This is a genomic window from Acinetobacter sp. P1(2023), assembly GCF_028367635.1.
Taxonomy (GTDB): Bacteria; Pseudomonadota; Gammaproteobacteria; order Pseudomonadales; family Moraxellaceae; genus Acinetobacter; species Acinetobacter pittii_E.
Window position 1 is genome coordinate 57,672 of record NZ_JAQNDD010000008.1, and the last position, 57,671, is coordinate 115,342.

Genomic DNA, 57,671 nt, shown 5'->3' on the forward strand with positions numbered 1-57,671 from the left:
GAACAATGGAATTGCTAGCTTAAAACGAATTGGGCTACCTCGAAGCAATATCATGATTGTTGATTTATCTGGTAGAGATATTGGATTTGATGTTACTGAAACATTAATCGAAAAAAAAATAGATTCTTTGTTTTGGGAACAGTTCATTTATGCTCAAATCAATACAACCCAAACAAAGACTAAATTAAGTCCAAATTTCTCTTAGAAACCTGTAAATTCTTACAGTTACCACCTTTTCAGCTGTCGAGTAAAGTCGCCTGAAAAATAAGTGGAAGCACTTGTAATGAATGTTATTGCTGGATTCCAAAACAATTTTTCAGAAGTCCTATATACCAAATTTAAAAGTTACCGCTACAAGGTATTTGTTGAACATTTGGGTTGGGAATTGAACTGTCCAAATAATGAAGAACTAGATCAATTTGATAAAATCGATACAGCTTACGTCGTCGCTCAAGATAGAGAATCCAATATTATTGGCTGTGCCAGACTACTACCCACGACTCAGCCCTATTTACTGGGTGAAATATTTCCTCAATTAATGAATGGAATGCCTATTCCTTGCTCACCAGAAATTTGGGAATTATCAAGGTTTTCAGCCGTAGATTTCTCGAATCCACCGACCTCTGCTAATCAAGCAGTGTCATCCCCTGTCTCTATTGCTATTCTGCAAGAAGCGATCAACTTCGCGAGAGAACAAGGTGCAAAACAACTCATTACGACCTCACCTCTTGGGGTAGAGCGGTTATTACGTGCCGCGGGTTTTCGCGCCCATCGTGCAGGACCGCCAATGGTTATCGATGGTTATACTATGTTTGCATGCTTGATTGAAGTGTAGTTGGTTAAAGAATATTGGTGACATTGCAAAGATGAAGGTCTTAACCCGAATCTCGTTTCATTCGCTAAATTTCAAAAGCCCTAGTCAAAAGATTAGGGCTTTTCTTTATTTGAAGATTCAAACTGAATATTAAGACTGCTCAGTAATTTTGGTTTTCAAATTTAATTCTGATTTCTTATGGTAAGCCTCATCAGTTTTAGTCTGCCAATCACGTGGCATAAATGAAGTCGATATAATTGCAACGATAGCCATACTTCCAATATAAAGCATAATTAAATATGGATTGCCTTGCCCAACACTCAATAATTTAGTCGCAATCATTGGTGCTAAACCGCCACCTAATACGCCAGCCAACTGTACCGAAATTGAAATTCCACTATAACGAATTTCCGCAGGAAATTGACGGGCAAAAAGCTGAGCTTGTGGTGCGTACATAATGGGAAAGACCACGCCAATTGCTAAAACAATTGCTGTCCAGACTAACACAGGGTCTTTTGTGTTGAGCATGGTGAAAAATGGATAGCAGTAAAGTGCCAATATGCACAGCCCAAACATAAACATATTGCGTTGGCCAACTTTATCTGACAAATGTCCACATAACGGTGTCATAAATAGAATGACTACTGCACCGCAAATGGTAGCAAACAAAATATCTTGGCGTGGGATTCCAAGCTGTGCAGTGGTATAAGCCAAGGTAAATGTTGAGGCAATATAGAACCATGCATTCTCGGCAGCGCGAGCCAAAATAATGGTGATGAGTTGCTTTGGATGGTTTTTAAAAACTTGTAAGGCAGGAACTTTGACTTCTTCGGACTGCTGTTTTACTTTTTCAAAATCTGGTGACTCAGGCACTTTCACTCGAATGTACCAACCTACTGCTAGTAAAATAATGCTGGCAAGAAATGGTAGACGCCAACCCCAACTAAATAAAGCTTGTTCAGGTAATAACGATACCAGTCCTAATGCGATTGAGGCCAGCATTAAACCGCCGCCGGTACTGGCTTGAGGCAAACTACCCCAGAATCCTTTACCACCTTCGGGTGCATGTTCAACAGCCATAAGCACAGCACCGCCCCATTCACCGCCCATTGCCATCCCTTGAATAAATCGCAAGACAACTAAACAAATTGCAGCCCAGTAACCAATTGACTCGTAAGTTGGTAATAAGCCAATCAGTACCGTTGGGATCCCCATGAGCATTAGGGTCAGCAGCAACATCGATTTACGGCCAATCTTGTCACCAAAATGACCAAAGACTAGCCCTCCTAAAGGTCGCCCAATAAACCCCACTGCATAGGTTGCAAATGCAGCAAGCACACCCGTAAGGGCATCCAGATTTGGGAAAAATAATTTGTTAAAAATCAGTGCCGCTGCCGCACCGTAAATAAAAAAGTCATACCACTCAATGGTTGTGCCGACCATGCTAGAGATGCCTGCTAATCGATGTGATGACTTTTTAGTAAGTGAACCGTTTCCATGTACTGTTTGCATCGTAATTTCCTTTTTTAGATTTTCTTGTTTTGTCTTTTTTATGCTTATGACCAGTCCTGACCATAAGCATTTTCAGGTCACGCTTTATCTCCTTAAGCTTTTTATGTTTTTGTAATACGGTTTAGCTCAATTTTTCTAAAATTTGCTCTAGCTCCGGATTACGTTCTTGCCACTGTGGTTGTTTATCTTTATCGACAATGAGTGCACGAACACCTTCAATAAAGTCTCCATGCTCAAACCAGATGTCTTGTAAATCACGTTCAAGCTGCATACATTGTGGTAAAGAGAGTCCACGGCCTAAATGTTGTAGTTTTAAACTGGTTTGTCTGGCAATAAATGAGCGTTGCTGCAAAATACTGAGCATCTTGTTTGCCCAAGTTTTTAAGCTTTCATCTTGTTCATTTTCAAGACTTTGCTCGATTTCATCTAAATGATGATATCCGAAATGTTTACGAATGCCTTCTGCCAACTGTTTGAGCTCACTTTCAGCTGGGCGAGTAATAAATCGGGTAATGATGTGTTCAATTCCCTCTTTGCTTAAACTTGGCGCTTCAACGAGAGCATTTTGCAAAGCTTGTAACTGCTCGCTTGGTACATGGTAGTCAATTAGGTCGAGGTAGAGTGCATCACTACTGCTGATCTGCTCTCCCGTAATTGCCATATAAACGCCAATATCATCAAGGCGAGACAGGAAATGCGTTGCGCCCACGTCTGGAAAAAAACCAATCGCTGTTTCAGGCATGGCAAATCTGGACTTTTCGCTGCTCACCACAATGTGACAAGCCTGAGCCAAGCCAAAACCACCACCTAATACATAGCCATCAAGTACAACGATGATCGGTTTTGTATATTCACGCATTGTATTGAGCATTTTATATTCAGCACTAAAGTAACCTTTGTAATCGGCCGTGCCATTTTTATAACTGTCATAGAGATAGCGAATATCTCCACCTGCACAAAAGGCTTTCGGGCTATTCGATTTGATTAAGATAGCCTGAACAGCAGCATCATTTCGCCAAAGTTCCAATTGGGCACCAATGCCTTCAATCATATCTAGCGACAATGCATTGAGATGAGTCACACGGTCTAAGGTAATTACGCCGAGCTTACCTCGTTGCTCAATCATTAAGTGATTTTCTGTATTCATTTTATTGATCTCTTATTGATTTTTAAAATTCGCCTTTCGTTTTTCAACGAAAGCCTGCATTCCTTCTTTTTGGTCAGATGTTGCAAAAATTGAATGGAACATACGTCTTTCAAAACGTAGGCCTTCAGTGAGATTCACCTCAAAAGCTCGGTTAATCGTTTCTTTGAGCATCATGTTTGCAGTTAAAGATCGTGCTGCAATTTTCTCTGCAGCTTGCAAGGTTTGTTCAAGTAATTCTTCTTTGCTAAACACATGTGCAACCAAACCACTTTGCTCTGCTTCTACAGCGCCCATTTGACGAGCGGTAAAACACATTTCCATTGCTTTAGCTTTACCAATCGCATGGGTTAAGCGCTGTGTGCCACCAATACCTGGAATTACGCCTAAAGTCACTTCAGGCAAACCAAACTTGGCGTTGTCAGCACAATAGATAAAGTCACACATGAGTGCCAATTCACAGCCGCCACCTAACGCATAGCCACTGACAGCTGCAATTAAAGGTTTACGGCGCTGTGCAATACGGTCTGCAAGATGGAAAAAGTCATCAAAATAAATATCAGGGAATACCAAATCAGCCATTTCTTTAATGTCGGCCCCTGCGGCAAAGGCCTTTTCAGAACCTGCCAATACCATACAACCAATTTCGCGGTCTTTTTCGAGCTGATCTAATGCCTGATTAATTTCACTAATTAATTCACTATTTAAAGCATTAAGCGCTTGAGGGCGATTTAGTGTAATCAGTCCAACCCCATTACGCTTTTCTAATAAAATACTTTGCCACTGCATTATTTATTCCTTGTTCTAGTTTTATAGACTACGTGCAATCACTAAACGTTGAATATCACTGGTGCCTTCGTAAATTTGACAAATACGTGCATCACGATAGATACGCTCAATTGGGAAGTCTCTCAGGTAGCCATAGCCACCAAACACTTGTAGCGCGCTCGAGCACACCCGCTCAGTCATTTCTGAAGCAAATAGCTTGGCCATTGAAGCTTCATTCAAACACGGTTGTCCTGCTTCTTTTAAACGCGCAGCGTAGTGAACCAGTTGTCTTGCTGCTTCAATTTCAGTTGCCATACTGGCAAGGCGAAATGCGATGGTTTGATGCTCAAAAATTGGCTTTCCAAAAGTAATACGCTCTTTGGCATAACGGGTTGCTTCTTCGAGCGCCGCACGTGCTAAACCGACTGCTTGTGCAGCAATACCAATACGTCCACCTTCTAAATTGGCAAGAGCAATTTTCAAGCCCTCACCTTCTTTGCCAAGCATGAGGCTTTTATGAATGCGCACATCGGTCAGAGCAATCTGACACGTATCTGAAGCATGCAGACCGAGTTTTTCTTCAACACGAATTACTTCATAACCCGGCGTTTCACGTGGGACTAAAAATGCGCTAATGCCCTTTTTGCCTGCACTTGGGTCGGTTACCGCAAATACAATAATGACACCTGCATTATTACCTGAGGTAATAAATTGCTTGGCACCATTTAAAATGTAATCGTCACCATCTTTCACCGCGCGAGTTTTAAGTGCTGCCGCATCTGAACCCGTATGCGGTTCGGTTAAAGCAAAAGCGCCGATCATTTCACCTTGTGCTAAAGGTTTTAAAAAACGCTCTTTTTGCTCATCGGTACCAAACTTCAAAATAGGCACACAACCAACCGAGTTATGTACACTCATGATGGTCGAGGTTGCGCCATCGGCTGCGGCAACTTCTTCAAGCGCCAGTACATACGCCAAGTTACCTGTATCTGAACCACCCCATTGCTCTGAAACAAGCATTCCCATAAAACCGAGTTGACCCATTTGAGCCAATGTGTCTTTCGGGAATGTTCCGTCTCGGTCCCAATCACTGGCATTGGGTTTGATTTGTTCTTGAGCGAAACTTTTCGCCATATCACGAATGAGTAATTGTTCTTCGGTAAATTGCATTGTTATTTCCTTTACCCTGCTTTAGCTTGTTGTTTAGCAATTTCTTGATTGCGCAGTAAAAAGCGCTGAATTTTGCCACTTGGAGTTTTAGGTAATTCACTCACAAATTCAACTAAACGTGGGTAAGCATGTGCAGAAAGTCGTTTTTTTACAAATTGGCTAAGTTGTTCAGCAAGTGCCTCTGAAGGTTGCGCATCTGCGGCTAAAATCACGAATGCCTTAACGATTTCGGTACGGTCTGGGTCAGGTACACCAATCACTGCTGCTTCAACCACCGCTTCATGTTCGAGTAAAGCACTCTCTACATCGAACGGACCAATGCGGTAACCCGATGTGGTGATTACATCATCACTGCGCCCTACAAAGCTCATGCTGCCATCAGCATGAAGCTCGGCAGTGTCACCAGTTAAATAGTAATGACCAACAAAAGGTGATTTACGGCTTTCTTTATAGCCGCCAAACCACATCATTGGAGACTGGCTAATATCGACTGCTAAAATTCCTGGTGTGTCGGCTGGAAGCTCTTCACCTTGTTCATTGACAATCGCAACACGGTAGCCCGGGCTTGGGAAACCTGCTGAACCGGCATGAATTTCATGTTTTAAACCATGATGATTACACACCACCATGCCCACTTCAGTTTGCCCATAGTGGTCATAAATCGGAGCATCAAGCACTTGTTTAAACCAGCGAATTACTTCTGGGTTGAGTGGTTCGCCTGCACTACTCACCACACGGAACTGACCTTTTAACGGCGCCATTTGTGCTGGGTCAGCTGCCATCATCATGCGATAAGCCGTAGGCGCACCTGCCAAGTTGTTAATTTTATAATCTTTCACAATTTGGCATAAACTATCTGTGCTGAAACCACCTTCATAGAACAAGGTAGCGTGACCCAAGAATAACGGTCCAGTAATCGCATAGTACAGACCATATGCCCAACCCGGATCGGCAATATTCCAGAAAGAGTCATCTTCGGTTAACCCAATGGCATCTTGCATATATCGCCCAAAGGCAATCAGTGCTTTTAAAGGCACTTCCAATGGTTTAGCAGGACCTGTAGTACCAGACGTAAACATGAGTAAAAATGGATCTTGGATGCTACGCATGACCAGATCACATTGATCGGACTGCTGCTTCACTTCATTCCAGAAATTAAAATCACCTGCTTTGAGCGGAGTACCTTGTACATCGGCAACTGTCACAATTGCAGGGCAATTTTCAATTTCATCAAGCTTGCTACGGTTGCCCATGTCGGTCACCACCAGCTTACTTTGTGCAAGCTGAATCCGGTGCTCAATCGCCTTTGGACCAAACGCAGTAAAGAGTGGTTGATAAACTGCACCAATTCGCCAAGCCGCAAAAATAGTCACGATCAGTTCAGGTGTTCTTGGTAATAGCCCTGAAATACGGTCGCCTGCTTTCACACCTTGTGATTTTAAGAAGTTTGCAAACTGACTCGACCACTCTTTTAGTTCACGGAAGGTATATTGCTCTTTTCGGCCGTCTTTTCCTTGCCAATACAGCGCAATTTTGTCGCTATCTGCGTGTCGATCACAGCATTCATAGCAAGCATTTAAGGCATTAAGTGAACCTGATAACATCTGTTTTGCAGTACTTTCCAAATCGAAAGCCTGTGCAGCATTTTGATAATCCATCATATCTTTTCCCTCAGTCCGGATTTGTTGTTATTCACGACAGAGTTTAATGTGTTTAAAGCCATCCTTTGGCTTTGTCGTTATGCCTCTTGTGGCAGGTATTGCTGAATAATGCTCGAAAAATCAAGATTGGCATTACCGCGCATGCACATTTGCTGATACAGCTGTTGTACCATACCGCCCAACACCACAGGTTGTTTCACTTGCCCTGCCGCTTCTACCGCAAGACCCAAATCTTTCAGCATCAGCTGAGTGGCAAAGCCATCTTGATAACCTCGAGATGCTGGCGCATTTTCATTAATATGCGGCCATGGGTTACACACATCAGAGCTCCAGCAACGACCGCTTGAGGTGTTAATGACGCCTGCTAATGCTTGTGGGTCGATACCTAACTTCACGCCCAGCGCCATACCTTCGGCAACAGCAGCCATTGAAATACCTAAAATCAGGTTATTGCAGATTTTGGCAATTTGACCTGCACCGACATCACCACAATGAACAATATTTTTGCCCATGTGGCTAAGCACAGGTTTTACTTCGTTAAAGGTTTGATCATCGGCACCTACCATGAAGGTTAGAGTTCCTGCTTGGGCACCAATGGTTCCACCTGAAACTGGTGCATCACAGATTTTAATATTTTTGCTTTGCGCAACAGCAGCAATGTCTTTAATAGTCTGCGGGTCAATGGTACTGCTATCAATGCATAAGCTACCTGCTTTTAGCACTTCCAATACACCATTTTCACCCAAGTAAACTTCTTTAACATGCTTGGCTGCAGGCAACATAGTAATGACCACATCAGCTTGTTTTGCTGCTGCCTGCGGGCTGTCACATACTACACCACCTGCCTCGGCAAAGTGCTGAATCGCGACTTCACTGAGGTCATAACCATAAACTTTGATTCCGGCTTTGAGTAGGTTTTGGGCCATTCTGCCGCCCATATTTCCTAGACCGATAAAGGCGATATTCATCCGTGATCCCCTTAACGTAAACTAATAGTTGTGTTTACACTGCCAACTTCATTGCTATCTTCAAACCAGCGACTGGTAATCGTTTTGGTCTGAGTATAGAACTGCACAGCTTGTTTGCCGTATGGTCCCAAATCACCCAGTTTAGAGCCTCTTGAACCGGTAAAACTAAAGAAAGGTACTGGCACAGGAATTGGAATGTTGATACCGACTTGACCAATATCAATCAGGTTTTGGAAAGTACGCGCAATGGCACCGCTTTGGGTAAATAGACCTACACCGTTACCAAATGGGTTGGCATTGATAAGAGCGATAGCTTCATCGAGTGTGTCTACACAAATAATAGAAAGAACAGGACCGAAGATTTCTTCTTTATAAATACGCATGTCGGTATTTACACCACTAAAAATCGTCGCGCCGATAAAGTTACCAGACTCATAGCCTTGTACTTGAACATCACGACCATCGAGCAGCAGTTCTGCACCTTGCTCTACACCACTATTAATCAAGTCAAGCACACGCGCTTTAGCACGTTTTGAAATCACTGGCCCAATGTCAGTATTTGGCTCATGGCCTGCGTTTACTTTTAAAGTTTTCGCTTTTTCAACTAACTCTTGAATCCACTGTTTGCTGTCGCCAACCATAACTGCAACAGACAACGCCATACAACGTTGCCCAGCCGCACCAAACGCTGCACCCACCAAAGCATTTAAGGTTTGTTCTTTATTGGCATCAGGCATGACCACAACATGGTTTTTTGCACCCATCATCGACTGCACGCGTTTACCATGTTGTCCTGCAAGGTTATAAACATGTGTGCCAACCGCAGTTGAACCTACAAATGAAATTGCTTTAATATCTTTATGAGTACACAAGCGATCAACCACTTCTTTACCGCCGTGCACAACGTTGAGCACACCTGCTGGAATACCTGCTTGAATCGCAAGTTCAACCAGCATCATGGTTGATAACGGATCTTGTTCTGATGGTTTTAAAACGAAGGTATTGCCGCATACGATTGCCATTGGGAACATCCAAAGCGGAATCATGGCCGGGAAATTAAACGGAGTAATACCCGCACATACACCCAAAGGTTGTTGCAAGGTATACGTGTCTACACCACGCGCGACACCCTCAACATATTCTCCCATTTGTAAGGTGCCGATCGAACAAGCATGTTCAACGACTTCTAAACCACGTTGAATATCACCCTCAGCATCTGCCAAGGTTTTGCCCTGTTCAGCAGTCAGTACTTGCGCAATTTCTTTCATGTTGGCACGAATCAAGTCTTGTAGCTTGAGCATGATGCGCATGCGTGCCTGAATTGGGGTCTGACGCCAAGAAGCAAAAGCATCTTGTGCAGATTGAATAGCAGCATCAACTTCTTTAACCGTTGCAAATGGTACACGACCAATCACTTCCTGAGTTGCAGGGTTAATAATGTCTTGCCATTCCTGTGTTTCAGACTCGATAAAATTTCCGTTAATGAGTAATTTAGCGGTTTCCAATTCGATTTTTTGGATTGTGTTCATAACCTCTCCGTAGGCCATATTTTTATTGTGTTCAATTATTAGAAAATACTTTTTGATCGTATTTTCTTTATTCCAGTTTCAATTGAGACTAGCAAAGAAAACTTTGACCACCAACGGAAATTCATGCACGATTGTTGTGCAAATATGCACAAGGATGACAACAAAAATGAAAGTGGATTGGGATCATCTACATTTTTTTCTGGTTTTAGCGCGGACTAAAACCCTAACCAATGCTGCGCGGATTATTGGTGTCGAGCACAGTACAGTGGCTAGACGGATTCAGGCACTAGAACTTGCTTTGGGTACAACATTGTTTAAACGTGAAGCGACGGGTTATGAGTTGACACTCGAAGGGATGGCACTTGTTCCTCGAGTTGAGCAAATGGAACAAGCTTTCTTACAAATTGAAAAACCACATCAACCTTTGCAAGGCCGTGTGCGAATTGGCACACCTGAAGGTTTTGGTACTGCGTTTTTGGCCCGCTTACTGGCTGAGTTCTCTATTCAATATCCACTGCTCACCATCGACCTGATTCCTGTGCCGAAAATGATTAAGCTCTCACACCGTGAAGCAGACATTGTGGTGTCGATTGATCGTCCTACGTCTGGCCCTTACATCATTACACGGTTATCAGACTACTGCTTAAAAATTTATGGCAGCCAAAACTATCTGGCGCAAAACCCACCCATTCGTGGTTTAGAAGATTTAACCCAACACCGTTTTGTGAATTATATTGATGATCTGGTATATAGCCCTGAACTGTACTGTCTAGAACGGCTACCTTTAAAACTGAATGCCAACTTCCGTAGCAGCAGTATTTTGGCTCAACAAATTGCCGTGAGCGCTGGTGCGGGGCTTGCGATTTTGCCCAAGTTTCTAGCAGATGATAAGCCTGAACTCGAAGAAGTATTAGAACAGCAAGTTCGCTTTACCCATACTTTCTGGATGCTGACCTTTGTTGATTTACAACATGAACCGCGCATTAAGTTAGTTTGGGATTATTTACGCAAACAAGCCGATAAATATCAACATTTGTTAGTTGATTAAATATCAAATAAAAAAGCCAATCACTGATGATTGGCTTTTTTGAAACTATGAAACATTAATCAAAAGTTTCTTGACCTAATTTTCTTATACGTGGCTTATAGAACACAAAATAAGTTACACTTAAAACTACTAACCATAGTGGACTCACATATACTGCTTTTAATGTATCTGGCTCGAGTGCCAAAATCACCAAAGTAAACAAGAAGAATGCAATAACGACATAAGCCATCAGCACACCACCCGGCATTTTAAAGGTGGATGCGGCATGAAGTTCAGGACGAGTTTTACGATAACGTAAATAACACGCCATGATTAAAATCCACACACTAATGAATAGAATCACACAAAGTGAACTTGCCAGAGTAAATGCTTCCATCGTATTTGGAACAAAATACTGAAGCACTGCCCCACCCATAATGAAAATACATGAGAAGATTAAACCGTTCGATGGCACTGCACGCTTTGATAAACGTCCCAATGCGCTCGGCGCTTGACCATCTTTTGACAAACCAAATAGCATACGACTGGTTGAAAACACACCGCTATTCATTGAAGACATAACTGAAGATAGCACCACCAAGTTCATGATGATGGCTGAAATCGGAATACCTGCATTTAAGAACAATTCAACAAACGGACTTTTATCTGCACGGATGTGATTCCAAGGTGTTACTGACATTACGACAAAAAGTGCCAACACATAGAACAGGATAATACGTAGTGGAATCGCGTTAATTGCTTTCGGTAAGTTGGTTTGTGGATCTTTCGTTTCAGCCGCTGTTGTACCAATCAGTTCAACGCCAATAAAGGCAAACACGGCGATCTGAAAACCAGCCAAAAATCCGCTTACACCTTTTGGAAATATGCCGCCATGTGACCATACATTACTGATACTCACAACGTCACCATGAGGGGCTTGGAAATGAGTGAGAATCATGTAGCCACCCACGCCAATTAAGCCAATAATCGCCAAAATCTTAATCAGTGCAAACCAGAATTCAACTTCACCAAATAGCTTTACTGTAAGCAGGTTCAGCCCTAAAACGAATAGTACACAGCCTGCACTAATCATGGCCTGTTGCACGGGTGAGAAACTGGCACCTTCGGGCAGCCAGAAACTTAAATAGTTAATAACCGCTGAAAGGTCCGCAATACCGACTAGCACCCAGCCTAACCAATAGGTCCAGCCGATATAATAACCAGCCCATGGGCCAATCAAGTCATACGCCATATCAACAAATGACTTGTAATGTAAGTTAGCAAGTAATAATTCACCTAATGCACGCATTAGAAAAAAGAACATCCCGCCAATTAACATGTAAATAACGAGAATTGAAGGACCTGCGAGGGAGATGGTTTTGCCCGAGCCCATAAATAGGCCCGTTCCAATTGCACCGCCAATTGCAATCAATTGTAAGTGGCGATTACTTAATTTCCGTTGTAAATGATCAGGGGAGCTTGCCTCATCAGAATGATGAACCATTGTCATATTAGAAGTCCTTTTTATATTTTGCTTAATTTAAATCAGCAACCTATAGGGAGAAAAACGAACCATATATCGTGGGTTGCTGAGTCTATACCTCAGGACAAGATGTTCAAGTATATTTTTCCCTTAATTGATAAATCGTTTGCCCTGATTTTTTTAAGTCACATTATTTATGTACTGCCTTCACGGCAATTTTAATTAACCAATCTGGGTTTCCAGATTAGCCGAAGTGTAGCATGCGATTATGCTAGATGTACTTTTCCAACACCCTCCAAATTGCTCTATTGATCCAAAAATAAACAATATTATTCCGATAAAAAATATAATAAAAACAAAAAAAGCCAATCATAATTGATTGGCTTTTTAATAAAACTTAATGATCGTTGACGAGTTCACGTCCCAGTTTTTTCATCCGTGGTTTATACAACACATGATAGGTAACACCTAAAATGACTAACCATACTGGACTGACATATAACGCCTTTAAAGTATCGGGTTCTAGCGCCAAGATGACTAAAGTGAAAAGCATAAATGCTAAAACAACATAACTCATCCAAACGCCGCCCGGCATTTTAAAAGTAGACTTTTTATGTAATTCAGGACGTAATTTACGATAGCGTAAATAGCACACCATGATGAGACTCCAGACACTAATGAATAGAATCACACAAAGTGAACTTGCCAAGGTAAATGCTTCCATGGTGTTGGGAACAAAGTACTGAAGCACTGCTCCACCCATAATAAAAATACATGAGAAGATTAAACCATTTGAAGGTACTGCACGTTTTGATAAGCGTCCAAATGCTCCCGGTGCCTGACCATCTTTTGATAAACCGAACAGCATACGACTGGTTGAAAACACGCCACTGTTCATTGAAGACATGACTGAAGATAGCACCACCAAGTTCATGATGATGGCAGAAACAGGAATACCCGCATTTAAGAACAACTCAACAAACGGACTTTTGTCTGCACGAATATGGTCCCAAGGCGTTACTGACATCACAATAAAAAGTGCTAGCACATAGAACAAAATAATACGTACCGGAATCGCGTTAATTGCTTTCGGTAGATTCTTTTGGGGATCTTTGGTTTCAGCAGCAGTAGTACCCACCAGTTCAACCCCGACAAAGGCAAACACGGCAATCTGGAATCCGGCCAAGAAACCTTCCGTACCTTTCGGGAATAAACCGCCATGCGACCAAACGTTACTAAAACTTGCTACAGCACCTTGTGGAGCTTGAAAATGGCTGAAAATCATATAGCCACCCACACCAATTAGGCCAATAATGGCCAAAATCTTAATGAGTGCAAACCAGAATTCGATTTCACCAAATAGGCGTACTGTCAGTAGGTTAAGACCCATCACAAACAATACACAGCCTGCACTAATCATGGCCTGCTGTATTGGAGAGAAGCTTGTCCCATCTGGCAACCAGAAGGACAAATAGTTAATGACTGCTGAAAGGTCCGCAATACCGACCAGCACCCAGCCTAACCAATAGGTCCAGCCCAAATAATAACCAGCCCAAGGACCAATCAGGTCATGAGCCATATCAACAAAAGATTTGTAATGCAGATTTGCAAGGAGCAACTCGCCCATTGCACGCATTAAGAAAAAGAACATTCCTCCAATAATCATATAGATTAAAAGAATTGAAGGACCTGCGAGGGAGATAGTTTTGCCCGAACCCATAAATAGGCCGGTTCCAATTGCACCGCCAATAGCAATCAGTTGTAAATGACGGTTAGACAGTTTTCGTTGCAGATGATCAGGAGAATTTTCTGTATCTGAATGACGAGCCGTTGTCATATTAAAATTCCTTTTTGAATTCCTTTGTTAAGATCAGCAACCTATGGCGAAAATTGAACCGTATGCCATAGGTCACTGAATCTGTTCACCAAAAATGACTGGTTAAACCGTATCTATCTTCCTTCTGTTAGATACATCATCATTTTTGGAGTAAAAACGAATTACTTTTGTGCTGCCGTCACGGCAATTTCAATGAGCCAGTCCGGATTGACCAGATCGGCCTGAATTGTGGCACGAGATGGAGCAACACACCCTTTTAACCAGTCAACCCAAATTGCATTTACAGTTGAAAAGTCAGAAAGATTTTTTAAATAGAGCTGCGCAGAGAGCAAGCGAGACTTATCTGTATTGGCTAATGCCAACAGTTCATCAATCGTTGCAAGAATTTCACGAGTTTGGCCTGCCACATCTTGCTCGGTATTTTTAGGGACCTGACCTGACAGATAAACCACTTTGTTAAAAACAGTCACGGCACTCATGACTTCGTTAGTATTGATCTTTTGTATATCTGAATTCGACATTCGGATTTCCTTATACCTGATTAATAAATTGAACACGGGCGGTGACGGCACACATCAGTTCATAGCCCACCGTACCGGAAGAAACTGCGACATCATCAATAGGTAACACGACGCCTGTACTTGATTGGCCCCAAAGCACGACTTCACTGCCAACTTTGGCACTCTCAATACCCGTTAAATCGACTGCCAACATATCCATGCTGACACGGCCAATTGTGCGAGTGCGAACAGAGTCCACTAAAACAGGTGTTCCTGTTGGAGAAATACGCTGATAACCATCGGCATAACCACAAGCCACAATGCCAATCGTCATGGGCTGCTCTGCGACAAAGTTTGAGCCATAACCTACGCTTTCATTCGGTTCTAAATGTTGAACAGAAATAATTTCACTGCGTAAGCTCATGGTCGGTTGTAAGCCCCAATCCGCAATACTATGCGTCGGGTAGTCTGGCGAGCTGCCATAGAGCATGATGCCGCTACGTGCATAGTCTGATTTGAGCTGATCTTGATAACGCAGAATTGCCGCACTATTACTTACCGACCTTTCACCCGGTAAATCTTTAATAATTTCTTCAAATGCAGTGATTTGATAATCGATGCCCTTCTGGCCAAAACGATCGCCATCTGCATCTGAAAAATGCATCATGTGGGTAATCTTGGACACGTTCGCCAAGTTATTTAAACGGTCCCAAGCCTGAACATAGTGCTGTGGTTTAAAACCGAGACGGTTCATACCACTGTTCATTTTTAGGCAAACATCAAATTGAGCAGGATAAGGATGCTTTTCAACCCACTCAATTTGCGCTTCACTATGAATGGTGAAACTGAGTTGATATTGCACACAATCAAATAAATCTTGAGGAGAGAAAATCCCTTCGAGCAATAAGATCGGACCTGTCCAACCTAGAGCGCGAATTCGTTTTGCTTCATCAAGATCAAGTAAGGCAAAGCCATCTGCTGCTTTAAATGCCTCATAAACACGTTCAATTCCGTGTCCGTAAGCATTGGCTTTTACAACGGCAAAGACCTTACTGTCTGGCATAGCCTTGCGTACCACCGCCAAGTTATTTTGTAAGGCCTGACGGTGGATCACTGCAGTAATAGGACGAGGCATGATTACTTTCCTAACGTCCGTTATGCAGCATGCGCTTGTGAATAACGCTGAATTGAAAGGCCATCGGTACTGATTTCAGTCTTATGATTCAACACGATGTCACTGATTAATTTTCCTGAACCACATGCCATGGTCCAACCTAAAGTACCGTGGCCTGTATTCAAGAACAGATTTTTAAAGCGAGTCGCACCAATAATTGGGGTACTGTCTGGAGTCATTGGACGTAGGCCAGTCCAGAAAGATGCCTGTGCCATATCGCCGCCCGGGAACAAGTCCTGAGTGACCATTTGCAAGGTTGCACGGCGGTCTTCATTTAAACCTAAATTGAAACCGCTTAACTCTGCCATACCGCCTACGCGGATACGTTGGTCGAAACGAGTAATCGCAATTTTGTAGGTTTCATCAAGCACTGTAGATTGCGGAGCAAAAGCAGGGTCAACAATTGGAATCGTCAACGAATAACCTTTCACAGGATATACAGGCAACTGTAGATCAAGTGGTTTCAAGAAATCACGTGAATAGCTACCAAACGCTAAAACATAACGATCTGCGGTTAAGACCTTACCATTGACCTGAACGCCTTTAATTTGATCGCCTTCAACAATCAATTTTTCTACGTTTTGGTTGAACTGGAAGTTAACACCCAACTCTTTAGCAATTTGAGCTAAAGCATTGGTAAATAAATAACAGTCACCTGTCTCGTCATTTGGTAAATGCAAACCACCAACGAGTTTATCTTGCGCATTTGCTAACGCTGGTTCTACACGACCAAGTTCGTTGCCATTTAATAATTCGTAGCTTACGCCGCACTCTTCAAGCACGCTAATGTCGCGTTGAACCGCTTCCATTTGTGCTTCTTTGCGGAATAACTGTAACGTGCCTTTAGCACGGTTTTCGTAGTTAATACCTGTATCTTTTCTGAGTTCACGTAAACAATCACGGCTATATTCAGCCACGCGCATCATACGTTCTTTGTTCACAGCATAGCTTTGTGGATTACAGTTTTTCAGCATTTGCGCCATCCACTGTAACTGCCACATGCTGCCATCTAAATTAATGGCAAGCGGTGCATGGTGTTGGAACATCCACTTCACAGCTTTAAAAGGAATTCCTGGTGCTGCCCAAGGGGTCGAATACCCAGGCGAAATTTGCCCTGCGTTACCAAAACTTGTCTCTTCAGCAGGACCTGACTGGCGATCGAGAACAGTAACCTCAGCTCCTTGTTGAGCTAGATAATAGGCACTTGCCACTCCAATAACGCCGCTACCTAAAACAATTACGCGCATTTCCATTCCCTCACGCACACCAGTTTATTTCACTAGTATATTTCTGCTTCAATAGTTTATTTCACTGTTTTTCAGGGTATAATCTAGGTAAATTTATGTTTTTCTCGCGAGAATTTTAAAAAAAGAGGAAATATCTATGCGCCCCTTAGATCGTATAGATCGCATGATTCTGGACATTTTGCAGCGCGAAGGACGAATTGCGATTAGTGAATTGGCATCGAGAGTTAACCTGTCTACCACCCCTTGTTCAGAGCGTGTAAAACGCCTTGAGCGCGATGGTATTATCATGGGTTATTACGCCCGTCTAAACCCAGCTTACGTGGACCGTAACCTTCTCGTCTTTTTAGAAATTAAGTTATCTGCCAAATCTGGCGATGTATTTGATCAAGTGGCCAGAGACTTAGTTGAAATTCCTGAAGTTCTCGAATGTCACCTTATTTCAGGCGAATTTGACTACCTTGTAAAAGCTCGCTTAAAAGAAATGAGTGCATACCGCCGTTTATTAGGAGATCTATTAAAAAAACTTCCCGCTTCGGCATCTTCACACAGTTATGTCGTCATGGAAGAAGTGAAAGAAACTCTGTATTTAGATGTAAGCAAGTAAAGCGAGCATTATTAACCTCGCTTTACCCACGTTTTGGAAATTAGAAATATTTTAAAATCGAAATATGTTTGTTCTGATGTTTAAATTTCGAGAACCATTTAACCGCTGGATAGAGTGCAAAAGACAGCGCAATCGTAATTAGCCACAACATCCACACATGGTTGACCGACAAATAACCACCATAGTTAGCTCCCCACACACTGAGTGCAAACACATACATCAGTTTCAGCACATATAAATGCAATAAATAGAAGAACATCGGCACCGAGCCAAATACCACCAATGGTTTTAAAAATGAGTATTGCTGCATACGATCAAAAGCAACGAGCACAAGCAAGCCAATTCCCACATTCAGCAAAATAAATAATAAAGACGGTGGATACTTAGTGAGGTTAAAAAAGCTCATTAATGTTAGTTGTAATGACTCAAAATGTTGCCAAGGCTGGTCGCCATAGATATTGATAAAACGCAATAAAACAAACGACCCAATACTTGCCAAACCGATACTGAGTAAAGCGCGGGTTCTTTGCTTTGCAATATATTTTGAACTAAAGAACTGACCTAAAGCGTAGCCTAATAAAATCACACCAATCCAAGGCAAAACAGGATAGCTTGTGCGAAGCTTAATGCCCGCGAACTCGATCCAACCCCGATCATGTAAAACGAACCATATATTCTGTAGTATGCCTTGTGAGAAGTGCACAGAATCTAATAAGTTATGCCCAAAAATAATGACCAACGCTGCTCCTGCAAGAACAGGCAACGGTAGACTCACACAGCAAGCCAACACCACCATGCTAATACCTATCGCCCAAATCACCTGTAAATAAATGACTTCAGGTGGAAAAGTCGCTGTCCACGCAAAATTTACAAGCGTAAGTTCTAGCACAATCAAAAATAAGCCACGTTTTAATAGAAAAGCACGCGTTTGCTGTAAATCTTGTTTTTTTGATTGAAATAAAAAAGCGGAAATTCCGGTTAAAAGTACAAAAACCGGAGCACAAATATGGGCCAATAATCGACTGCCAAATAAAGCCGGCTCCGTTACTGTTACGTCCATTGGATCGATAACTTGTTTATGTAAATAGAAAGTTTCCCTTACATGGTCGAGTAACATAATGATGATAACCAAACCACGTAAGGCATCAATCGACTGTAAACGCTCAATATTTTTTTCTAAAGACATAGCGGTAATCAATAAAATAATGTAATGTAATGTTATACTATTACATTTATTTCCTTTTGTCTTTTATGGCTGATGATTTATGCGACACAAATTAGGATTGTTGTCTTCGTTGGGTCTTTCTTTTATATCAACACTCACTTGGGGAGAAGAAACGTCAGCGGTACTTGAGACCATACGTGTTCAGGCTGAAAGCACCCGAGAAGATGTGAGCCAAAATAGCTCGGCGACTAAATTTACTCACGATGTTTTAGATGTCCCTTTTAACCGTGCTTATCTTTCTAAACAAATAATGGAACAACAAGACGTTCAACGGATTGATGACGCGTTAACTTTAGTGAGTGGAGTTTTTCATCAAAATAATTATGGCGGCGGCTTTTGGGATAACTACTCTTTCCGAGGCTTTAGTGGTGACCCAAATTTAGGTGCAGCCATGATTCGAAACGGTTTGAGTGTCAACCGAGGGATTAGTGCGCCAAAAGATGTAGTGAACATTGAATCTTTAGAGTTTTTAAAAGGACCAATGGCAGCTTTATATGGCCGCGGCGAAACAGGGGGTTTGCTCAATCTCAATAGTAAAAAACCACAGTGGGAAAGCAAAAGTGAAGTTAACTTACGCGCCAATACCCAAGAACAATATCGGATTAGTCTGGAACACACCGCGCCTATAAACGATGAACTGGCCTATCGTTTAGCAGTGGCTCACGAAGATAATCAAAGCTTCCGCGACCATGTCAGCAGTGAACGCTGGTTCTTTTCGCCACAGCTCACATGGAAAATTTCAGACCAGACACAACTCGACTTTGATAGCGAATTTACAGAGCATAAAGGGACCTTTGACCGTGGCATCAGCACAGTCAATCACCAGTTTGTGATGGACCCAGAAACCTTTACAGGCGAGCCTGATGACGGCGATATGAAAGTAAAAGACTACTTTTACCAGTTACGCCTTAATCATGAATTCAACCCTGACTGGAAACTTAATAGTGCGGTCAGTTATAAAGACGCTCAAATGATCGGCTTTTCAACCGAACCACGACGTATGCAGGCCGATGGTCATACTTTAGAGCGCCAACGCCGCTATCGTGATTATACGAGTGAAGATGTTCTGGCTCAGACAGAGTTACTTGGCAAGCTTGATACGTCTTGGGCTCGCCATGAAATTTTACTTTCAACTGAACTTGGTCAACTCGACTACAAACAAAACCAGCTTCGTCGCAACCACAGCACAGGCTCACCAAACACAATTGATATTTACCAACCTGAATATGGCAAATATTTACCAAACTTAGCACCGTTTACCAACACCAAAGAACAGCAGCGTTACTTTGCACTTAATCTACAAGATCAGATCTTTTTCAATGATCAGTGGAGTGTGCTTTTCGGCAACCGTTTTGATCAGGTCGAACAAGATTTTAAGAATCACCTGACCCAGACTGAAAGAAACCAGACCCTTCATCAAAATAGTCCGCGTTTCGGAGTAAATTTTAAAGCTTCTGAGCAATGGGCTTTTTATACAAACTATGGCCGCTCATTTGCCATGAATAGTGGTATGAACCGAAATGGTCAGACTTTTGCCCCTGAAAAAGGCGAAAGCTATGAAGTCGGCACCAAATATAAAGTGAATGACCAAAGTGTGCTGAGTCTCGCTTTGTTTAAAATGAAAAAACAAAACGTGCTAACGACAGACCCAATCGATAGTAACTTTCAAACCGCAGCAGGTGAAGTCAGTAGTAAAGGGCTTGAGTTTGACTTAAATAGTCAGATCAATGACCGCTGGTTCGTCAATGCTAACTATAGTTATACCGATGCCCAAATTGAAAAAGACCAAGACTTGGCAAAAGGTGCACGTCTAAGCAATGTTCCAAAACACCAAGGCTCCGTAAGTACTAATTATGAATTTCTACAAGAAGGTCCGAGAAAAGCAGGTGTAGGAGCTAACCTCACCTATGTTGGCGAGCGCAGCGGACATAACCTTGATAATGGCTTTAATTTACCGAGTTATACATTGGTCAATTTAAATGGCTACTATGCCCCATCTGACCGTTTACGCTATCAGCTCAATGTGAACAACCTGTTTGATAAAACTTACTATGTTTCAAGCTATAGCGATTTGTGGGTTCAACCAGGTGAACCACTAAACGCCTCAATTTCGGCACAGTGGAAGTTTTAATTCACACATAAATAAAAAAGCCCGAATTATTTTTCGGGCTTCTCATTAAAACATACCATTTTCATTGATGAGAGGGTCGGGCTGTACTTGACCGATATCCCAAAACTCAGCAATTTTACCCTTTTCAAAACGACAAATATGAACCACGGCCAAGGTGGTTAAGCCATTCATTTGCATTTCAAGTTTTGAATGCACAGCAACCAAATCACCCTCTTCAATGACATGTTGAACATCAAAGACTTTGTTAGGAGTTTCAATTGCACTTTCACGCATACCTTCCTTCAAAGAAGTCGCATCACCTGCAAAATAAGGGTTGTGATGCATGAAGTTCGGCGCAGTGTAATTGCTATAGGCTTCATCAACTTCACCAGCTGCGGCAAGCTCTAAAAACCGTACTGCAATTTGTTTTTGAGATAAGTTCATATTTATCTCCTACTCTTTATTTTAGACCTTACTGCAACAGGTCATCTTCGTCATCGCCTTCCTCGAAGACATAAGCCATACAGCCCCATCCATCATATTCGCCTTGAAATTTCTCAGCGATACTGGCAAACCATTGCTCTAAATCAACAATATCTGAGTACTCAGGTTCCATGTTGACAAAGATGGTAATCACCCATTCATTTGGCTCAACAGAATCATCTTGGAAAAGTGAAACTTTTTGTTCTTGATAAAGCAGATAGAGCGCGCATTGCTCTGCATTTTTCTGATCTTGAAAAGCAATAGAAAATTCAATTTCATGCAGCTCGGTTAAATCATCCCCATCTTCAGCCATTTGCCAAAGTACGTTGCCGTTATCGTCATCTGGAAATTGTTCGTAGTCACGAGTCATAAAGTGATCCTTGTTGTTGTCGCAGTATTAATATTATTCGACATCAAGAATACCCGACTTTTATTGCAATTTGGGTATATATTCCGTTCCCAATTGCATCAAATTAATTTTTTTAATTATATAAATTTTAAAAAGGTACTTGCGACTCAATCACCACATCTGTTCCTTTCAAAGGATGTTGGAAAGCCAAATATGCAGCATGTAATGCCATGCGGTTTAAGTGAAAACGTTTAGGTTCAGGGTGATAAAGCTTGTCACCCATAATCGGATGGCCAATATGCATCATGTGCACGCGTAGCTGATGCGAACGCCCTGTTACCGGTTCAAGCAATACTCGACTTTGATCTGTTTGAACGTCATAAACCAAAGGCTGAAACAAGGTTTTAGCGTGTTTTCCTAGTTCAAAATGTACAATTTGTCTTGGGCGATTTTCCCAGTCGGTAATGAGCGGAACTTCAACACTACCCTCTTGTGCGACTTGGCCTTGTACCAAAGCAATATAGTGTTTTTTGACTGTTCTGGCCTGAAACATTTTACTTACCGCAACTTCTGCATCACGATGCTTGGCAAACATAAGCAAGCCTGATGTCGCCATATCTAAACGATGAGTGACCTTCGCCAAAGGGAACTTTTCCAGCACCCGTAAATAAGCACTGTCATGATGTTCAGGTAAACGACCCATGACCGACAACAGGCCCGCAGGTTTATCAACCACAATTAAATCGTCATCTTCAAATAAAATTGAAAGCGGATCTTGTGGTGGAGCGTAAACAAAGTTGTCGTTTAAAGGCATGATCGTAGAAGCAGCAATGGAGCATGGCGGCAAATCATAAAGAAATTTCAGATCTATCGCAAAATAATCTATAGCGCTCTACCCATGTTCCACGTGAAACTCGGAAAATCTTTATCGTTTTTTATTCATTTCGGCTAAAAGATCAAGCTGAATTTCTTGAATATGCGCAAGCCTTTCCCACTGATGCGACAAAAGGTGATCCATTTTTTCATGCAAATGGCGAATTTCAAGCTCAGCTTTTAAATTAATTTGATAATCATGTTGGGAACGCAGCCGATCTTTGGCTTCTTGGCGATTTTGACTCATCATAATAATAGGCGCTTGAATTGCAGCTAAACATGACAATACTAGATTCAGCAAGATAAAGGGATAAGGATCGACGGGGCGGACTACCATCACGACTGTATTTAAAATAATCCATCCCGTTAAAAATAGAGCAAAGCAAATAAGGAAAGCCCAACTACCACCAAAGGTTGCGATCTTATCTGCTAATTTTTCCCCAAACGTCCATTTTTGATCAAAGTCGGATTCGGTATTTCGGCTAATCAACTCATGGCGTTGCATACTACCAATCACTTCGTTTTCTAAATTCGATAATTCGCCTTTCTCCGAGCGTAATAGCGACTGAACATATTTAATTCGATAATCTGCCAGATCGGCCCGACAAATAAAGCTTAAGTAATTCCAATCTGGATAGTCTTTTAAAATTTCATCACTGATCACATTACGAATGACTTCACCAGACACCAGATCTTTTAAGGGAAAGCTTTTTCCACAAACGGCGCATTGCCGACACTGATTTTTATTCTCCATATTATTCAGCTCGTTATTATGATAATAAGATTATTATATAAACAATTTTGGCTGATCACATCGTAAATAAAAATAGTTATCTAGCCTAAAATCTGTAAAGCCGCTGGTAATATTTTTCGAGAGACAGACATCACAGGCTTCATATGATGAGATTTTAATGTCAGGAGGTAGCGCAGAAAAATAAGGCTTATATATGAATTATATTCTTATAAAGTATCATTTTTATTATGGAGAATTTTTTAGGGTGTCAAGGGAAAACATCTATGGTTTACTTCAACAATCATAACTTTGTAAGTTATAACCTTGTGCCTATAAACTTTTGATCTATAGCGTCCTAAGCCGAATCGAGACCTTTTGGGTGAGTACACACTAACGTTATACGTTTTGGTGCATGCTACTCTTTTCGATCCCTATCACACCCTTGAGATATAGTTTAGCCAGCATCCTGCGGGATTGTTTTTCTAAGAAAAGCGAATTTTCATTATTTTTGGGAATTTTTACGCCATTAGGCAAATTTAAAAGAATATATTCCCATTTACCTATAATTAGTTAAATTTAAATTCCACTTTATTTGTATTTTTCGGTTTATTTTACCAAATCTTCAACTATTTTTATTAGCAGTGCATCAGGCTATAAAAAGTAAATCACCCTTTACTTTCATAGCCATGAAGAGCAAAAATCTTTTATGAAGAAATAAAACCATGTTTATGGGCAAGGTAAACGATAGATAACGCGATAAGGGCAAAAACTAGCATAAACCATGGAAAAGAAGCCGCGCCAAAACTTTCAAGCAAGCCCCCGCCCACCATACCACCGAATGCGATCGCAAGATTAAATACCGTGACCAACATCGACTGTGCCAGATCCGCTTCGTGACCCGCAGTATTTGCCAAGGCTGTTTGTAATAAGGTCGGAGCCCCACCAAAAGTGACTCCCCATAACACTACACTCGTGAGTACGACAAAACTTGAATAATTATAAACCGCTAATAGTACTGTTGCGATTGCAAAGATAAATAAGCTGATAAGTGTTATTTTTCTTAATGAACGGTCGATGAACATCCCCGTAAGCAAAATACCCACTATAGAAGAAATGCCGAACATAAAAAGAATGGTCTCAACTTTGTATGCCTGCCCTGTCGAGGCCAAAAATGGCGAAATATAGGTATAAAGAATGTTATGAGCCAATATCCAAAGAAAGACAACGAATAAAATAGCTCTAATGCCTGGCATTAAAAGAACTTTTAAAATGGGCAATCTTTTTTGTGCTGACTGTCCCGCAAAATCAGGAATACTAAAACGAATCCAGACAAATAAAATCAATGCCAATAAAGACATAATCCAAAATACGCCACGCCACTCAAACAGTGTTCCTAACCATGCACCCAAAGGAACACCAATCGCCAAAGCAATTGGCTGCCCAACCCCAGCAATTGCCAAAGCTCGTCCTTGATACGATGCTGACACCATGCGTCTTACATAACCTGCTAAAAGCCCCCAAATAACACCCGCTGCCATCCCTGCAATAAAACGAGCAATCAAAGTCAGAATATAATTATTTGATAAAGCAGTAATTGCATTAAATAAAAGTAAACCCGCCATAGCACTGAGTAACAAGGGTCTTCGATTCCAACTACGAGTAAGACTAATCAGAGGTATTGCGGCTAAAACCGAACCTAAGGCATATACTGCTATTAACTGACCTGCGTAAGCTTCTGAAATATGTAGCCCTTGACTGATTTGGGGCAACAGCCCTGCTGGCATAGTTTCTGTCATGATCGTTAGAAAGCCTGCAACTGTAAAAGCCAACAGTTTCCAAATCGGTAATTGAGCAGTGAATTCATCAGTTAACTGAGGAGATGTTTCATCACACTTAGTATTCATAAAGGTTTTCTCTCAAATTCGCTTGCAGCGTACTTAATCTGCTCTGTATAGCTACAAGCTTGTTTAATAACGTTAGGATGGGAAGGCATTTGTTCTCCGTGTAAACTAAAAATCACATTCTGGAATGGTCATTCCAATTTAAGTTAAATAAAAACCTTAACTATTCAGCTCAACAATAGTTAAGGTTTAAATGAGTTTTATAAAACGTTTAAAGCAATTTCGACCACATCCATTAAACATTGCTTTCTTTGTTCAAGCGGACTACCTTTCCCTAAAACACGTAAACCTTGAATATTATTTACAAAGAAACTCGCTAATGCACGTGGGTTTTGCGTAGAAGAAATTTCACCAGATAGTTGAGCTTTAATTAACAAATTCTCTAAAGCATGCTGGATTTTCTGTAAATTACTTATAACGAATTTGGAGACATCTTCGTCATGTCCAGCCAATTCTAAACAGGCATTTGCGATGAGGCAGCCTTTATGCTCTGAATCGTTCAGCTCATCTTCAACAATATTTACAAGTAACTGCCTAATAAGTGCTTTTGGAGAACCTGAACCACCTAACAATTCCACATTATTAAGTGTGGTTAAAAGCTCATAGCGTTGTAATGCTTTTTGATAAAGCCCTTGTTTACTCTGAAAAGTACTATAAAGACTACTTCTAGATAAGCCCGTACCATCAACCAAGTCTTGAACTGAAGTTGCAGCATAACCACGACGCCAAAAAACCTGCATTGCAGCATCAGCAATTTCATCAGTTTCAAATTCTTTTGTACGCATAATTAGACTTAACAGGAACGATCGTTCCAGTTAATTTAGGCTAGGAAGATAGAGAAGTCAAACTAAAAAATTAATCAGATGATTTAATTAGAATTTGTAGATTGAGGTTATTTATAAAAACTATTTCATTAGTAACCGCTTAGCCGATTCAATAATCATTGCCCTGCGCTTTTCATGAGGATTATCAATATCCTCGATCGGGGTAAACATTCTGGCAACTTGAGGCAACATAAACCAACTATTTGCAAGTGCTAAAATCAGGAAAGTTAAATAGCTTGCTTCAATTTCATCGGTTACCCTGCCTTCATCTTGTTCTTTTTTAATTGCTTCAATTTTACAATTATAATTTTCGCAGCGGATGTTTTCATTTGGCACTTCTTGTGAAGAGTAAATCAACCCTTCCCAAAGCAATAAACGACTCAGTTCAGGGTGTGCACAATGATAGTCATACACACGCCCAGCATATTCAGTAATATCTTCTTCTTCAAAAGATTTAAGAGGTACAGATTGCGCAACTTTTATTAACTCATTACTTAAAACAACGTCGAATAACTCTCTTTTTGCTCCAAAATAATTATAAATACGCTCTTTGTTAACACCTGCAATCTTTGCAATTTTATCAACAGTGGTGCCATCTGGACCATGCAAAGCAAACTCACTAATTGCAGCTTTCAAGATTTTTTGTTTTGTTCCTTCAGTATCCCACGACATAATTATTTTTCACTTGCATATATTATTAAAACATATTATAAAATATTTCCAACCAAATAGTTGGTTTTTTGGAACTTTATAATGAACAACAATATTATAATTTTTGGCTATGGAACAGGTATATCCAAAGCCGTAGCACATAAGTTTGGTAAAGAAGGCTATAAAATCGGGTTAGTGGCAAGAAATGCTGAAAAACTCGAAAAGGCCATTCTAGAACTTAAAACACACGGTATAGAAGCCTATACTTTTACATGTGATTTAGCAGTTCTTGAAAATATACCAAATCTCGTAAAACGTATTAAAGACCACTTCGGAGAGATTAAAAATATTCATTGGAATGCTTTTCATGACATTGAAGGCAACATCTTAGAAACCAATCCGCTAGACCTCACCCAAAGCTTCCATATTCGTGTTTCAAGCTATATTGCTACGGTACAAGCGTGCCTACCAGATTTAGAAAAGAATCACGGTAGTATTTTATCGGCAAACGGAATTTTCGCGTTCAATGCAGTAGGAATTGATTTGGTTGCCAAAGAATATTCAGCTTTAGCAATTGCTGCAGCCGCTCAATATAAAACCACCAATTTACTTGCTCATACGCTAGCAGACTCTGATGTATATGTGAGCCAAGTTATTGTGAATGGTTTCGTTGATGGAACGCCAGGTGCACAAGATAAAGCTTATACGGTACATCCACAAACGATTGCGGAACAGTTTTGGTACTTACACCAACATAAACAAGAAACTGTCTCTCTTTGTGGTGAAGCAATTCAAGCTGCCTAAAATAATTCCTTATCTAGAACTATTTAATAAATTTCAAATTATTTATTAAATAACAAACATTAAAATATTTCTAATATAGAGAAAACTATGAAAGTCCTTCATATCAACTCATCAACTCGTGGTGAGAATAGTCAGTCTTTGCTTATTGCTGAACAGGTGATTACTAAACTTAAGGCTAAGCATCACGATTTGGTTGTAGATGAACTTAATCTTTTTGAAGATGACCTCCCTGCGTTTAATAAAAATGCTGTTGGCGCAAAAATGGCATTGTTCACAGGACAAGAGTCAAACTCTAAAGAAAAAGAAGCATGGACAAAAATTAAAGAAGTTTATGATCGTTTTGCATCTGCTGATATCTATGTATTTAACGTCCCTCTTTGGAACAACAATATTCCTTACATCTTAAAACAGTTTATTGATGTCGTAACTCAGCCAGGCTGGGCGTTTGGTTTTGATCCCTCTACAGGTTATATAGCATTGTTAAATGATAAAAAAGCATATGTCGTGATTGCTAGTGGTGTGTATTACCAAGGTATTTCTAATAACTTCGGTTCTGACTTCGCAACACCTTATCTTAATGACTGGTTAAAGTTTATTGGTGTAAGTGATATTGAGAATATTCATATTTCACCTACAGTAGTGAATACAGATTATGAGAAAACAAAGCAAGATGTGATGAGTAATATCGAGAAACTGATCGCCTAAGATTATGGATAGCAAAATAAATTATGCAGTTGCTATTTGCGAGCCAGTAGAACTTGAGCATCCAGATTCATTTATGGATGTTCAAATTCCTTACCCAGAAGCACTGCCTCACGATGTTATTGTTAAAGTTCAAGCAATTTCAATTAACCCTGCCGATACGCGTGCGCGACGTAGAAAAACGAAAGATAACCAAACTACAGTTCTAGGATGGGATGTTGCAGGAACAATCGTTGAAATTGGTTCTAAAGTCTTTGGAAAATTCAAAATTGGAGATACGGTTTATTATGCAGGTGATATCAATCGATCTGGGGGGAATTGTGCTTACCATGCAATTGATTCAAGATTAATTGCCCACGTGCCTCAGAGTATTTCTATAGAAGATGCCGCTGCTCTACCATTGGTATCGTTAACCGCGTGGGAAGCACTATTTGAAAGGCTATCAGTCCAAATTAGTAAAAACCATGTAGATCTTCTTTTAGAAGATGATGAAAGCCAACCAAAATCTTTGTTGGTGATTGGTGGTGCCGGCGGCGTGGGTTCGATGGCAATTCAACTTGCTAAACTTGTACCGCAGTTAACTGTTATCGCTACTACCTCACGGCAAGAAACGAGTGATTGGTGTAGAAAATTGGGAGCCGACCATATTATAGATCACACTCAAGACATCACTACTCAATTAGCCCAATTGGGTTACTCTGAGGTCGACTATGTCTTGATCTGTAATTCACCAGATTCATATTTTGATCAACTATCTAATATGACTCGGCCATTTGGAAAAATTTGCAGTATTGTTCCCTTTTCTCATCCCCACGATTTCAATCTATTGATGAAAAAGAGTTTGTCATTTCATTGGGAACTTATGTTTACTCGTTCCATTTTCCAAACCCCAGATATGACAAAACAGTCTGAAATTTTAAGTTATATCGCAAAAATGATTGATCAAAATATTATTATTTCACCAAGACTTACATCTCTACATCCTATTAATGCTAAAACCATCAAACAAGCACATCTGTTGATTGAGTCAAATAAGACGATTGGTAAAATTGTCGTAGTGAGTGAGTAGTAAAATTAGAAGAAGCTTAAGAAAGTATGCTTCTTCTAATTTTTAAATTTATTTGTATATGTATTGGAATTCTTTAATTATTTTTCATACTCTGATGGATCAATTTTATATTTTTTAAAGAGAATAGAACGTACGGAGTCATTTATACTGTCATCATGTTTAATAATTAAATAGATATCCTTCTTAGTTAAAGGAATAGTTTTTAAAATATCACTTAGCTCTGTACTTCTAATAGAACGTACTTCACTTGGTTGCTTGGATATTTCAGGATCTTGCTCTTCAAACTTAAAATCTACACCTTGTAAATTGAAATAAACCATAACTCTTCTATTTAAAGAATCACTATCATCATATAAAACTGTCCCTGCCGGAAGAATTGTATATTCTGAATAATTATCACCATTTGAAGAAATTTTTAGAGGCCTCTCTAAAATATGTATCTTAGGCATTTCTCTAGAGCTCCACAGATAAAAATTTAAAACTAATTGAATTAAAAACGAAATTCCTAATATGATTATTACCAGATTTTTTTTCATATATCCCTACTTTTTAAGATGATATGTATTTTTAATATCTACTTTTACATCAGGTGACTTCATTAAATAATCATTTAAATTATCGGGTAAAAATAGGTATTTTGGCATTTCATATTTACTTGCTTTAAATGCTAGCTTTACTGTAGTGGATAGTACTTTCTCAGCATTTACAAACATATGGCCTGATTTCGCCATACTTGGAATTGCTTTTTTCGTTGCTTCTAAACTTTGAGTAGTACAATTAGGGGCTAAAGCAAAATAGTCCTGAGATAAAGCATAACTTTTATAGTATTTTTCATTTCGTCTTAATGTGGCTGTTTTCAATAAATTATTATAATAATTTAATACCAACATAGCCTGACTATCAAAGATTTTATAGCCATAAGCATGGGTTGTCCTCGTTTTTGAAGTTCCTACGCCTTGGCTATTTTCATCAGCAATATAAGCGTCAAAGTTACTCCAAATCCTTAATATCCCTTCTCCGCGGGGACTATTAGCTCCTTCTAAAGTAAAAATACCAAAGCTTTCAGGTTTCGTCTTCCCATATCTACCAAAATCATAGATATAATCCTTACCTTTCAACTTAATATAAACAGCAGTATGGCCATATGGTGATTCTCTATCTCCTTCCCCATAAGCACTCCCTACTAGTAGATGTAACTCAGCTTCTGGTTTCAAAGGAACTTTCTGGGTCGGTGGATTAGCTGTATTTGTTGTAGTACTTGTGGTTGTATTATTCCCCATTTACTAAATCTTCCTGTTCGAACCAATTAACAACTAATTCATCATTTTCAGCAGATTTTATGGTTTTCGTCATTCCTTTCTCATTAGTAAAACCATAAGATTTTATTCCCGTTCTTTTATTCAAAATTGAATAAGGTATTCCCTCTAATGGTTCATTCTTAGATGAATCTATAGCTTGGAAATTACGATGCTCGGTTTTAATTCGCAAATCGGGCAACGCAGGAACATTAGCATTCGCACTCCCTCCCCCCATAAATAAATGCTGCCCCGCCTTCACCTCAAACTTGCCGCCTGTCGTCATAAAAATGCCCGAACCAGTAATTTTGACTTGAGAGCCGCCTGCGGTGAGCACAATTTCTTTGGCTGCTGTCGCCTCAATTTTGTCTTCTGATGAAATAATCTGAACAGCTTGACGGGCAATTAAATCTGCTCCATCTCCTTGCGCTTGTATCTCGACTTTGCCTTTGCCTGCATAGAGTCTCGCCCCTTCTTGAGCCGCAAAAAGGCTGATCTTGTTTTGGGCATGCGCGATTAAATTCTTTTGGGTAGACAGGTTAATGCTGTCTCCGGCAGTTTGGTTAAGCTGCCCATCTGCGCTTAAGTGAATGTCTTCGTTACTGCTCAGCGCGATGCTATTGGGGCTTGCCAGCAGCATAATTGCTTCTTTAAAGGTTTTGGCTTTTGCGTTGTCTTGCTGCTCAAGTTTTTCAATAAAGGATTTTAGGTTTTCTAAATTTTCTAACGGGTCAGTTTGCTGATTTTTAGCAACTTCACTGAGTGCTTTGGCATTGCTAAGCCCGCCTTCAATTTGCTGTTTAGCCTCATTTGCATCTAGGTGTACGCCTTGGGCTTGATCCTGTTTATGAGTACTAAGGAGTAAGCCACTGCCTGCTCTTACTGCGCCCCACTGGTCTGTTCTGAGCTCGAAGCCTTCACCTCGACCTTCACTTTCCGCTTTGTCTTTTGGATGGCTTAAGTTACCGAGGTTTAATTGGCTTGCCGCATGGCTACTTTGGAGCTGGGCACTGATTTGGCCTGTGGTGTCATCAAAACGGAGTTGGTTAAAGCCCTTACCATCAACTTCTTCTGAGCGGATACCGCTGAGTTTTTTAGTGTCAGGTAATTGGCCTTTCTGGTCAAACTGGGTTGGGTGACGTTCAGCTTCGTGAATACGGCCCACCACAAACGGGCGGTCAATGTTACCGTCAAAGAAGTCGATCACAACAATCTCACCGACACGTGGTAAAAAGCGTGCTCCATAACCTGCACCTGCCCACGGGGTGAGTACATCGACCCAAGCGGAATCGGTGTCATTGTCATTACTGCCTGCTCCACCATCATGGCTATGGTCATCAGTTCGAGTAAACAGGAAGCGGACTTTAATACGTCCCCATTGGTCGACATGAATGCTTTCGCCCTCTAACCCAACTACTCTAGCGCGCTGCGGATAGGCTGCTGGTCGGTGTTCTAGGGGGTGATATTCAGGCACAGCTTTAATGTTGCGTCGAACCACATTCAGCTCAGCAAAGTGGCGCTGCTCAGGGTTTTGGCTGTCGAGTTGAGCTGCCTTGAGCTTGTCTTTTGGTAACAGGCGTTCAAGCTGCTGTTGTAATTCTTTTGGTAAATTATTTTGGTTGTAGTAGTGCTTGCTTAAGATTAAGAACTCTTTGTCGGCACTGTCATGTTGGTCAAGTTCAGGGTGGTCATTCAGCTCGAACCAGTAACCGACCTGTGCATCGCGGACATTACCTGAAACTGTAAACTGTTTCGAACTCAAGTGATGATAAGCATTAATATGCTGGTTAAGCTGTTCAATCTGGCTATTGCCTGAAGCTGTAGCTTGGTCTTCACCGTTTAAGTCCTGCATCCACGCGGGGCTGACATGCCATGCATCTTCAAGGTTTAGGCTGGCATTGTCATAGTGTTCACTGTGCTTTTGTGTGCCTTGTACGCTACCACTACCCTCTTCTTGTTGTAGGGCATCGGCTTGCCAACGTTGCACATGAGCAGACGTCGGCTGTAAGCGGCGCTCAGCTTTAACTTGGGTAATGGTATCGAACTGTTCTGTGGCACTGCTGCGTTGATAACGTAGGCTACGACGTTCAAGCGCTTGATAGTGTTGGTTATCGTCAATTAAGCGCAAGACTTGTGGCTGAATGGACGCATTCGGGTCGGTGACAAAAAGCTGTGATTCATCGACTAACCAGTTAATACCTTCGCTACGCCACAAACGGGTTAAAAAGTCATAATCGCTTTCGTTTGACTGCATCACAAATGGACGCACATCGTAGTCTTTCGTTAAACCTGCTGTGTCGAGCGTTAAGCTTGAGGCAAACAGCGGGCTTTTACCCTGCCATTCTTTAAACAGAATTTCGCTAATATCGCGCACGCTTTTGTTCATAAACACGCGGCTATTACGACGTTTATGCCAAAGTGCAGTTGGATCTTTTAAAGTTAAGTTATAAATGGTGAGTGAGCCGTCGCTTTGACCTTGGCTCACTTCGGTAATAATGCCCATGGTTCTAAAAAACTGACCAGTGTCCGTGACCTGATCGATGGCAACCTGACAGCCAATAAATTGTTTTAATGCAATATGCGCGTTCGTCGACAGACACAGTAACTCAGCAACGCTACCTTGGTTGAGCGTATGTTCGCCCTCAATGCGCTGTAAGAAAACTTGCTGGTTTAAAGACTGATTTGAGAATTGGATATGGACGGCACGATTTTGTGAAACAAGGCCTAAACGCTCCAATATACTCGACACACTCATCTGCATTTTTATTATCAATCAAACTTATATTTAAGCCGCATTTTAATTAATAAAAGACTAATCTGTCTATCTATACTCATTTTCAAAATGTAACTAGTCTAAATATGCTGTTTTACGTTAATTTGTTATTAAATAGGTATTTAATCGGTAAAATTAGATCATTTTAAAGTCTTATAATCCACCAAGGTATATTTAATATTTTTCTTTCATATTCAAATAGATATTCAAGAAACCCAAACATTCAAATTAATAAAATTCAGGATGAGATATGAAAATAAAAAAGTCTGCTTTTTATATATTTACCGTGATTTTCTCATTTCATTCTTTAGCATTTGCGGAACCGAGTGTCGCCGATATTCAATATCGTGCAGAGCAAGGGCAAGCTGTTGCTCAATATCATTTGGGCATGATGCTTTTAAGCGGCGAACGAGGCGTTGTTAAAAACTATGAACAAGCGTTTAAATGGCTAACTGCGGCCGACCAAAATGGAAGTATGGGGGCAAAATATAGTTTAGGGATGATGTATTACACAGGTACGGGCGTCGAAAAAGATGCCAAACGCGCTTTTGATTATTTTATAAAGGCTGCGTCCAAGGACCATGCGAAAGCGCAATATAACTTAGGGGTGTTATACAACAGAGGTGAAGGAACTGCGCAAGACTATGGAAAGGCGTTTGAGTGGTTCAGTCGTGCTGCCGAGCAAGGCTACCCACCTGCAGAATATAATTTAGCTCAGCTATATAAAAAAGGTCACGGCGTCACCCAAAGTGATGAGCAAGCGCTGAAGTGGTACACCAAAGCAGCCGAGCACAATGAAAGCGATGCCCAATACAACTTGGCCCAGATGTATTTAAATGGTGAAGGCACACAGAAAAACTTAGAAATGGCAAAGAAATGGTTCCAGCAAGCTGCCAATACAGGCGATGCAGATGCGAAAGAAATACTTAAAAGTTTAGAATAAAGGTAGTTACTCATAATATTTTTATTTATAAGATAATGAATTACTATTATTAATAAAACCGCATGCACAATTCTTTTTATTATTTATTTTTTCTAATTAAATATAAATATTAATTCCATTATTTTAAAAATATATTTAGTTTTATTATTAAATCAAAAATATTTTGAATATTAAATTGACGTAATTAAAATCACCGATTATTATCTCGTTGCTGGCCACATTGCCAGTCGGTTTTGACAGACCGTTGATCCACGGCGGATTATAGTTCTACTATAATTTGTTAGACCCTTGCGTCCCCTTTCTTTGCGGTAGGACGGGAGGGGGACGCCCCGTGCGTGCTGGTTCCATGGATCCCAGTCTGTCAACCCCCTTTCGTTCTACCACCATAAATTAATTCGCGGTAATCTGGTGGTAGGACTCCATAAATTATAAGGAGTTGACCATGACACTTTTAAAACTTATTCCCTCTTTAGATTAATTATTTTATTTATTTAAAATTTAGGTTTTCTATTGCCTGATTTTTTAAATTCACAATCTATTTTTTATTTTAAAATTTTAATTATTTTATTTTCCTAAATTCATGGGAGGATTAATTATTACCTAAAAATTATTTAAAACCTTAAAACGAATTGTATTTTAATTCGACTCATAGATATAAATCATTATGAGAATAATATGACAATTTATAAACCTATTTTGGCTTTAAGTTTAGTTTTAGCGAGCTTGGGAATTTCGGGTTGTAACTTACACACCCAACAGGATTTTGAAAAAATTTGCCTGTCGGGTGGGCACAGCAAAACCAGTTGCGAATGTATTTATCAGCGACTTGAACAAACCTACTCTCCCAAGCTGATGCAGCAGCTAGAACATGTCAGTTTGCAAAGTCCTGTTCTCCCACAGGACTTTGCCCCTACTTTCTTTAGCGTCATGCAGCGGTGTGACAAAAGTAGTCTGGGTTAAGCGTTTGGCTTGGCCCCCTTATCTCTGTGTTGCAATGGTTTATTACTTTAAATCAGCGCAAAAGATTAAAGTCTGTTGTGGCACAGAGGCCTAAGTCGAATTCTAAATAAGATCAATAAAAAGCATTCTTGTACGTTTTAGCCTACAAACTTTTAGGGATTTTGCGGATTGGCGACATCCTTCTTTTTTCCTAATATGAACTCATACAGGAACAGGATGTTCCGGAACATAAAACAACAATAATAGGTTCATGCACTAGGAGCGTGAGATACGACAGGAGTCATATCTAGCAACCAAATACGAAAAAGCTCGACAGGATGTCGGGCTTTTTTTATATCTGAAGATTTAGACAAAATTTAGGGTTTGAAAATTTCAGGCAGACTCTCTGCAAGAATATTAGGAATGTTATTTGGATAAACTATCTCTTCTGTTTGGCTCAGTTCATCAAATGTCCACCAACGACTTTTGCTAATCACAAGCTTTTCATGTTCAGACCAATTTGCTGTATTCACTTCTTCATTTTTAATAGAAACAATAAAAAGCCTTTCTTCAGAAATCACGACTTCCGCACTCGGTAACATCATTTCAAAATTGCGTGTTGCAACATGAGCGCCTATGTTTTGTCTTACTACACCTAACTCTTCATAAAGCTCTCGGCAAGCTGCTTGCTCGAAGGTTTCCCCTTCTTCAAGCCCACCACCAACAGTTGCCCAATATGATTGTCCAGCCAAAGCATCATTTGTATGAGTAAATTGAAATAACAAAATTTGATGATTTTCATTAAGAACTAATAGTCTTGAAGATTTTCTAATACGCATTTGAATTTTTCTTAAAGTAACAAGGTGGCTATTATTCATATTCATTTTAAAAAGTTAAATCATTTCTCAATGTACGCTTTAACCTACAAGCTTTTAAGGATTTTGCGGATTGGCGACATCCTTCTTTTTTCCTATGATGAGTTCATACAGGAACAGGATGTTCCAGAACATAAAACAACAATAATAGGTTCAAGCACCAGGAGCGTGAGATACGACAGGAGTCATATCTAGTACCCAAATACGAAAAAGCCCAACAGGACGTTGGGCTTTTTTTATTGCTATTTAAAGTGATGTTTAGGCTAAACCTATAGAGGACTATGTGCCTGTTCCTGCTTTTTATGGCGGATCCAACGCACTACCCAGATAACTGCAATCAGCACCACTACTGCAACTAGTGCAGGCACTAACATGGCCGAAACTGAAAGTAAGATCGCTCCAATCCATTCACCTGTTGCAACAACAAAATTCCCTAAGCCACCTGTAGTTGCAGTTGAAACACCACGTGCAGCAACGGTACTCATTTGCACCACACCTGCCGTACCACCACCGACAATAATCGCTGCTGCCCAACTGGCAAACTGAGACATTTCTCCACTGCTAACCGCCATGGTTGCTAACGTACCCGCGATCATAGCCGCAGGGGTTGCGACTGTGTCCAAGGCATTATCGACCCACGGAATATAGTAAGCCGCAACTTCACACACCGTTGCCACACCTAACGCCAAACACACCGACGGCATAGCCAACCATTCAAAACCTTTTGATGGCTCAAACCATCCCATCATGGTTGCAATGCTCATGACCAATAGCGGCACAAACACCCGAAAACCGCAGGCAGCGCTCAGGCCCACACCAATACATAAACCCAATATTGTTTCCATAACGGTTTCCTTTTTTAATGCCCATCGCGGGTCTTGTTATGTAAGTCTTATTTTTAAATTAACAAAAAGCCCCATCGGGTGACAGGGCTTTTTGTTAAATGCGAACGCAAATATTATTTCATTCTTAACGTTTAAATTGTGTGCAGTAGCATTTCGTGCAAGGTGGTAAAGGGTCGGTGTTAATTTCTAAAAACACTCGATGTCCGCATTGAGCACAGAAATAAAAGCCTGTTCCGGGTTTTTCGCCAGCTGTTACCATGATTACATTCCTATAATCGTATATATATTAAACAGGAATATAACCCACTTAAAGTGAATGTCAATTGTCCATTTCGCCCGATGATGATGGCATAAATGCAAAAAATGTTATTTGTACGATTTATCTTACATAGATTTAGGGATTTAACGGATTGGCGACTCCCCCCTTTTTTCCTATGATGAGTTCATACAGGAACAGGATGTTCCGGAACACAAAACAACAATAATAGGTTCAAGCACCAGGAGCGTGAGATACGACAGGAGTCATATCTAGCAACCAAATACGAAAAAGCCCGACAGGATGTCGGGCTTTTTTTATATCAATAACTATTCTCTTGTTAAGAGTTTAAGAATTAGAATGTCTATGCCTTATTATTTCATTTCAAAAAATAGTGATAAAAAGGAAAAACTTTCCTATATCTCTTATTTAAATTAATCGATTAGGCTTTGAATATCAGAAATAATTTGAGTTTCAATATCTTTCATTACCTGTAAAGCTATACTATGAATCTCATCTATCTTTTTTAGAGAGCAATCGACTGTTTTCCATTCGTTTTGTTCCTCTATAAAACGTTCGCTCCAGTTTTTTTCTTTTTCTCGTTCAAATTTATAAAAAACAGTTAATTTTGACTTTGAGAAGATTAATGTTATGAAACCCTTGTACCAATTTAATATTTGTTCTTTAGGTTTAAATTGAATAATCAATGTTTGAAATGGAGATGGGGCTGTCAATCTATACCCATTCAAAACATCTCGATATTTTGTAACTGTACGATATCCACCCGCTACCATTCTATATAAATTAGTGTCAGGGACATCAACTTCATATGACTCTTGTGTATAGTTTAATTTAGTAAAATATTCTTCTTCAGATTCAGAAATCCAATCTGCTATTTCTGTTTTGGATTCCAAATAAGGAGTAGTTGCATTGAATTCTAATTCAATATCAAATAGATGTTCGGATATGTCTTTTGCCCACTCATAATTCAAAAAAGCTATTTTGAGTTGATTAATAGATTCTTGAGCCTCTTCTTCATTACAAAAATCTTCTCCTCTATTTTTAACCTTTTTTACTAATGATGATAAAAAATCATTTTCATCAATATCAGTAGATGTATCCATTAATTGATCTTCCTTATCTTTCAACTCATCATGATACGTATTTTGATTTAACAGGTTACTAACCACTTCTATTATTTCTTCTGAAATATTAATAAAAATTTCTGTATTATCTGCTTGCTGAATAAACAATGGAGTCTGATGTTTTTTGACATTTGGATCGTCAGATATATACGCCATGACATCCCTATATCTAATATTTTGACCCTCAACGCTCAGTAGAGATTTTGCGAAACTTTTTGTAAATACACTAAAATCCTGTAAGGCAACAGAACTTTCAACACTTGAAGAGGAAAATAAAAAATATGCTTTATTAAAACTTTCCTTAGAGGATTTATCAAAGATCAACTGTAACTCTTGATTCGATTTTATATACTCCGTACCAGCCTGACATGCATCAATAACTTTCACTGTAAGCTTAGGCTTCAAGGACTTCAGCATTGCATCAAACTCACTATTCCTAAGTGAGGTTTGTTCTAAACGTTGCTCATTAAAATCCGCAAATAAATAGAAAAAATCATCTTTAATTCTTGCACCATGCCCTGTGTAATAAATAAAAATCTCATTAATATCATCTTCTTGATGGAGTCGGACAAACTCTGCTATTTGATCTTTAGCTATTGAACTTATAGGGCTGCGGTCTAATAGTAAAATATCTTGGTATTTTCCTGAAATATCCAAAATGCTAGATATTAAATCAACATCTCTATTACATGGTAAAAGCTTATTTATATACTGATAGTCAGCCACACCAATTAAAATTGCTAAATTCGTCATAGTTATCCTAAAATAAAAACCCCACTTTTAAAGTAGGGCCTTTTAGAATATTTTTCAATCAGTTATAGACTAAATATCAAGCCACTTGGCCTTCTAAAAAGTCTTGCGCAAAACGCTGTAATACTCCACCCGCTTCATATACAGAAACTTCTTCTTCTGTATCTAAACGACACGTCACAGGCACTTCAACAATCTCTTCTTTACCATCTGCTGTGGCACGTTCAATCACTAAAGTTAAAGTCGAGCGCGGCGCAATATTACCAATCACGCTATAAAGCTCTGTACCATCTAGTTTTAAAGTCTTGCGGTTTACGCCCGGTTTAAACTCAAGTGGTAACACGCCCATACCCACCAAGTTGGTACGGTGAATACGCTCAAAACCTTCTGCCACAATCGCTTCAACACCTGCAAGGCGTACACCTTTTGCAGCCCAGTCACGGCTTGAACCCTGACCGTAGTCAGCACCCGCGATAATAATTAATGGCTGTTTACGGTTCATGTAGGTTTCAATCGCTTCCCACATACGCATCACTTCGCCCTCTGGCTCTACACGCGCTTTTGAACCTTGCTTAATGGTACCGTCTGAACGAACCACCATTTCGTTATAGAGTTTCGGGTTGGCAAATGTTGCACGTTGTGCAGTCAAGTGGTCACCACGGTGCGTTGCGTATGAGTTGAAGTCTTCTTCTGGTACGCCCATTTTGTGAAGATATTCACCCGCAGCCGAGTCCATCAAAATCGCATTTGAAGGCGACAAGTGGTCGGTGGTGATGTTGTCACCCAAAATTGCAAGCGGACGCATGTTTGCCAAAGTACGTGGTGCAGCCAACGCCCCTTCCCAATAGGGTGGACGGCGGATGTAAGTACTTTGCGGACGCCAGTCGTAAAGTGGGCTTTCAGCTTCTTCAGTTACGCCTAAGTCAAACATTGGAATGTAGACTTTACGGAACTGTTCAGGCTTCACGGCTTGTTTTACTAATGCATCAATTTCAGCGTCAGATGGCCAAATGTCTTTGAGGTAAATCGGTTTACCTTCTTTGTCATGACCTAGCGCATCTTTTTCGATGTCAAAACGAATCGTACCTGCAATCGCATACGCCACAACTAGTGGTGGAGATGCCAAGAACGCTTGTTTTGCATAAGGATGGATACGGCCATCGAAGTTACGGTTACCAGAGAGTACTGCTGTTGCGTACAAGTCACGGTCAATAATTTCTTGCTGAATGACTGGATCTAACGCGCCCGACATACCGTTACACGTCGTACAAGCGTAAGCCACAATACCAAAACCAAGTTGCTCTAAGTCTTTTAGAACGCCTGCTTCTTCAAGGTAAAGTGCAGCCGCTTTTGAACCCGGTGCAAATGATGATTTCACCCAAGGTTTACGAACCAAACCAAGTTCATTTGCCTTACGTGCCAACAAACCTGCCGCCACAGTGTTACGTGGGTTAGAGGTGTTAGTACATGAAGTAATTGCAGCAATAATAATCGCGCCATCTGGCATTAAGCCGTCAGAACGGTTTTCAACAACACCCGCAATACCCTTTTCTTTTAGATCCGCAGTTGAAACACGTGCATGTGGGTTTGATGGACCAGCAATGTTACGTGTGACTGTCGATAGGTCAAAACGTAGTACACGTGGGTACTCTGCTTTGGTCATATCAGATGCCCAAAGGCCGATTTCTTTTGCGTACTGTTCAACCAATGCCACTTGAGAATCTTCACGGCCTGTTAGGCGTAAGTAGTCAATCGTGTTTTGGTCGATATAGAACATGGCAGCCGTAGCGCCATATTCTGGTGTCATGTTCGAAATGGTTGCACGGTCGCCCACAGACATGCTGTCAGCACCTTCACCAAAGAACTCAAGGTAAGCACCAACCACGCGTTCTTTACGCAAGAATTCGGTTAAAGCAAGTACGATATCTGTTGCAGTAATGCCTGCCTGACGCTGACCTACAAACTCAACACCAATAATGTCTGGCAGACGCATCCAAGATGCACGGCCTAACATTACGTTTTCAGCTTCTAAGCCACCCACACCTACAGAAATTACGCCCAAAGCGTCTGTATGTGGTGTGTGTGAGTCTGTACCAACGCAAGTGTCTGGGAATGCTACGCCATCACGCGCCTGAATCACCGGAGACATTTTCTCTAGGTTAATCTGGTGCATGATGCCGTTCCCCGCAGGGATCACATCAACATTTTTAAATGCGGTTTTGGTCCACTCAATAAAGTGGAAACGGTCTTCGTTACGGCGGTCTTCAACAGCACGGTTTTTTGCAAAAGCGTCTGGGTCAGCACCACCGTATTCCACTGCTAAAGAGTGGTCGACAATGAGCTGTGTTGGTACAACTGGGTTAACTTTAGATGGGTCACCGCCTTTGTCAGCAATCGCATCACGCAAACCTGCAAGGTCAACCAATGCAGTTTGACCTAGGATGTCATGACACACAACGCGCGCTGGATACCAAGGAAAGTCCAAGTCCTGACGGCGTTCAATTAACTGCGTTAAATAGGCAGTTAAATTCTCGGCATCGGCACGGCGTACCAATTGCTCTGCGAGTACTTTTGAGGTGTAAGGCAGTTTTTCGTATGCGCCTGGCTGAATATCTTCAACGGCTTGACGCACGTCGTAATATTCAAGCTGGGTACCTGCCAGCGGTTTACGGTATTTTGTGTTCATTAACCACGCTCCGCCAATGGTTTAAATTCGAGGTTTTCAGGGCCTGTGTAGTTCGCGCTTGGACGAATAATTTTGCCGTCTTGACGTTGTTCAATCACGTGCGCTGACCAGCCTGCTGTACGTGCAATCACAAACAGTGGTGTGAACATTGCAGTTGGAACACCCATTAAGTGATAGCTCACTGCACTGAACCAGTCGAGGTTCGGGAACATGTTTTTCACTTCTTTCATCACTGCTTCTAAACGCTCAGCGATAAGGTACATTTTGGTGTTCTCTTGTGCTTCTGCTAAGTCGTGCGCAACTTTCTTGATCACTTCGTTACGTGGGTCAGAAACTGTATATACAGGGTGACCAAAACCGATCACAACTTCTTTATTTTCAACACGTTTACGGATGTCAGCCTCTGCTTCGTCTGCGTTGTCGTAACGTTGTTGAATGACGAATGCAACTTCGTTCGCACCACCGTGTTTAGGTCCACGAAGTGCACCAATACCGCCTGTAATTGCCGAGTACATGTCAGAGCCTGTACCTGCAACCACACGTGAGGTAAATGTAGATGCGTTGAACTCATGCTCAGCATATAAAATAAGAGATGTATGCATTGCTTGAATCCATTCTTCAGATGGCTTTTCGCCATGAAGTAAATGTAAGAAATGCGCTGCAATTGAGTCGTCATCTGTTTCAACTTCAATACGACGGCCGTTGTTGCTGAAGTGATACCAATAAAGCAACATTGAGCCTAGGCTTGCCATTAATTTATCAGCAATGTCTTTTGCGCCAGCTTCATTGTGGTCTTCGTGTTCTGGCGTTAAACAACCAAGAACTGAAACACCTGTACGCATTACGTCCATTGGGTGTGCAGACGGTGGTAATTGCTCAAGTGCTGTTTTCAGTGCGGCTGGTAAGCCACGAAGTGCTTTTAATTTTGCTTTATAGGCTTTAAGTTCAGCTTTGTTTGGTAATTTGCCATGTACGAGCAAGTGAGCAACTTCTTCAAATTGGCTACCTGCTGCAAGGTCAAGAATGTCATAGCCACGATAGTGTAAGTCGTTACCGCTACGTCCTACGGTACATAGTGCTGTGTTGCCTGCAACTTGTCCGCTAAGTGCAACTGATTTTTTTGGTTTGAAGCCTGTTGTTGTTTCATTTGAGCTCATAAGATTGTCCTTTCCTATCTGAATTTATTTATTAAGCACGACGGAGTCGCACCGTTTTCACTTCTTATTTCGGGATTAACCTTCGGTTCGACCTACTTTTCTTTCGGGAAAAGTAGGCAAAACCATTGTCATCTGCAAAACTCGTCCACAACCATCGAATATCCTATCTATCGCAGAACCAATTTTAAAAAATGTAGTCCTGTCTCAAACAGTTGCAGATGACGCCTCCGAGTATCAGATTCCAATTAATCAACTTTTTAATTTATTATTTCTTTTTAGCAAATGCGTTATCTAAGTAGTCTTCAAACGCATAGTAGTTAATGCGTTCATATAACTCTTTACGCGTTTGCATAATATCAATCACATTCTTTTGTGTGCCTTCTTTACGCAAGGTTTCATACACAGTTTCGGCTGCTTTGTTCATGGCACGGAAAGCAGAAAGCGGATAGAGCGCAAGGCTTACATCAGCAGATGCTAACTCTTCAGTAGTAAACAGTGGTGTAGAACCAAACTCAGTGATGTTTGCCAAAATTGGGGCACCAGTCTTCTGAGCAAATTGCTTGTACATATCAAGCTCGGTAATTGCTTCAGGGAATAGCATGTCCGCACCCGCTTCAATGTAGGCACCTGCACGGTCAATAGCCGCTTGTAAACCATCTACAGCCAACGCATCGGTACGTGCCATAATCACGAAGCTGTCATCACCACGTGCATCAACCGCGGCTTTAATACGGTCAACCATTTCTTCTTGAGTCACAATGGCTTTGTTTGGACGGTGACCACAACGTTTTGCGCCCACTTGGTCTTCAATGTGCATTGCCGCAGCACCAAACTTGATAAGTGCTTTTGTAGTACGAGCAATGTTAAATGCAGAAGCACCAAAACCAGTGTCGGCATCAACCAATAATGGAAGATCACAGACATCGGTAATACGGCGTACGTCTGTCAACACATCATCAAGGTTACTAATTCCCAAATCAGGTAAGCCTAAAGAACCAGCGGCTACACCACCACCTGATAAGTAAATCGCTTTATAACCTGCACGTTTTGCCAAAAGTGCATGATTGGCGTTAATGGTTCCAACCACTTGTAATGGCTTTTCTTGGGCTACTGCATCGCGAAATAGCTGACCTGCGGATTGTTTAGCCATTGTTATGTTCTCCTTGTGCTTGTAGCAATGTTTGCTCAATAATTTTGTAAGAAGCATTGATATGTCGATGCATCAGCAGCTCGGCAAGTTCACCATCGCCTTCTGCAATTGCATCTAAAATACGGATGTGTTCGTCCCAAGCTTTGCTCGGTCGATCGGGTGTGTTTGAAAACTGAATTCGGTACATACGAATGAGGTGATAAAGCTCATCGCATAGCATTTTTTCTAGGGTTTTATTGCCACTACTTTTGATAATGCAGTAGTGAAAATCGTCCTGCCCTTCTTGCAAGTAATATCCTTTACCTGCTTTAAAGTTTTCATCTTCAGCGTGCATACGCAATACATCACGTAACGCCAAGATTTGCTTTTTATCAATATGCTGCGCAGCAAGTTTGCAGGCCAAACCTTCTAAAGAAGCACGAATCTGGTAAAGCTCTTTAAACTGTTGCAGTGACAGCGAAACCACGCGCGCGCCCACATGTGCAGTACGCTCAACCAAACGTTGTCCTTCAAGGCGATGAATCGCTTCACGCAGAGGCCCACGGCTGATGCCATAAGTCCGTGCCAGTTCAGGCTCAGAAATTTTGCTACCTGCCGGAATTTGACCCAAAACAATCGCCGTCTGTATTTGTTTAAATACATTCTCGGTCAGTGTTCTTCCCTGACTTTGTAGAGGCTCTGGTGCGAAGGTCAAATCTTGCATATTGTCGACAATTTTTAATCAATTATGAGTTTTATAGCGGGGTGAATGAAAAAAATCAAGGTGATTGTTGACACTTTATAGAACGCATCAGGTCAATCTTTATCGTTTGACCGCTTATATCACCTTATATTTAAAACATTAAACCACTTTCAATTTAATATTTATAAGACAATAACTTAGTTTCAATTTATCTATGGTTTTATGGCTCTTTTTCAGTTGCTTTTGGGCCTCTAATCTTTTGTTTCAAACTTTAGTCTACAACCAATGTATTACAGCAAGATTGTAGACAATCTGCTTGAATGAAATCATGAGTTAGAAATTAGTATCTATTTACCGTAATTTCTTTTAAATCTTTTTATCATTTTCAGCCAGAAAATATCGATATTAGTGAAATTAGCAGGTGCTTCACGGTAGCTTTATTGATACATTATTGAGCATCGACATAGTTGTGGCGTATTTTTCGAGACAGAAAAAACCCAGCACTATGCATATTGTTGAATGAAAGGACTTTTTTGATGTTTCAACATATCCCCCCATACGCAGGCGATCCAATTCTCTCTTTAATGGAACAGTTCAATGCTGATACTCGTTCTGAAAAAGTAAACTTGAGTATTGGTCTTTACTATAACGAAGACAGTATTGTTCCTCAGTTAGAGACCATTATTGAAGCGCAAAAGCGTATCGAGCCTAAAAACGGTAAAACCAAACTTTATTTGCCAATGGAAGGCTTCAAACCTTACCGTGAAGCAATTCAAGCACTTTTATTTGGTGCAAACAGCCCAGCAGTTAAAGCTGGCCGTGCTGTAACCATCCAAACACTTGGTGGTTCAGGCGCTTTGAAAGTTGGCGCGGATTTCTTAAAAACTTATTTCCCAAATTCAGACGTTTGGGTAAGCCAACCAACTTGGGACAACCACGTTGCGATTTTCAATGGCGCTGGCATCAAAACTCATTTCTACCCATATTTCGATAACGAAACGCGTGGTGTAGATTTTGACGGTATGCTTTCAACACTTAAAACTTTGCCTGAGCAAAGCATTGTGTTATTGCACCCATGCTGCCACAACCCAACGGGTGCTGACTTAAACCCAGCGCAGTGGGACCAAGTAATTGCGGTATTAAAAGACCGTAACCTTATTCCATTCCTAGACATCGCTTACCAAGGTTTTGGTGACGGTATGGAAGAAGATGCGTATGCAATCCGTGCTTTAGACCAAGCGGGTCTAAACTTCATTGTGAGCAACTCGTTCTCTAAAATCTTCTCTTTATATGGTGAGCGCGTTGGCGGTTTAACTTTCGTATGTGACGATGCAGAAGCTGCTCAGTGTACATTTGGTCAATTAAAAGCAACTGTACGCCGTATTTACTCTAGCCCTCCTACAACAGGTGCTTGGTTAGTTGATGAAGTGTTAAATGACGCTGAACTTAACCAACAATGGCAAGGCGAAGTAAAAGAAATGCGTGAGCGTATTATTAAAATGCGTAGCATCTTGAAAGATGAACTCACTAAAGCATTACCAGACCGTGACTTTAACTACCTTGTAAACCAAAAAGGTATGTTCAGCTACACTGGTTTAACTGCTGAGCAAGTGGATATCTTGCGTGAAGAATATGCAATCTACTTAGTACGTAGTGGTCGTATTTGTGTAGCAGGTTTAAACATGAACAATGTTTACACTGTTGCTAAAGCGATGGCAGAAGTGCTTGCTAAATCTGTAGAAGCAGCATAAATCATCCATTAAAAAAGGCGCTTCGGCGCCTTTTTTTATTTATCGAGGTTAAGATTTAGCTTTGCCCCAATATTTCAGTTTTGAGGTATGTCCAATACCCACATTAAAGCTATTGGTTGGGTCGAGTTTTTGGTAGAAATTGGCCAATGCAGGTTTAGCAATGTAGAGATGCCCGACATTATGCTCTGCCGGATATTCAGCACGTCGCGCATCCAGCAACTTCCACATTTGATGTTCCATTTCTAAAGGATCATGGCCCTTTTTAAGAATATAGTCCTGATGGAAAACATGACAAAAGAAATGCCCATAATAGAGTTTATGGAGAATTTTCTTTTCCATCTCGGCTGGCAGTTGCTCTACCCATTCGCGGTCATTACGACGTAACGCAATATCAAGCGCGACAATATCTTCAACTTCACTACGGTGCGTATCGCGATAACGAATAGCCGCCCCTGCAATCGCAAAACGGTGTAAGAACGCTTTTCGCCCTTCTTCTTCGCTACATACGAAATAGCTGCCTGACGGATGCACTGCAAAATATTCTTTTAAAAACTGCTCAGTCTGTGCTTTCGAATTATTTTCGACACGTAAAACTAAATGGTGCTCATAACGATCCCGATATTCGGTCATACGCTTAGACAAATGACTCGGTAAAAAGAACGTAATGGCCTGCAAAATATGATCTGTTAAGCCTTTAATTTTAAATTTTTCTAAAAAGCCATCGACTTTGTCTTTCATCGCAAAGGCTTTAGGAACATTGGCTGTGCCAAATTTTTCAATAAATAAGAACGTGTCTTTACCGTACTTTTCACCAATTAAGTAAGCATCTCGGTGAATATATTCCCCCGCAATCGGTAGGCTTGGCAGTGAGGTCAGTAAATAACGGCGAATCGCTGTTAAATCATCGGCATCATCAGTACCAATATAAAAGACATTACTTTCTACTTTTTCATAAGTATCAAGGCGTACAGCAAACACACAGACTTTACCTGCCGAACCTGATGCTTCAAACAAACGTGACGGATCTGCATTAAAACGGGCAGGCGTATCTGCATCAACTTGAGTCACATCATGCGCATAGCGATGGTCCGATGCCTGCTTTTCGCTATCATCTAAAATATCTACCGCTTGGTACTGCTGTTTTTCTAAACGCGTCAAAATTTCTTCAGGAGTCGAGCCTAAATTCACCCCTAAATGGTTCACCAGTTCTAATTGACCGGCAGCGTTCACCTGAGCATATAACGCCAGTTCAGTGTATGCAGGGCCACGGCGTACCAAGGCACCGCCCGAGTTATTACAGACACCGCCAAGTACTGATGCACCAATACAAGATGAACCAATCACCGAATGCGGCTCACGGTCATAGCCTTTTAAAATTTGCTCTAAATTATCTAAGGTCGCACCCGGTAAACAAATCACTTGCTTACCGCCATGAATGACTTGTATACCCTTTAAACGACGCGTACTCATGACTAAAACAGGACGGTCATAGTCATCGCCATATGGCGTTGAACCACCTGTGAGTCCCGTATTGGCCGCCTGCATAATGACGATACAATCTGCATCAATAGCAGCTTGAAGCACCTGCCATTGCTCTAACAATGTGCCCGGCACCACTACAGCAAGCACTTTCCCCTCACCAAAACGTCGACCTTGGCGGTACTGACGCGTGCTTTGGTCATCGGTCAAAACATGAGAACGCCCTACAATGTTTTGTAAACGTTCAATCACTGCTTGAGGAGAAAATGTTTGCATGATGGTTTCCTTTTAGTCATCCATATAAGATCTAGCTGTAATCCACGCTAGAACCAGATCAGCACGACGGAGCTTACTATTTGTAATTTATAATTTAATTAGCTCATTCTCTAATTCGAATCAGCCCTACATTTACTATCGTGGGGCGGCATGGATGCCGCCTGTTGAGCAACCGCACAAGGAAGTGCGGTTTGCTCAACAAAAGGTTTTTGGTTACTTTTGACCTTTCAAAAGTGACAAATGCCTATACATAACACATTAGCAAATCATCAAATTTTGAGGCTGTGCTTACTGCTTCACTTAAAAATTATTTCTTAAAAACCTTGCTTCATTGCCTGCACTAAACAATCCGCATTAATATCCGAAATCGACTTAGCACCCGTAAGCGTCATCGCAACACGCATTTCTTTATCAATTAAATCAAGCAAATTCGATACCCCTTGCCCACCTGCTGCTGCCAAGGCATAAACAAATGCACGGCCAAGTAAAACCGTATCAGCGCCGAGTGCCAACATACGCACGACATCTAAACCATTACGAATGCCTGAGTCAGCCAAAATCGCCAACTCACCTTTTACTGCATCAGCAATTGCAGGCAATGCACGAGCAGACGACATCACACCATCTAACTGACGACCACCATGATTCGACACCACAATACCGTCAGCACCAAAACGTACAGCATCTTTGGCATCTTCAGGGTCTAAAATGCCCTTAATTACCATTGGGCCATCCCAGAACTCACGAATCCACTCAAGGTCTTTCCATGAAATCGATGGGTCAAAGTTTGAGCCTAACCAGCCAATATAATCTTCAAGTCCAGTTGGTTTACCCAAATATTTAGAGATATTGCCCAAGTCATGTGGACGCCCCATTAAGCCCACATTCCATGACCAATGCGGATGGAACACGGACTGCATATAACGGCGCATCGCTGCATTTGGTCCACTCATACCCGAGTGTGCATCACGGTAACGCGCACCCGGTACAGGCATATCTACAGTAAACACCAATGTTGAACAGCCTGCCGCTTTTGCACGCTCCAAAGCATTACGCATAAAACCACGGTCACGTAATACATAAAGCTGAAACCACATAGGACGGTTAATTGCAGGTGCAACTTCTTCAATCGGACAAACAGAAACCGTTGAAAGCGTAAATGGAATGCCCTTTTTATCGGCTGCCATCGCGGCCTGCACTTCACCACGACGCGCATACATACCTGTTAAACCAACTGGTGCCAACGCAACCGGCATCGACAACGTTTCGTTAAACAGTTTTGTCTCTAAACTTAACGCTGACATGTCATTGAGCACACGTTGACGCAATGCAATTTCTGACAAATCTTGTACGTTACGCTTTAAGGTATATTCCGAATACGCTCCACCATCAATGTAATGAAATAAGAATGGAGGTAAGCGACGCTGTGCCGCAGCACGATAATCATTGCCAGAAGAAATAATCATTTTGAATCAACTCTATTTAAACGATTTGCACGTTTCTGGCGAGCTTCGTCTTCATCCAGAGAACGCACATGATTAATCACAAATTCAATATGACCGCAGACAGCTTGGCGTGCGGCCTCGGGATCTTTACGATCAATAGCATCCATCACCTGAAAATGCTGCTCACTGAGCAAGTCACCATTTACGGGGTCGTTATAAACTTTCTTACGCCCTAACAAGACGTTGTATTGCAGCAAATCGAACAAACTACGCATCATTTGAATCAGCACAATATTGTGAGAGGCTTCAGCAATCGCCAAGTGAAACTCAGCATCCGCCACCGCAGCCTGTGCTGAGTCACCCGCATTTTGGTGGCGACTAATTTCATCAAAATAATGATGAATTTTGGCGCGATCTTCAGGCGTTGAGCGCAATGCGGCATACCATGCCGTGCCACCTTCAAGTAATAATCGCGCCTCTTGCACATCAAAACGGTACAGCGGATCTTCTTCAATCAAGTTACTAATTGGGTTCACAATCAGTTGCTGGGGCCACTGTTCAGGTAACTGCTGAATATAAGTCCCATCGCCACGACGGCTACTGAGGACACCTTGACTATTGAGCTGCTGAATTGCTTCACGCAAAGACGGACGAGAAACTCCTAAGCTTGTTGCAAGCTGGCGCTCGGCAGGCAAACGGTCACCTTTTTTCATGTGCCGCTCTTCAATTAATGCCTGCAATTTCATGACCACTTGATCGGAGATTCTCATCACGTTTCCTTCACTGGAGTTATGGAATCATCCACGGAACCAGATAAGCCTGAACCGTAATAATGATGCCAACAAAGACAGTGAATATGATGCTATGTTTTACCGTGAAACGGAACAAGTCAGACTCTTTTCCAACTAACCCTACCGCTGCACAAGCAATGGCAATTGACTGAGGAGAAATCATCTTACCTGTCACGCCACCGCTGGTATTCGCAGCAACCAATAATACTTCTGGAATACCAATCTGCTGCGCTGTAGTCGCCTGTAGAGCCGAGAACAAAGCATTTGAAGATGTATCTGAACCTGTAAGGAATACACCAAGCCAACCCAAAAATGGCGAGAAGAAAGTAAACGCATGACCCGTATGCGATAGAGCCAAAGCTAAAGTTGCAGATAAACCTGAATAGTTCGCAATAAAAGCAAACGCCAACACCATACCAATCGAGTAAATCGGTGTTTTTAACTCATTGATTGTTTCACCAAAAGTCGTTACTGCCTCACTTGCTTTCATTTTCAAGAAAATAGCAGTGATGATTGCAGCAATAAAAATTGCCGTACCTGTTGCAGAGAACCAGTCAAACTTATAAATCGCTTCGTATGGCTTCATCTCTGCCACAATCGGTGGCATTTTTTCGACCAATTTATGTAAATACGGCACTTCAAGTTTAAAAATCCAGTGCTCAAGAGCACCATCTTTTGCAAATAAAGCTTTAAATGGTTTAACACTCCAGATGGTGACCATCACTGTTAAGATGGCAAATGGAGACCATGCCTTCACAATTTTGCCGATGCTATAACGTTGAACCGTAGTAGGTTGCTGAGTCAAAGTTTGACCTGCTTCAGGTTCAAAACGGAAAATATGTTTGGGTTTCCAAACACGGAACAGTAAAGTTAAGCTCACCAATGACGCAATTGCTGCGGTAATGTCTGGTAACTCAGGACCAATGAAGTTAGAAGTGAGATACTGAGCAATCGCAAACGAACCACCACCGACAACTACCGCAGGCCAAGTTTCCTTAACACCACGCCAACCGTCCATAATCGCCATAATCCAGAACAGTACGATTAGCGTTAAAAACGGCAACTGACGACCCACCATCTGGCTAATTTCCATGGTGTCTACACCAGAAACCTGCCCTGCCACAATAATTGGAATACCCATTGCACCGAATGCCACTGGCGCCGTATTTACAATCAAACATAAACCAGCAGCATAAAGTGGTTTAAAGCCTAAACCGACAAGTAGTGCAGCGGTAATTGCCACAGGTGCACCAAAGCCTGCTGCCCCTTCTAAGAAAGTACCAAAGGCAAAACCAACCAATAACATTTGCAGACGTTGGTCTTCGGTAATCGACAAAATGCTTGAACGAATAACGTCAAATTGTCCTGTTTTTACCGAAATTTTGTATAGAAAAACTGCCCCAATAATGATCCATGAAATTGGCCATAGACCGTAGAAGAAACCGTAAATGATTGACGCAAAGGCCATTTGACCCGGCATTTGATAGAAAAAGAGCGCAATCAATAATGCAATAATGACTGTGCCTGTACCCGCGATACTGCCTTTTAAACGAAAAACAGCCAATGCCAAAAAGAAGAAAATAATCGGGATTAATGCAACCGCACTGGACAGCCAAATATTATTTAAAGGGTCATAAAGTTGTTGCCACATATTGAGCATTGTCATCTCCTTGAAATGCCGGGGCGAATTTTTGTACCTTAAATCTTTAAACATTTAACACAATTGGTATTACCAATTAAAATTTAAGTGCAAATGTTATTCCTTAAACCACAGACCGCATCATAAACACAGCTATTTGCAAGATCAACCATTAAATAATTATCACAATTGGTATGACCAATACTATTAAGTAAAATCAAGCTATTTCTAATTTATAAATTTAATTATTAGACTAAAGTCGTAAAAATATTTTTTATAAATTTAGATTGAGTCTATAGAAATGAAGTGAAAAATTTGAATATAAAAACTATAAACATACCTGTTTCATGATCTATGTATAATGTGCACACAACTCAAACCACATGTATTGAATTGAATAATGACTACTTTAACGTGTTTTAAAGCTTATGATATCCGAGGCAAACTCGGCACCGAATTGAATGAAGAAATCGCCTATAAAATTGGCCGCGCTTACGGACAAATCTATAAACCAAAGACTGTTGTTGTAGGTTGTGATATTCGTCTAAGCAGTGAGGATTTAAAACAAGCAACCATCCGCGGTTTAAATGATGCGGGTGTCAATGTGCTTGACCTAGGCATGACGGGTACTGAAGAAGTTTACTTCGCCGCTTTCCATTTAGATGTACAAGGTGGTATTGAAGTTACTGCTAGTCATAACCCAATGGACTATAACGGTATGAAATTGGTTCGAGAAAATGCTCGTCCAATTAGTGCAGATACAGGTCTAAAAGAAATTCAGGCTTTAGCAGAAACTAATAATTTTGAAGAAGTTAGCCAAAAAGGTAAAACGCAAAGTTATAATATTTTGCCCGAGTTCGTTGATCATTTAATTACCTATATCGAGCCTGCAAAAATCCGCCCCCTTAAATTGGTGGTAAACGCGGGTAATGGGGCTGCGGGTCACGTGATTGATGCCATTGAAGAAAAATTTAAAGCGCTTAACGTACCGGTTGAATTTATTAAAATTCACCATGAAGCAGATGGTACGTTCCCAAATGGAATTCCCAACCCAATTTTAATTGAAAACCGCGACAGTACTCAAAATGCTGTACTTGAACATAAAGCCGATATGGGAATTGCATGGGATGGCGATTTTGACCGTTGTTTCTTGTTCGATGAAAAGGGGCAGTTCATTGAAGGCTACTATATTGTTGGTCTATTGGCTCAAGCTTTCTTGATTAAACAGGCAGGCGAAAAAATTGTTCATGACCCACGTTTAGTGTGGAACACATTTGATATTGTAGATGAATACAAAGGTGTTGCTGTACAGTCAAAATCTGGTCATGCATTCATTAAAGATGTCATGCGTGAACACAATGCTGTATATGGCGGTGAAATGAGTGCCCATCACTATTTCCGTGACTTTGCTTACTGCGACAGCGGCATGATTCCGTGGTTACTCACCGTTGCCCTACTCTCTGAAACAGGACAATCTCTTTCAACCCTAGTTGAAAATATGATTACCAAGTTTCCTTGCAGTGGTGAAATCAACTTTAAAGTGGCTGATACACAGATCACTATTCAAAAGATTTTCGATTTCTATGCTGATCAAAATCCACAAATTGATCGTACCGATGGTGTAAGCCTCGACTTTGGCGCATGGCGTTTTAATGTACGTGCTTCCAACACTGAGCCTTTATTACGTCTCAACATTGAAAGCCGTGCAGATCGCCAAGCTCAGCCAATGCAACATTATGTAGATGAGCTGACTGGGTTGATTCAGTCTTAATAATTCCTGCACACAAGAGATGGAAAATTATTTCTCTTTTATTTCTAAATTTTATTTGATAATTAAAAAACTTAAATAGTGAATATACTAGAATATTCACTATTTAAAGCCAAAATTATTGAGTTAAATTTTGTTTTTTACTTTTAAAAAATAATTTATAGAAGTCTTTTTGTATAAAAAAATTTATTAATGGTTTTTCTATAAACTTATAAGAAATCCAGCCCCAAATTACTGCTCCAATACTTAGAAAAATAATCATCACCTGCACTGTATTATTATTTATAAGGTGTATTTTATTTAAAATAATTACCCCAGCACCCAATACAAATGAATGTGAAAGATAAAGAGAATAAGAAGAGTCTCCTAATTTCAAAAGGACTTTAGAAAATATATTATCTTTATTCAAGAAAAATTTCTTATATTCTAATTTCAAAATTAGATACATTAAAATAAAAGAAGGAAAACCATAATAAATAACTCTTTCAGGCAATCCACCATTAATTCTTAAAATCAAAAAGGCCGCAAAGAAAGCAAATAATAGAAACATTAAGTCTATAGTAATTTTTTTATTTACCAAAAAATATAATATCATCCCTAATAAAAACTCTAAAATAATAGGATCTGATATATATTTTAAATAAAATGCCTCATAATTTAATAAACTAGAAATAGAGAAAATTGATAAAAAAATTCCAGTAAATATATATCGATATTTATTAATTAATAGTAAAGATATAGCAAATAAAAAATAAAAATGTACTTCATAAACTAAAGTCCATGCTACTTGGACAAGATTAACAAATTCAGTATATGGAATTAACAGATAAGAAGGTAATATTTTTGTTGGAAGCGATGCACTTCTATTAATAGATTCAGGGCTAATAAGAAAGATTAATAAAGCTATAGTAGCATATACATAGAAAATAGGATAAATTCTTATTACTCTTTTATATAAGAAATCTCTTACATTGACCTCTTTACCAAAAGTGATATACATCATAATAAAGCCGGAAATAATAAAAAATAAATCTACGCCTCCAGCCCCCCATGAGTAAAAATCTTTCTGATTAACTGCATAATGCACCAAGATCGCCCCACTTGCATGATGTAATACAACTGCGAGTGCCGCCAAGCCTCTTAAATATTGAATTGATTTAATCATTTTTATTCCAAAATATTACTCGGTTCCTAAAAATTATTTAATTTAAAATCCATTCTTTCATTAAAAAAGATTTGAATCTTACTAGGTCTAAAAAAATAGTAGTAATAAAAAAATTAATCCAGTTAATCTTTTATTACTACTGAGGAAGCCCTATAAATTAAATTATTTTTTATAACCTGTCGGGTTCTGCTTCTGCCAATTCCAACTATCCTTAAGCATATCTTCTAAACCATATTGCGGCTGCCAACCTAGCTCAGCAACTGCGCGAGCGTTATCGGCAAAAGATGTTGCCACATCGCCTGCTCGACGTGCTGCAAACTCAAAAGCAACAGGCACACCGTTAACTTGCTCAAATGTATTTTTAACTTGCAAAACTGATGAACCATTACCTGTGCCAATATTCCATGCACGGCAACCTGTCGCTTCTAAACGATTATTTAGGGCACATAAATGTGCATTCGCTAAGTCCACGACATGGATATAGTCACGTACCCCAGTCCCATCTACAGTATTGTAGTCGTTACCATAAATAGATAGCTTTTCACGGCGACCTACAGCAACTTGAGTCACATAAGGCATTAAATTATTTGGAATACCTTGTGGGTCTTCACCAATACGGCCACTCTTATGTGCACCAACTGGGTTAAAATAACGTAGTAAAGCTATCGACCATTTAGAATTTGAATCTGATAGCTTTTGCAATAATTGCTCAACTATCAGTTTAGTATAACCATAGTTATTACTTGGCATACCTGTTGGCATATCTTCATTTAATGGAGATATATTGGCCTCGTCATATACTGTCGCAGAAGAGCTAAACACAAGCGTATAGACACCTGCTTTTTCCATCGACTTAACGAGTTGAATACTACCAGCAATATTATTATCAAAATAAATCAGCGGTTTTTCCTGACTTTCACCTACTGCCTTTAAACCTGCGAAGTGAATTACAGCATCAATTGAATGATCGTGAAACACGCGATCAAGTTCATTTGCATTACGAATATCACCCTGAACAAAAGCTAAACTCTTTTGTGTGATATCTTGGACTCTCGTTAACGACTCTTCAGAGCTATTTGATAGATTGTCAAAAACAATCACTTCATGACCAGCGTTTAAAAGCTCTACACAGGTGTGTGAACCAATATAACCAGCACCACCAGTAACTAGGATTTTAGCCATCTACTTTTCCTAATAATATTTTAATTAATCCACGTGTTGAGGCATCTAATGATGAAAGATCATTTTGAAACCCATTTAAAATAGGTAATAGTTGATCAGCAATCTGTTTGCCTTTTTCGACGCCCCATTGATCAAACGGGTTAATATTCCAAATTACAGACTGCACAAAAACTTTATGCTCATATAAAGCAATTAACATTCCCAAACTATATGGATTCAACTCTTTCAATAATAGGGTTGAACTCGGTTGATTACCTTCATATTGTTTGTAAATCGGCAGTTTTTCTAATTCAGTTGAGTCTAAAGCTTCATTACCAAAGGCCAATAATCTTGATTGGGCCAGACAATTCGATAACGCAAGATGATGCTGCTCGACTAAAGCCTCTGCATTTTCAACATAGGTAAAATGGTCAGCGTTATAGCGTTGGACTGGCGCAATAAAGTCACAGCTTACTGCTTGAGTTCCCTGGTGTAATAACTGATAGAAGGCATGTTGAGCATTTGGTCCAACTTCACCCCATACAATTGGGCATGTATCGAGTTCGACTTTTTGACCGTCACGTTGTACCGATTTACCATTAGATTCCATTTCAAGTTGCTGCAAATAAGCAGCAAAATACTTTAATCGACCATCATAAGGTAATACTGCATGAGTTTGAATATTTAAAAAATTATTGTTCCAAACGCCTAATAATCCCATTAAAACAGGAATATTTTGCTCATAACTTGTATTTTGAAAATGTTCATCTACTGCATGAGCACCAGCTAAGAGTTGCTGAAAACCTTCAACCCCGATACTCAACGCAATGGGTAAACCAATGCATGACCACAATGAGTAACGGCCACCTACCCAGTCCCAAAGCAGTAATTGATTTTCTGGGGCAATCCCCCATTCAGTCATTTTATCTGCTTTTGTTGATACTCCAACAAAATGACTTTTTAAAACTCGGGCATGTGTTCCCAAAGTTTTTTCAAGCCACTGTCGTACCGTTTGGGCATTTGATAAAGTATCAATCGTTCCAAAAGATTTTGAAGAAATAATAAATAGTGTTGTTTCTGGACGAAGTTGGTGGAGCAACTCCGACAACTGACTACCATCCATAGTCGATACAAAGTGAACATTTAAAGGTTTAGCCGTTTTCACTTTAAAATCTGACAACGCATGCGTGACCATTTGTGGCCCTAAATCAGAACCACCCACACCGATGTTCACAACATCTTGAATCACCTCACCGGTTGCACCGCGATATTGACCAGCATGAATCTTTTCCACTAAGGCATACATACGTTGTAACTGGCTATGGACTTGAGCCGTTAACTCTGGAAACTTCGAATAGTCAACTGGCAAGCGTAGTGCCCAATGCATTGCTGCCCGTTGCTCCGTACAATTTACTTTGTCTTGTGAAAAAAGACGCTCTATCCATTGATTTAATTGTTTAGTTTTCGCAAGAGCAGTCAATTGTTCCAAAATGTCTTTAGTAACACGATGCTTACTATAATCAAAAACTAATGGATCA

Annotated in this window: 50 protein-coding genes and 1 pseudogene (2 of these 51 cut by a window edge); 13 read left to right on the forward strand and 38 right to left on the reverse strand. The window is 40.5% G+C overall.

The features are described 5' to 3' along the window. Together POD11_RS12725 and abaI are read left to right on the forward strand one after the other, a co-directional pair. Positions 1-205, forward strand: partial view of a DUF4902 domain-containing protein gene (locus POD11_RS12725; protein WP_239968993.1) — the final stretch only. It extends 212 nt beyond the left edge of the window; 205 of the gene's 417 nt are visible here — the last part of the coding sequence; the start codon falls outside the window, past its left edge; it ends in the stop codon at positions 203-205. Between the two features lie 63 nt (positions 206-268). Further along, positions 269-835 carry an acyl-homoserine-lactone synthase AbaI gene (abaI, locus tag POD11_RS12730; protein ID WP_262457382.1) on the forward strand — a complete coding sequence of 189 codons (567 nt, stop codon included), beginning with the start codon at positions 269-271 and terminating at the stop codon, positions 833-835. 129 nt (positions 836-964) lie between these two features. Here the strand turns inward: abaI and POD11_RS12735 are convergent, their stop codons facing one another. The 7 genes from POD11_RS12735 to POD11_RS12765 all read right to left on the reverse strand — a co-directional run bounded on the left by POD11_RS12735 (position 965) and on the right by POD11_RS12765 (position 9,566). Further along, entirely contained in the window at positions 965-2,326 is a 1,362-nt protein-coding gene (locus POD11_RS12735) for an MFS transporter (protein WP_262457383.1), read from the reverse strand. Positions 2,327-2,447: 121 nt separating this feature from the next. Next, positions 2,448-3,473, reverse strand: coding sequence for an enoyl-CoA hydratase/isomerase family protein (locus POD11_RS12740; protein WP_262457384.1), 1,026 nt, complete (start codon positions 3,471-3,473; stop codon positions 2,448-2,450). A gap of 12 nt (positions 3,474-3,485) precedes the next feature. Beyond that, positions 3,486-4,259: an enoyl-CoA hydratase gene (locus POD11_RS12745; protein ID WP_262457386.1), complete on the reverse strand. Its 774-nt coding sequence runs from the start codon at positions 4,257-4,259 to the stop codon at positions 3,486-3,488. Between the two features lie 21 nt (positions 4,260-4,280). Further along, entirely contained in the window at positions 4,281-5,408 is a 1,128-nt protein-coding gene (locus POD11_RS12750) for an acyl-CoA dehydrogenase family protein (RefSeq protein ID WP_151964480.1), read from the reverse strand. An 11-nt stretch (positions 5,409-5,419) separates the two neighbouring features. Next, positions 5,420-7,069: an AMP-binding protein gene (locus tag POD11_RS12755; protein ID WP_262457390.1), complete on the reverse strand. Its 1,650-nt coding sequence runs from the start codon at positions 7,067-7,069 to the stop codon at positions 5,420-5,422. Positions 7,070-7,146: 77 nt separating this feature from the next. After that, positions 7,147-8,037, reverse strand: coding sequence for a 3-hydroxyisobutyrate dehydrogenase (mmsB, locus tag POD11_RS12760; RefSeq protein WP_262457392.1), 891 nt, complete (start codon positions 8,035-8,037; stop codon positions 7,147-7,149). 11 nt (positions 8,038-8,048) lie between these two features. Beyond that, a complete protein-coding gene (locus POD11_RS12765) occupies positions 8,049-9,566 on the reverse strand; it encodes a CoA-acylating methylmalonate-semialdehyde dehydrogenase (RefSeq protein WP_262457394.1) in 1,518 nt (505 codons plus the stop codon). Positions 9,567-9,732: 166 nt separating this feature from the next. Here POD11_RS12765 and POD11_RS12770 point away from each other — a divergent pair, with 166 nt between their 5' ends. Continuing rightward, positions 9,733-10,614: a LysR family transcriptional regulator gene (locus POD11_RS12770; protein ID WP_016142532.1), complete on the forward strand. Its 882-nt coding sequence runs from the start codon at positions 9,733-9,735 to the stop codon at positions 10,612-10,614. A gap of 55 nt (positions 10,615-10,669) precedes the next feature. On the opposite strand, the gene POD11_RS12775 is transcribed toward POD11_RS12770, so the two are convergent. From POD11_RS12775 to POD11_RS12795, 5 genes are all read right to left on the reverse strand, one after another. Beyond that, positions 10,670-12,103 (reverse strand): amino acid permease, encoded by a 1,434-nt coding sequence (locus tag POD11_RS12775; protein WP_262457395.1) that lies wholly within the window; start codon positions 12,101-12,103, stop codon positions 10,670-10,672. Between the two features lie 370 nt (positions 12,104-12,473). Continuing rightward, positions 12,474-13,913: an amino acid permease gene (locus tag POD11_RS12780; protein WP_262457397.1), complete on the reverse strand. Its 1,440-nt coding sequence runs from the start codon at positions 13,911-13,913 to the stop codon at positions 12,474-12,476. 161 nt (positions 13,914-14,074) lie between these two features. Next, positions 14,075-14,434, reverse strand: coding sequence for a RidA family protein (locus POD11_RS12785; protein ID WP_000071347.1), 360 nt, complete (start codon positions 14,432-14,434; stop codon positions 14,075-14,077). Positions 14,435-14,444: 10 nt separating this feature from the next. Then, a complete protein-coding gene (gene alr / locus POD11_RS12790) occupies positions 14,445-15,548 on the reverse strand; it encodes an alanine racemase (protein WP_262457398.1) in 1,104 nt (367 codons plus the stop codon). A gap of 20 nt (positions 15,549-15,568) precedes the next feature. Further along, a complete protein-coding gene (locus POD11_RS12795) occupies positions 15,569-16,834 on the reverse strand; it encodes a D-amino acid dehydrogenase (protein ID WP_262446307.1) in 1,266 nt (421 codons plus the stop codon). A gap of 136 nt (positions 16,835-16,970) precedes the next feature. On the opposite strand from POD11_RS12795, the gene POD11_RS12800 reads away from it, so the two are divergent. Then, positions 16,971-17,438 carry an Lrp/AsnC ligand binding domain-containing protein gene (locus tag POD11_RS12800; protein WP_001247568.1) on the forward strand — a complete coding sequence of 156 codons (468 nt, stop codon included), beginning with the start codon at positions 16,971-16,973 and terminating at the stop codon, positions 17,436-17,438. Positions 17,439-17,478: 40 nt separating this feature from the next. Here the strand turns inward: POD11_RS12800 and POD11_RS12805 are convergent, their stop codons facing one another. Then, the gene (locus POD11_RS12805) at positions 17,479-18,624 is read right to left on the reverse strand and encodes a DUF1624 domain-containing protein (RefSeq protein ID WP_262457400.1); all 1,146 of its coding nucleotides are present in this window, start codon (positions 18,622-18,624) and stop codon (positions 17,479-17,481) included. A 79-nt stretch (positions 18,625-18,703) separates the two neighbouring features. Between POD11_RS12805 and POD11_RS12810 the strand changes: the two genes are divergently transcribed. Next, positions 18,704-20,794 carry a TonB-dependent receptor gene (locus POD11_RS12810; RefSeq protein ID WP_262457402.1) on the forward strand — a complete coding sequence of 697 codons (2,091 nt, stop codon included), beginning with the start codon at positions 18,704-18,706 and terminating at the stop codon, positions 20,792-20,794. Positions 20,795-20,839: 45 nt separating this feature from the next. Here the strand turns inward: POD11_RS12810 and POD11_RS12815 are convergent, their stop codons facing one another. The 7 genes from POD11_RS12815 to POD11_RS12845 all read right to left on the reverse strand — a co-directional run bounded on the left by POD11_RS12815 (position 20,840) and on the right by POD11_RS12845 (position 26,608). Then, positions 20,840-21,217: a nuclear transport factor 2 family protein gene (locus POD11_RS12815; RefSeq protein WP_262457403.1), complete on the reverse strand. Its 378-nt coding sequence runs from the start codon at positions 21,215-21,217 to the stop codon at positions 20,840-20,842. 28 nt (positions 21,218-21,245) lie between these two features. Then, positions 21,246-21,626 (reverse strand): ribonuclease E inhibitor RraB, encoded by a 381-nt coding sequence (locus POD11_RS12820; RefSeq protein WP_004795383.1) that lies wholly within the window; start codon positions 21,624-21,626, stop codon positions 21,246-21,248. Between the two features lie 127 nt (positions 21,627-21,753). Beyond that, complete coding sequence (locus POD11_RS12825) at positions 21,754-22,419, reverse strand: RluA family pseudouridine synthase (RefSeq protein ID WP_262457405.1); 666 nt, start codon at positions 22,417-22,419, stop codon at positions 21,754-21,756. Positions 22,420-22,530: 111 nt separating this feature from the next. Continuing rightward, complete coding sequence (locus tag POD11_RS12830; RefSeq protein WP_262457407.1) at positions 22,531-23,232, reverse strand: DUF1003 domain-containing protein; 702 nt, start codon at positions 23,230-23,232, stop codon at positions 22,531-22,533. Positions 23,233-23,915: 683 nt separating this feature from the next. Then, positions 23,916-25,115 (reverse strand): MFS transporter, encoded by a 1,200-nt coding sequence (locus tag POD11_RS12835; protein WP_262457409.1) that lies wholly within the window; start codon positions 25,113-25,115, stop codon positions 23,916-23,918. Positions 25,116-25,312: 197 nt separating this feature from the next. Next, positions 25,313-25,897, reverse strand: a complete 585-nt coding sequence (locus tag POD11_RS12840) for a TetR/AcrR family transcriptional regulator (protein WP_262457411.1) — start codon at positions 25,895-25,897, stop codon at positions 25,313-25,315. Positions 25,898-26,017: 120 nt separating this feature from the next. Continuing rightward, entirely contained in the window at positions 26,018-26,608 is a 591-nt protein-coding gene (locus POD11_RS12845) for a TetR family transcriptional regulator (RefSeq protein ID WP_262457412.1), read from the reverse strand. Positions 26,609-26,689: 81 nt separating this feature from the next. On the opposite strand from POD11_RS12845, the gene POD11_RS12850 reads away from it, so the two are divergent. The 3 genes from POD11_RS12850 to POD11_RS12860 all read left to right on the forward strand — a co-directional run bounded on the left by POD11_RS12850 (position 26,690) and on the right by POD11_RS12860 (position 29,162). Beyond that, a complete protein-coding gene (locus POD11_RS12850) occupies positions 26,690-27,391 on the forward strand; it encodes an SDR family oxidoreductase (RefSeq protein WP_262457413.1) in 702 nt (233 codons plus the stop codon). Positions 27,392-27,478: 87 nt separating this feature from the next. Further along, positions 27,479-28,096, forward strand: coding sequence for an FMN-dependent NADH-azoreductase (locus tag POD11_RS12855; RefSeq protein WP_262457414.1), 618 nt, complete (start codon positions 27,479-27,481; stop codon positions 28,094-28,096). A 4-nt stretch (positions 28,097-28,100) separates the two neighbouring features. Beyond that, positions 28,101-29,162 carry a zinc-binding alcohol dehydrogenase family protein gene (locus POD11_RS12860; RefSeq protein WP_262457416.1) on the forward strand — a complete coding sequence of 354 codons (1,062 nt, stop codon included), beginning with the start codon at positions 28,101-28,103 and terminating at the stop codon, positions 29,160-29,162. 77 nt (positions 29,163-29,239) lie between these two features. Here POD11_RS12860 and POD11_RS12865 read toward each other — a convergent pair whose 3' ends face one another. The 3 genes from POD11_RS12865 to POD11_RS12875 are packed head-to-tail and all read right to left on the reverse strand — an operon-like array spanning position 29,240 to position 33,218. Beyond that, complete coding sequence (locus tag POD11_RS12865) at positions 29,240-29,698, reverse strand: hypothetical protein (RefSeq protein WP_262457417.1); 459 nt, start codon at positions 29,696-29,698, stop codon at positions 29,240-29,242. A 6-nt stretch (positions 29,699-29,704) separates the two neighbouring features. Further along, entirely contained in the window at positions 29,705-30,442 is a 738-nt protein-coding gene (locus tag POD11_RS12870) for a hypothetical protein (RefSeq protein ID WP_262457419.1), read from the reverse strand. Beyond that, positions 30,432-33,218, reverse strand: coding sequence for a type VI secretion system Vgr family protein (locus POD11_RS12875; RefSeq protein WP_262457421.1), 2,787 nt, complete (start codon positions 33,216-33,218; stop codon positions 30,432-30,434). Before POD11_RS12875 ends, POD11_RS12870 begins: the two co-directional genes overlap by 11 nt. A gap of 262 nt (positions 33,219-33,480) precedes the next feature. Here POD11_RS12875 and POD11_RS12880 point away from each other — a divergent pair, with 262 nt between their 5' ends. Both POD11_RS12880 and POD11_RS12885 read left to right on the forward strand, forming a co-directional pair. Continuing rightward, positions 33,481-34,173: a tetratricopeptide repeat protein gene (locus POD11_RS12880; RefSeq protein ID WP_262457422.1), complete on the forward strand. Its 693-nt coding sequence runs from the start codon at positions 33,481-33,483 to the stop codon at positions 34,171-34,173. A 675-nt stretch (positions 34,174-34,848) separates the two neighbouring features. Next, on the forward strand, positions 34,849-35,133 hold the full coding sequence (locus POD11_RS12885) for a hypothetical protein (protein ID WP_262457424.1): 285 nt from the start codon (positions 34,849-34,851) through the stop codon (positions 35,131-35,133). 356 nt (positions 35,134-35,489) lie between these two features. On the opposite strand, the gene POD11_RS12890 is transcribed toward POD11_RS12885, so the two are convergent. The 8 genes from POD11_RS12890 to POD11_RS12925 form a co-directional block, all read right to left on the reverse strand. Then, positions 35,490-35,990: an NUDIX hydrolase gene (locus POD11_RS12890; protein ID WP_262457483.1), complete on the reverse strand. Its 501-nt coding sequence runs from the start codon at positions 35,988-35,990 to the stop codon at positions 35,490-35,492. Positions 35,991-36,256: 266 nt separating this feature from the next. Then, positions 36,257-36,832: a DUF4126 domain-containing protein gene (locus POD11_RS12895; RefSeq protein WP_057053931.1), complete on the reverse strand. Its 576-nt coding sequence runs from the start codon at positions 36,830-36,832 to the stop codon at positions 36,257-36,259. Between the two features lie 124 nt (positions 36,833-36,956). Then, entirely contained in the window at positions 36,957-37,091 is a 135-nt protein-coding gene (locus POD11_RS12900) for a zinc ribbon-containing protein (RefSeq protein ID WP_001983336.1), read from the reverse strand. A 431-nt stretch (positions 37,092-37,522) separates the two neighbouring features. Further along, positions 37,523-38,986 (reverse strand): caspase family protein, encoded by a 1,464-nt coding sequence (locus POD11_RS12905; protein ID WP_262457427.1) that lies wholly within the window; start codon positions 38,984-38,986, stop codon positions 37,523-37,525. Between the two features lie 76 nt (positions 38,987-39,062). Beyond that, entirely contained in the window at positions 39,063-41,669 is a 2,607-nt protein-coding gene (acnD, locus tag POD11_RS12910; RefSeq protein WP_262457428.1) for a Fe/S-dependent 2-methylisocitrate dehydratase AcnD, read from the reverse strand. After that, positions 41,669-42,826, reverse strand: coding sequence for a bifunctional 2-methylcitrate synthase/citrate synthase (prpC, locus tag POD11_RS12915; RefSeq protein ID WP_004795430.1), 1,158 nt, complete (start codon positions 42,824-42,826; stop codon positions 41,669-41,671). Before prpC ends, acnD begins: the two co-directional genes overlap by 1 nt. Before the next feature lie 265 nt (positions 42,827-43,091). Continuing rightward, positions 43,092-43,976: a methylisocitrate lyase gene (gene prpB / locus POD11_RS12920; protein ID WP_005071840.1), complete on the reverse strand. Its 885-nt coding sequence runs from the start codon at positions 43,974-43,976 to the stop codon at positions 43,092-43,094. Then, positions 43,969-44,679, reverse strand: coding sequence for a GntR family transcriptional regulator (locus POD11_RS12925; protein WP_001153627.1), 711 nt, complete (start codon positions 44,677-44,679; stop codon positions 43,969-43,971). Before POD11_RS12925 ends, prpB begins: the two co-directional genes overlap by 8 nt. 45 nt (positions 44,680-44,724) lie before the next feature. Here POD11_RS12925 and POD11_RS12930 point away from each other — a divergent pair. Further along, positions 44,725-44,859, forward strand: a pseudogene (locus POD11_RS12930) (hypothetical protein). Between the two features lie 335 nt (positions 44,860-45,194). Next, positions 45,195-46,409 (forward strand): amino acid aminotransferase, encoded by a 1,215-nt coding sequence (locus POD11_RS12935; RefSeq protein WP_240062216.1) that lies wholly within the window; start codon positions 45,195-45,197, stop codon positions 46,407-46,409. A 48-nt stretch (positions 46,410-46,457) separates the two neighbouring features. Here POD11_RS12935 and dld read toward each other — a convergent pair whose 3' ends face one another. From dld to lldP, 4 genes are all read right to left on the reverse strand, one after another. Further along, entirely contained in the window at positions 46,458-48,164 is a 1,707-nt protein-coding gene (dld, locus tag POD11_RS12940) for a D-lactate dehydrogenase (RefSeq protein ID WP_262457430.1), read from the reverse strand. Positions 48,165-48,478: 314 nt separating this feature from the next. Then, positions 48,479-49,630: an FMN-dependent L-lactate dehydrogenase LldD gene (lldD, locus tag POD11_RS12945; protein WP_262457432.1), complete on the reverse strand. Its 1,152-nt coding sequence runs from the start codon at positions 49,628-49,630 to the stop codon at positions 48,479-48,481. Further along, positions 49,627-50,379 carry a transcriptional regulator LldR gene (gene lldR / locus POD11_RS12950; protein WP_016142560.1) on the reverse strand — a complete coding sequence of 251 codons (753 nt, stop codon included), beginning with the start codon at positions 50,377-50,379 and terminating at the stop codon, positions 49,627-49,629. Before lldR ends, lldD begins: the two co-directional genes overlap by 4 nt. Before the next feature lie 19 nt (positions 50,380-50,398). Next, complete coding sequence (lldP, locus tag POD11_RS12955; RefSeq protein ID WP_262457434.1) at positions 50,399-52,066, reverse strand: L-lactate permease; 1,668 nt, start codon at positions 52,064-52,066, stop codon at positions 50,399-50,401. A 373-nt stretch (positions 52,067-52,439) separates the two neighbouring features. On the opposite strand from lldP, the gene POD11_RS12960 reads away from it, so the two are divergent. Then, on the forward strand, positions 52,440-53,810 hold the full coding sequence (locus tag POD11_RS12960) for a phosphomannomutase CpsG (RefSeq protein WP_262457436.1): 1,371 nt from the start codon (positions 52,440-52,442) through the stop codon (positions 53,808-53,810). 115 nt (positions 53,811-53,925) lie between these two features. Here the strand turns inward: POD11_RS12960 and POD11_RS12965 are convergent, their stop codons facing one another. From POD11_RS12965 to pgi, 3 genes are all read right to left on the reverse strand, one after another. Beyond that, positions 53,926-54,972: an acyltransferase family protein gene (locus tag POD11_RS12965; protein ID WP_262457439.1), complete on the reverse strand. Its 1,047-nt coding sequence runs from the start codon at positions 54,970-54,972 to the stop codon at positions 53,926-53,928. Positions 54,973-55,134: 162 nt separating this feature from the next. Next, positions 55,135-56,154: a UDP-glucose 4-epimerase GalE gene (gene galE, locus POD11_RS12970; protein ID WP_262457441.1), complete on the reverse strand. Its 1,020-nt coding sequence runs from the start codon at positions 56,152-56,154 to the stop codon at positions 55,135-55,137. Then, positions 56,147-57,671 carry the 3' portion of a glucose-6-phosphate isomerase gene (pgi, locus tag POD11_RS12975; protein ID WP_262457443.1) on the reverse strand. 146 nt of this gene lie beyond the right edge of the window, so 1,525 of the gene's 1,671 nt are visible here — the last part of the coding sequence; its start codon lies beyond the right edge, outside the window — the gene reads right to left on this strand; the stop codon is at positions 56,147-56,149. The genes galE and pgi overlap by 8 nt, the downstream gene beginning before the upstream one ends.

Coding starts and splice junctions, on each gene's coding strand:
- alr (WP_262457398.1), bottom strand. CDS start 15,548: ATGCCTCGTCCTATTACTGCAGTGATCCACCGTCAGGCCTTACAAAAT.
- POD11_RS12860 (WP_262457416.1), top strand. CDS start 28,101: ATGGATAGCAAAATAAATTATGCAGTTGCTATTTGCGAGCCAGTAGAA.
- galE (WP_262457441.1), bottom strand. CDS start 56,154: ATGGCTAAAATCCTAGTTACTGGTGGTGCTGGTTATATTGGTTCACAC.
- POD11_RS12755 (WP_262457390.1), bottom strand. CDS start 7,069: ATGATGGATTATCAAAATGCTGCACAGGCTTTCGATTTGGAAAGTACT.
- POD11_RS12780 (WP_262457397.1), bottom strand. CDS start 13,913: ATGACAACGGCTCGTCATTCAGATACAGAAAATTCTCCTGATCATCTG.
- POD11_RS12925 (WP_001153627.1), bottom strand. CDS start 44,679: ATGCAAGATTTGACCTTCGCACCAGAGCCTCTACAAAGTCAGGGAAGA.
- POD11_RS12965 (WP_262457439.1), bottom strand. CDS start 54,972: ATGATTAAATCAATTCAATATTTAAGAGGCTTGGCGGCACTCGCAGTT.
- POD11_RS12840 (WP_262457411.1), bottom strand. CDS start 25,897: ATGCGTACAAAAGAATTTGAAACTGATGAAATTGCTGATGCTGCAATG.
- POD11_RS12765 (WP_262457394.1), bottom strand. CDS start 9,566: ATGAACACAATCCAAAAAATCGAATTGGAAACCGCTAAATTACTCATT.
- lldP (WP_262457434.1), bottom strand. CDS start 52,066: ATGACAATGCTCAATATGTGGCAACAACTTTATGACCCTTTAAATAAT.
- POD11_RS12885 (WP_262457424.1), top strand. CDS start 34,849: ATGACAATTTATAAACCTATTTTGGCTTTAAGTTTAGTTTTAGCGAGC.
- POD11_RS12880 (WP_262457422.1), top strand. CDS start 33,481: ATGAAAATAAAAAAGTCTGCTTTTTATATATTTACCGTGATTTTCTCA.
- acnD (WP_262457428.1), bottom strand. CDS start 41,669: ATGAACACAAAATACCGTAAACCGCTGGCAGGTACCCAGCTTGAATAT.
- POD11_RS12770 (WP_016142532.1), top strand. CDS start 9,733: ATGAAAGTGGATTGGGATCATCTACATTTTTTTCTGGTTTTAGCGCGG.
- POD11_RS12845 (WP_262457412.1), bottom strand. CDS start 26,608: ATGTCGTGGGATACTGAAGGAACAAAACAAAAAATCTTGAAAGCTGCA.
- POD11_RS12830 (WP_262457407.1), bottom strand. CDS start 23,232: ATGGAGAATAAAAATCAGTGTCGGCAATGCGCCGTTTGTGGAAAAAGC.
- lldD (WP_262457432.1), bottom strand. CDS start 49,630: ATGATTATTTCTTCTGGCAATGATTATCGTGCTGCGGCACAGCGTCGC.
- lldR (WP_016142560.1), bottom strand. CDS start 50,379: ATGAGAATCTCCGATCAAGTGGTCATGAAATTGCAGGCATTAATTGAA.
- POD11_RS12835 (WP_262457409.1), bottom strand. CDS start 25,115: ATGAATACTAAGTGTGATGAAACATCTCCTCAGTTAACTGATGAATTC.
- POD11_RS12825 (WP_262457405.1), bottom strand. CDS start 22,419: ATGCCTTTAAACGACAACTTTGTTTACGCTCCACCACAAGATCCGCTT.
- POD11_RS12810 (WP_262457402.1), top strand. CDS start 18,704: ATGCGACACAAATTAGGATTGTTGTCTTCGTTGGGTCTTTCTTTTATA.
- POD11_RS12735 (WP_262457383.1), bottom strand. CDS start 2,326: ATGCAAACAGTACATGGAAACGGTTCACTTACTAAAAAGTCATCACAT.
- POD11_RS12805 (WP_262457400.1), bottom strand. CDS start 18,624: ATGTCTTTAGAAAAAAATATTGAGCGTTTACAGTCGATTGATGCCTTA.
- prpC (WP_004795430.1), bottom strand. CDS start 42,826: ATGAGCTCAAATGAAACAACAACAGGCTTCAAACCAAAAAAATCAGTT.
- POD11_RS12875 (WP_262457421.1), bottom strand. CDS start 33,218: ATGCAGATGAGTGTGTCGAGTATATTGGAGCGTTTAGGCCTTGTTTCA.
- dld (WP_262457430.1), bottom strand. CDS start 48,164: ATGCAAACATTTTCTCCTCAAGCAGTGATTGAACGTTTACAAAACATT.
- POD11_RS12890 (WP_262457483.1), bottom strand. CDS start 35,990: ATGAATAATAGCCACCTTGTTACTTTAAGAAAAATTCAAATGCGTATT.
- POD11_RS12785 (WP_000071347.1), bottom strand. CDS start 14,434: ATGTCGAATTCAGATATACAAAAGATCAATACTAACGAAGTCATGAGT.
- POD11_RS12870 (WP_262457419.1), bottom strand. CDS start 30,442: ATGGGGAATAATACAACCACAAGTACTACAACAAATACAGCTAATCCA.
- POD11_RS12865 (WP_262457417.1), bottom strand. CDS start 29,698: ATGAAAAAAAATCTGGTAATAATCATATTAGGAATTTCGTTTTTAATT.
- POD11_RS12935 (WP_240062216.1), top strand. CDS start 45,195: ATGTTTCAACATATCCCCCCATACGCAGGCGATCCAATTCTCTCTTTA.
- POD11_RS12820 (WP_004795383.1), bottom strand. CDS start 21,626: ATGACTCGTGACTACGAACAATTTCCAGATGACGATAACGGCAACGTA.
- POD11_RS12855 (WP_262457414.1), top strand. CDS start 27,479: ATGAAAGTCCTTCATATCAACTCATCAACTCGTGGTGAGAATAGTCAG.
- mmsB (WP_262457392.1), bottom strand. CDS start 8,037: ATGAATATCGCCTTTATCGGTCTAGGAAATATGGGCGGCAGAATGGCC.
- POD11_RS12800 (WP_001247568.1), top strand. CDS start 16,971: ATGCGCCCCTTAGATCGTATAGATCGCATGATTCTGGACATTTTGCAG.
- POD11_RS12905 (WP_262457427.1), bottom strand. CDS start 38,986: ATGACGAATTTAGCAATTTTAATTGGTGTGGCTGACTATCAGTATATA.
- POD11_RS12900 (WP_001983336.1), bottom strand. CDS start 37,091: ATGGTAACAGCTGGCGAAAAACCCGGAACAGGCTTTTATTTCTGTGCT.
- POD11_RS12750 (WP_151964480.1), bottom strand. CDS start 5,408: ATGCAATTTACCGAAGAACAATTACTCATTCGTGATATGGCGAAAAGT.
- POD11_RS12895 (WP_057053931.1), bottom strand. CDS start 36,832: ATGGAAACAATATTGGGTTTATGTATTGGTGTGGGCCTGAGCGCTGCC.
- POD11_RS12815 (WP_262457403.1), bottom strand. CDS start 21,217: ATGAACTTATCTCAAAAACAAATTGCAGTACGGTTTTTAGAGCTTGCC.
- POD11_RS12850 (WP_262457413.1), top strand. CDS start 26,690: ATGAACAACAATATTATAATTTTTGGCTATGGAACAGGTATATCCAAA.
- prpB (WP_005071840.1), bottom strand. CDS start 43,976: ATGGCTAAACAATCCGCAGGTCAGCTATTTCGCGATGCAGTAGCCCAA.
- POD11_RS12745 (WP_262457386.1), bottom strand. CDS start 4,259: ATGCAGTGGCAAAGTATTTTATTAGAAAAGCGTAATGGGGTTGGACTG.
- POD11_RS12775 (WP_262457395.1), bottom strand. CDS start 12,103: ATGACAATGGTTCATCATTCTGATGAGGCAAGCTCCCCTGATCATTTA.
- POD11_RS12795 (WP_262446307.1), bottom strand. CDS start 16,834: ATGCGCGTAATTGTTTTAGGTAGCGGCGTTATTGGAGTGGCAAGTGCC.
- POD11_RS12960 (WP_262457436.1), top strand. CDS start 52,440: ATGACTACTTTAACGTGTTTTAAAGCTTATGATATCCGAGGCAAACTC.
- POD11_RS12740 (WP_262457384.1), bottom strand. CDS start 3,473: ATGAATACAGAAAATCACTTAATGATTGAGCAACGAGGTAAGCTCGGC.